The sequence below is a fragment of the Rhizobium sp. SG_E_25_P2 genome, assembly GCF_029892285.1.
GTDB lineage: Bacteria > Pseudomonadota > Alphaproteobacteria > Rhizobiales > Rhizobiaceae > Rhizobium_E.
Genome location: NZ_JARXVM010000023.1, coordinates 1 through 57671, shown reverse-complemented (window position 1 = coordinate 57671; position 57671 = coordinate 1). Strand labels below are relative to the sequence as shown.

General features: G+C 61.2%; 51 protein-coding genes (1 of these 51 running past the window's edge). 34 read left to right on the top strand and 17 right to left on the bottom strand.

Annotation, left to right across the window (positions count from 1 at the left end; genetic code table 11):
- The 8 genes from M2360_RS24115 to M2360_RS24080 all read left to right on the top strand — a co-directional run.
- Positions 1-743 carry the 3' portion of an ABC transporter permease gene (locus tag M2360_RS24115; protein ID WP_280777943.1) on the top strand. The gene continues 238 nt to the left of window position 1, outside the view, so 743 of the gene's 981 nt are visible here — the last part of the coding sequence; its start codon lies beyond the left edge, outside the window; it ends in the stop codon at positions 741-743.
- 2 nt (positions 744-745) lie between these two features.
- Entirely contained in the window at positions 746-1753 is a 1008-nt protein-coding gene (locus M2360_RS24110) for an ABC transporter permease (protein WP_280777974.1), read from the top strand.
- Between the two features lie 8 nt (positions 1754-1761).
- Positions 1762-3138 (top strand): FGGY family carbohydrate kinase, encoded by a 1377-nt coding sequence (locus tag M2360_RS24105; protein WP_280777942.1) that lies wholly within the window; start codon positions 1762-1764, stop codon positions 3136-3138.
- A gap of 119 nt (positions 3139-3257) precedes the next feature.
- Complete coding sequence (locus tag M2360_RS24100) at positions 3258-5930, top strand: DNA translocase FtsK (RefSeq protein ID WP_280777941.1); 2673 nt, start codon at positions 3258-3260, stop codon at positions 5928-5930.
- A gap of 78 nt (positions 5931-6008) precedes the next feature.
- A complete protein-coding gene (locus tag M2360_RS24095) occupies positions 6009-6656 on the top strand; it encodes an outer membrane lipoprotein carrier protein LolA (protein WP_280777940.1) in 648 nt (215 codons plus the stop codon).
- 96 nt (positions 6657-6752) lie between these two features.
- Positions 6753-7556 (top strand): exodeoxyribonuclease III, encoded by an 804-nt coding sequence (locus M2360_RS24090; protein WP_280777939.1) that lies wholly within the window; start codon positions 6753-6755, stop codon positions 7554-7556.
- Between the two features lie 13 nt (positions 7557-7569).
- Complete coding sequence (locus tag M2360_RS24085) at positions 7570-8145, top strand: hypothetical protein (protein ID WP_280777938.1); 576 nt, start codon at positions 7570-7572, stop codon at positions 8143-8145.
- Between the two features lie 70 nt (positions 8146-8215).
- Positions 8216-9448 (top strand): glycosyltransferase, encoded by a 1233-nt coding sequence (locus M2360_RS24080; RefSeq protein WP_280777937.1) that lies wholly within the window; start codon positions 8216-8218, stop codon positions 9446-9448.
- On the opposite strand, the gene M2360_RS24075 is transcribed toward M2360_RS24080, so the two are convergent.
- The 6 genes from M2360_RS24075 to M2360_RS24050 all read right to left on the bottom strand — a co-directional run bounded on the left by M2360_RS24075 (position 9397) and on the right by M2360_RS24050 (position 19189).
- A complete protein-coding gene (locus M2360_RS24075; RefSeq protein ID WP_280777936.1) occupies positions 9397-10677 on the bottom strand; it encodes a glycosyltransferase in 1281 nt (426 codons plus the stop codon). The two genes, M2360_RS24080 and M2360_RS24075, sit on opposite strands and share 52 nt — an antisense overlap.
- Positions 10674-12755, bottom strand: a complete 2082-nt coding sequence (locus tag M2360_RS24070; RefSeq protein WP_280777935.1) for a glycosyltransferase family 2 protein — start codon at positions 12753-12755, stop codon at positions 10674-10676. The genes M2360_RS24075 and M2360_RS24070 overlap by 4 nt, the downstream gene beginning before the upstream one ends.
- A complete protein-coding gene (locus tag M2360_RS24065; protein WP_280777934.1) occupies positions 12745-14139 on the bottom strand; it encodes an HlyD family type I secretion periplasmic adaptor subunit in 1395 nt (464 codons plus the stop codon). The genes M2360_RS24070 and M2360_RS24065 overlap by 11 nt, the downstream gene beginning before the upstream one ends.
- Entirely contained in the window at positions 14139-15893 is a 1755-nt protein-coding gene (locus M2360_RS24060) for a type I secretion system permease/ATPase (protein ID WP_280777933.1), read from the bottom strand. The genes M2360_RS24065 and M2360_RS24060 overlap by 1 nt, the downstream gene beginning before the upstream one ends.
- A gap of 289 nt (positions 15894-16182) precedes the next feature.
- Positions 16183-17298: a hypothetical protein gene (locus tag M2360_RS24055; protein WP_280777932.1), complete on the bottom strand. Its 1116-nt coding sequence runs from the start codon at positions 17296-17298 to the stop codon at positions 16183-16185.
- Positions 17288-19189 (bottom strand): rhamnan synthesis F family protein, encoded by a 1902-nt coding sequence (locus tag M2360_RS24050; protein WP_280777931.1) that lies wholly within the window; start codon positions 19187-19189, stop codon positions 17288-17290. The genes M2360_RS24055 and M2360_RS24050 overlap by 11 nt, the downstream gene beginning before the upstream one ends.
- 24 nt (positions 19190-19213) lie before the next feature.
- On the opposite strand from M2360_RS24050, the gene M2360_RS24045 reads away from it, so the two are divergent.
- Entirely contained in the window at positions 19214-19609 is a 396-nt protein-coding gene (locus M2360_RS24045; protein ID WP_280777930.1) for a hypothetical protein, read from the top strand.
- Positions 19610-19663: 54 nt separating this feature from the next.
- On the opposite strand, the gene M2360_RS24040 is transcribed toward M2360_RS24045, so the two are convergent.
- Both M2360_RS24040 and M2360_RS24035 read right to left on the bottom strand, forming a co-directional pair.
- Complete coding sequence (locus M2360_RS24040; protein ID WP_280777929.1) at positions 19664-20140, bottom strand: calcium-binding protein; 477 nt, start codon at positions 20138-20140, stop codon at positions 19664-19666.
- Between the two features lie 439 nt (positions 20141-20579).
- The gene (locus tag M2360_RS24035) at positions 20580-21410 is read right to left on the bottom strand and encodes an aldo/keto reductase (RefSeq protein ID WP_280777928.1); all 831 of its coding nucleotides are present in this window, start codon (positions 21408-21410) and stop codon (positions 20580-20582) included.
- A gap of 150 nt (positions 21411-21560) precedes the next feature.
- On the opposite strand from M2360_RS24035, the gene M2360_RS24030 reads away from it, so the two are divergent.
- Complete coding sequence (locus M2360_RS24030; RefSeq protein ID WP_280777927.1) at positions 21561-22133, top strand: histidine phosphatase family protein; 573 nt, start codon at positions 21561-21563, stop codon at positions 22131-22133.
- Between the two features lie 22 nt (positions 22134-22155).
- Here the strand turns inward: M2360_RS24030 and M2360_RS24025 are convergent, their stop codons facing one another.
- Positions 22156-22689 (bottom strand): L,D-transpeptidase family protein, encoded by a 534-nt coding sequence (locus M2360_RS24025; protein WP_280777926.1) that lies wholly within the window; start codon positions 22687-22689, stop codon positions 22156-22158.
- Between the two features lie 148 nt (positions 22690-22837).
- Here M2360_RS24025 and M2360_RS24020 point away from each other — a divergent pair, with 148 nt between their 5' ends.
- The 19 genes from M2360_RS24020 (at position 22838) to bfr (ending at position 43298) form a co-directional block, all read left to right on the top strand.
- Positions 22838-23521: a response regulator transcription factor gene (locus tag M2360_RS24020; RefSeq protein ID WP_280777925.1), complete on the top strand. Its 684-nt coding sequence runs from the start codon at positions 22838-22840 to the stop codon at positions 23519-23521.
- Between the two features lie 13 nt (positions 23522-23534).
- Positions 23535-23990 carry a cyclic nucleotide-binding domain-containing protein gene (locus M2360_RS24015; RefSeq protein ID WP_280777924.1) on the top strand — a complete coding sequence of 152 codons (456 nt, stop codon included), beginning with the start codon at positions 23535-23537 and terminating at the stop codon, positions 23988-23990.
- Positions 23990-24952: a GlxA family transcriptional regulator gene (locus M2360_RS24010; RefSeq protein WP_280777923.1), complete on the top strand. Its 963-nt coding sequence runs from the start codon at positions 23990-23992 to the stop codon at positions 24950-24952. Before M2360_RS24015 ends, M2360_RS24010 begins: the two co-directional genes overlap by 1 nt.
- 73 nt (positions 24953-25025) lie before the next feature.
- Entirely contained in the window at positions 25026-25688 is a 663-nt protein-coding gene (locus tag M2360_RS24005) for an XRE family transcriptional regulator (RefSeq protein WP_280777922.1), read from the top strand.
- 75 nt (positions 25689-25763) lie between these two features.
- Positions 25764-26669, top strand: a complete 906-nt coding sequence (locus tag M2360_RS24000; RefSeq protein ID WP_280777921.1) for a glutamine amidotransferase family protein — start codon at positions 25764-25766, stop codon at positions 26667-26669.
- 37 nt (positions 26670-26706) lie between these two features.
- Positions 26707-27393, top strand: a complete 687-nt coding sequence (locus M2360_RS23995) for a GXGXG domain-containing protein (protein WP_280777920.1) — start codon at positions 26707-26709, stop codon at positions 27391-27393.
- 15 nt (positions 27394-27408) lie between these two features.
- A complete protein-coding gene (locus M2360_RS23990) occupies positions 27409-28737 on the top strand; it encodes a glutamate synthase-related protein (protein ID WP_280777919.1) in 1329 nt (442 codons plus the stop codon).
- A gap of 1 nt (position 28738) precedes the next feature.
- A complete protein-coding gene (locus tag M2360_RS23985; protein WP_280777918.1) occupies positions 28739-29200 on the top strand; it encodes an OsmC family protein in 462 nt (153 codons plus the stop codon).
- Between the two features lie 32 nt (positions 29201-29232).
- Complete coding sequence (gene glnT / locus M2360_RS23980; RefSeq protein ID WP_280777917.1) at positions 29233-30540, top strand: type III glutamate--ammonia ligase; 1308 nt, start codon at positions 29233-29235, stop codon at positions 30538-30540.
- 215 nt (positions 30541-30755) lie between these two features.
- Positions 30756-31640 carry a formyltetrahydrofolate deformylase gene (gene purU, locus M2360_RS23975; protein WP_280777916.1) on the top strand — a complete coding sequence of 295 codons (885 nt, stop codon included), beginning with the start codon at positions 30756-30758 and terminating at the stop codon, positions 31638-31640.
- 220 nt (positions 31641-31860) lie between these two features.
- Entirely contained in the window at positions 31861-32604 is a 744-nt protein-coding gene (locus M2360_RS23970) for a LuxR family transcriptional regulator (protein ID WP_280777915.1), read from the top strand.
- Between the two features lie 214 nt (positions 32605-32818).
- Positions 32819-36277 carry a pyruvate carboxylase gene (gene pyc / locus M2360_RS23965; protein WP_280777914.1) on the top strand — a complete coding sequence of 1153 codons (3459 nt, stop codon included), beginning with the start codon at positions 32819-32821 and terminating at the stop codon, positions 36275-36277.
- A gap of 187 nt (positions 36278-36464) precedes the next feature.
- Positions 36465-38108 carry an EAL domain-containing protein gene (locus M2360_RS23960; RefSeq protein WP_280777913.1) on the top strand — a complete coding sequence of 548 codons (1644 nt, stop codon included), beginning with the start codon at positions 36465-36467 and terminating at the stop codon, positions 38106-38108.
- An 81-nt stretch (positions 38109-38189) separates the two neighbouring features.
- On the top strand, positions 38190-38960 hold the full coding sequence (locus tag M2360_RS23955) for a DeoR/GlpR family DNA-binding transcription regulator (RefSeq protein WP_280777912.1): 771 nt from the start codon (positions 38190-38192) through the stop codon (positions 38958-38960).
- Positions 38961-39030: 70 nt separating this feature from the next.
- The gene (locus tag M2360_RS23950) at positions 39031-40233 is read left to right on the top strand and encodes an MFS transporter (protein WP_280777911.1); all 1203 of its coding nucleotides are present in this window, start codon (positions 39031-39033) and stop codon (positions 40231-40233) included.
- An 84-nt stretch (positions 40234-40317) separates the two neighbouring features.
- Complete coding sequence (pncA, locus tag M2360_RS23945) at positions 40318-40917, top strand: bifunctional nicotinamidase/pyrazinamidase (RefSeq protein ID WP_280777910.1); 600 nt, start codon at positions 40318-40320, stop codon at positions 40915-40917.
- A gap of 21 nt (positions 40918-40938) precedes the next feature.
- The gene (gene pncB / locus M2360_RS23940) at positions 40939-42246 is read left to right on the top strand and encodes a nicotinate phosphoribosyltransferase (RefSeq protein WP_280777909.1); all 1308 of its coding nucleotides are present in this window, start codon (positions 40939-40941) and stop codon (positions 42244-42246) included.
- A 136-nt stretch (positions 42247-42382) separates the two neighbouring features.
- Entirely contained in the window at positions 42383-42694 is a 312-nt protein-coding gene (locus M2360_RS23935) for a (2Fe-2S)-binding protein (protein WP_280777908.1), read from the top strand.
- A 118-nt stretch (positions 42695-42812) separates the two neighbouring features.
- Complete coding sequence (gene bfr, locus M2360_RS23930) at positions 42813-43298, top strand: bacterioferritin (protein WP_280777907.1); 486 nt, start codon at positions 42813-42815, stop codon at positions 43296-43298.
- A 67-nt stretch (positions 43299-43365) separates the two neighbouring features.
- Here bfr and M2360_RS23925 read toward each other — a convergent pair whose 3' ends face one another.
- From M2360_RS23925 to M2360_RS23895, 7 genes are all read right to left on the bottom strand, one after another.
- On the bottom strand, positions 43366-43890 hold the full coding sequence (locus M2360_RS23925; RefSeq protein WP_280777906.1) for an RNA pyrophosphohydrolase: 525 nt from the start codon (positions 43888-43890) through the stop codon (positions 43366-43368).
- Between the two features lie 31 nt (positions 43891-43921).
- Positions 43922-45103 (bottom strand): divergent polysaccharide deacetylase family protein, encoded by a 1182-nt coding sequence (locus M2360_RS23920; RefSeq protein ID WP_280777905.1) that lies wholly within the window; start codon positions 45101-45103, stop codon positions 43922-43924.
- 59 nt (positions 45104-45162) lie between these two features.
- The gene (locus tag M2360_RS23915; RefSeq protein WP_280777904.1) at positions 45163-46500 is read right to left on the bottom strand and encodes a S41 family peptidase; all 1338 of its coding nucleotides are present in this window, start codon (positions 46498-46500) and stop codon (positions 45163-45165) included.
- The gene (locus M2360_RS23910) at positions 46490-47734 is read right to left on the bottom strand and encodes a murein hydrolase activator EnvC (RefSeq protein ID WP_280777903.1); all 1245 of its coding nucleotides are present in this window, start codon (positions 47732-47734) and stop codon (positions 46490-46492) included. Before M2360_RS23910 ends, M2360_RS23915 begins: the two co-directional genes overlap by 11 nt.
- A gap of 248 nt (positions 47735-47982) precedes the next feature.
- Positions 47983-48465: a 23S rRNA (pseudouridine(1915)-N(3))-methyltransferase RlmH gene (gene rlmH, locus M2360_RS23905; protein ID WP_280777973.1), complete on the bottom strand. Its 483-nt coding sequence runs from the start codon at positions 48463-48465 to the stop codon at positions 47983-47985.
- 78 nt (positions 48466-48543) lie between these two features.
- Positions 48544-48963: a ribosome silencing factor gene (rsfS, locus tag M2360_RS23900; RefSeq protein WP_348529575.1), complete on the bottom strand. Its 420-nt coding sequence runs from the start codon at positions 48961-48963 to the stop codon at positions 48544-48546.
- 196 nt (positions 48964-49159) lie between these two features.
- Positions 49160-50374 (bottom strand): ubiquinone biosynthesis hydroxylase, encoded by a 1215-nt coding sequence (locus tag M2360_RS23895; protein WP_280777901.1) that lies wholly within the window; start codon positions 50372-50374, stop codon positions 49160-49162.
- Positions 50375-50463: 89 nt separating this feature from the next.
- Here M2360_RS23895 and M2360_RS23890 point away from each other — a divergent pair, with 89 nt between their 5' ends.
- The 3 genes from M2360_RS23890 to M2360_RS23880 all read left to right on the top strand — a co-directional run bounded on the left by M2360_RS23890 (position 50464) and on the right by M2360_RS23880 (position 53303).
- Complete coding sequence (locus M2360_RS23890) at positions 50464-51348, top strand: acyl-CoA thioesterase II (protein ID WP_280777900.1); 885 nt, start codon at positions 50464-50466, stop codon at positions 51346-51348.
- A 223-nt stretch (positions 51349-51571) separates the two neighbouring features.
- A complete protein-coding gene (locus tag M2360_RS23885; RefSeq protein WP_170976542.1) occupies positions 51572-51922 on the top strand; it encodes a P-II family nitrogen regulator in 351 nt (116 codons plus the stop codon).
- Between the two features lie 28 nt (positions 51923-51950).
- Positions 51951-53303 carry an ammonium transporter gene (locus M2360_RS23880; protein ID WP_280777899.1) on the top strand — a complete coding sequence of 451 codons (1353 nt, stop codon included), beginning with the start codon at positions 51951-51953 and terminating at the stop codon, positions 53301-53303.
- Positions 53304-53527: 224 nt separating this feature from the next.
- On the opposite strand, the gene M2360_RS23875 is transcribed toward M2360_RS23880, so the two are convergent.
- The gene (locus tag M2360_RS23875) at positions 53528-54880 is read right to left on the bottom strand and encodes an alpha-glucosidase/alpha-galactosidase (protein ID WP_280777898.1); all 1353 of its coding nucleotides are present in this window, start codon (positions 54878-54880) and stop codon (positions 53528-53530) included.
- Between the two features lie 99 nt (positions 54881-54979).
- Here M2360_RS23875 and M2360_RS23870 point away from each other — a divergent pair, with 99 nt between their 5' ends.
- Complete coding sequence (locus M2360_RS23870; RefSeq protein WP_280777897.1) at positions 54980-55861, top strand: AraC family transcriptional regulator; 882 nt, start codon at positions 54980-54982, stop codon at positions 55859-55861.
- Positions 55862-56118: 257 nt separating this feature from the next.
- Positions 56119-57528: a 3-isopropylmalate dehydratase large subunit gene (leuC, locus tag M2360_RS23865; RefSeq protein ID WP_280777896.1), complete on the top strand. Its 1410-nt coding sequence runs from the start codon at positions 56119-56121 to the stop codon at positions 57526-57528.
- The last annotated feature ends 143 nt before the right edge of the window (positions 57529-57671 follow it).

Here is a 57671-nt window from a genome sequence, read left to right as displayed (position 1 = left end):
TCAACAACGCCTTCCCTGGCCTGCCGATCCCGGTGATCGTGCTGATCGCGATTGCGCTCGGCGCTCTGCTCGGAGCGATCAACGGCCTCTTGGTCTGGAAGCTCGACATGCCGCCGATCGTGGTGACCTTGGGCACGATGACCGTCTATCGCGGCGTCATCTTCCTTCTGACCAACGGCAAATGGATCAACGCCCATGAGATGACCGACGCCTTCAAGGCGCTGCCGCGCGATCATCTGTTCGGCCTGTCGCTGCTCAGCCTGTCGTCGCTCGTCGTCATCGCCATCATGGCCGTTATGCTGGGCCGCACCACCACCGGCCGCGCCTTCTACGCGGTGGGTGGCAACGCCAACGCCGCCGTCTATGCCGGCATCGATCCCGGCCGCACCCGCTTCATCGCATTCATCGTGTCGGGCGCGCTGTCCGGGCTCGCTGGTTATCTTTGGATCGCGCGCTATGCAGTGGCCTATGTCGATATCGCGCTCGGTTTTGAACTCGACGTGGTAGCAGCCTGCGTGATCGGCGGCGTCTCCATCGCCGGCGGCATCGGCTCGGTCGCGGGCGCCGTGCTCGGCGCGCTGTTTCTCGGCGTGATCAAGAACGCGCTGCCGGTCATCAACATCTCGCCCTTCTGGCAATTGGCGATCTCCGGCGCCGTGATCATCCTCGCCGTCGCCTTCAACGCCCGCGCCGAACGCAAGAAGGGGCGCATCATTCTGAGAAACGCCGAGGTCGTCGCATGAGCATCGCCACCGAAACCATGTCGCCGCGCAGCATTCCGGACCGGCTGAGAACGCCAATGCAGCGGGCGATCAGGAGTTGGGAAAGCCTGCTGTTTGCGGTCATGGCGGCAATCTTCATCGTCAACTCCTTCGCCTCGCCCTATTTCCTCGATGCCTGGAACCTGTCGGACGCCACGTTCAACTTCACCGAAAAGGCCATTGTGGCGCTGGCGTTGGCGCTGGTGATCATTTCGGGCGAAATCGACCTGTCGGTCGCATCCATCATCGCGGTCGCCTCGACGCTGATGGGCGCGGCGCTCAAAGCAGGCGCCGGTCCCTATGAACTGGTGGCGGTGGGACTGGCCGCCGGCCTGGTCTGCGGCATGATCAACGGCTATCTGGTCACCGGCCTCGGCCTGCCCTCGATCGTCGTGACCATCGGCACGATGAGCCTGTTTCGCGGCGTCTCCTTCATCATTCTCGGCGACAAGGCCTATACCGGCTATCCGGAAGAATTCTCCTGGTTCGGCCAGGGCTATGTCTGGTGGGTGTTCTCCTTCGAGCTCGTGCTGTTTGTCGGCCTCGCCATCCTCTTCCATGTGCTGCTGCATCGCACGAGCTTTGGCCGCACCGTCTTTGCGATCGGCAACAATCAGACGGCGGCGATGTTTTCAGGCGTCAAGGTGAACCGCGTGAAGTTCATTCTTTTCGCGCTGACCGGTCTGATGGCCGGCGTGGCCGCCGTCTGCCTGACCGCCCGGCTCGGCTCGACGCGGCCCTCCATCGCCACAGGCTTGGAGCTTGAAGCCATCACCATGGTCGTGCTCGGCGGGATCAACATCAATGGCGGCTCCGGCTCGATCCTCGGCGTGGTGCTGGCGGCGGTGATCATGGGGCTGGTGACCTTCGGCCTTGGGCTTCTCAATGTGCCCGGCATCGTGATGTCGATCTTCATCGGCCTGATGCTGATCCTGGTCATCGCCATGCCGACGCTGATCGCCCGCCTGGGCCGTCGCCGCGCCAAAAGCTGAGGTCAAGCATGCGATACATCGCGGTCATCGACATCGGCAAGACCAACGCCAAACTGGCGCTGTTCGATCTCGTGGACGGCAGGGAAAGCGATGTCAGGCGCGCGCCCAACCGGGTGATCGACACGCCCCCCTACCCTCATCACGACATAGACGGGCTCTGGCGCTTCATCAAACAGGCGCTCGCCGATCTCGCGCGGAACCATCAGATCGATGCGATCTCGATCAGCGCCCATGGCGCTTCGATCATTCTGCTCGACGAGAAAGGCGATCTCGCTTTACCGATGCTGGATTACGAGCATCATGGCGTGGATGAGACGGCGGCAGCGTATGATGCGATCCGCCCTGGGTTCAACGAGACGGGCTCACCCCGGCTGGCGGCGGGGCTGAATGTCGGCGCGCAGCTTTACTGGCAGCAGAGGCGGTTTCCGGACGACTTCGCGCGAGTTGCGACCATCATCCCCTATCCGCAATATTGGGCCTTCAGGCTGACCGGACGACGCGTCAGCGAAATGACCTCGCTCGGCGCGCATACCGATCTCTGGAACCCTGAAACGCGTAACTATTCCTCGCTGGTCGAGCAGATGGACTGGCGCCGAATGATGCCGCCGATGAGCGATCCCTTCGAGCCGGTGGGCGGACTGACGCGCGAGATCGCCGCCGAGCTCGGGCTCGCCGAGGGGCTGCCGGTGTTTGGCGGCCTGCATGATTCCAACGCCTCGCTGCTGACCCATCTCAAGGCGAGAACCGCGCCCTTCTCGGTGGTGTCGACCGGGACCTGGGTGATCTGCTTTGCGATCGGCGGCCGGAGTGTCGCGCTCGATCCCGACCGCGACACGCTGATGAATGTCAACGCCTATGGCGACCCGGTCCCATCCTCCCGCTTCATGGGCGGCCGGGCGTTCGCCGCGCTGGGGGCCGATCCGCAGGCCGAGGTGACGGAAGACGACAAACGCGTGGTGCTCGACGAAAGCGTGATGTTTCTGCCCTCGGAACCGGTCGACACCGGCCCCTTTATCGGCCGCAAAGGCGGCTGGACGCATCCGGTCGACGCGCTCACCCCCGGAGCCCGGCTCTATGCCGCCTCACTCTATCTCGGCCTGATGACCGGCGTCTGCCTGGAGCTGATCGGCGCGGAGGGGCCGAGCATTGTCGAGGGCCCGTTTGCCGCCAACGCCCATTATCTCGACATGCTCGGCGCCGCGACGGGCCGTGCGGTGGAAACGGGCGGCGCCGGCGCGACCGGCACCAGCGCCGGCGCCGCAGCGCTCGCGCTCGGCCGGACAGGACGCATGACTGCGCCGGGCCGGGCCGCGCCCGCCCCCGACCCGCGTCTTGTCGATTACGCCAGCCGCTGGCGCGAAACTGTGGACAAGGCCCAGGGTTAACAGTCGCCAAACACCCATGGTTAATGCTCATTTAACCCTCTGCCGCTAGAGTTTGAGCAATCTGGCCGCGTCTGTGCGCGGCCATGAATGGCATTTGCAAACCCGGCGAGTCGATATCCATGGCGAGAAGCATCCCGGCGGAGTATGAAAACCGCTCTCTGCGCTTTATCCTCACGGCCTTTCTCTGGCGACAGATCAAGGCGGTGGCGGGTTTTGCGCTGCTCGGCCTGCTCGGTCTCGCCACGACGGCGCTGTCAACCTGGGACGTGATGGATCCCAGCTATTCCAACGCCACCTCGCGCGCGCCGACCAATCTGCTCGGCTCGGGCGGCGCCTATTTCGCCGACATGATGATGCAGTTCTTCGGCCTGGCCTCGGTGATGGCGCTGCTGCCCGTGTTCGCCTGGGCGCTGATGATGATCCTCAACGTGCCGGTCTACCGGTTGATCAAGCGGGCCGCGGCCTGGTTTGGCGGTTCGGTGCTGGCGGCGGCGTCGTTGTCCTGCTTTCCGGCGCCTGCGACCTGGCCGATCCCCAACGGGCTTGGCGGCGTGTTCGGCGACATGATCCTGAAATTTCCTGGCCTGTTTATCGGCGCCTATCCGCAAGGCGCGCTTGCCGCCGTGATCGGGACGATCTGCGCAGCCCCCGCCTTCGGCCTGCTCGCCTTCGCCGCCAATCTGATCGTCACCGAAGAGCCCGAGGAGAATGAGGAGGATGAAGCCCGCGCCGTAATGCCGATCCGGCATGCGCGCTCAGACCGCCAGCCGAGCCTGATCGAGGAAGACGACGAACGCGAAAGCGCCTTTGCCTATATCAGGGGCTATACAGCGCATGCGATATTTTCGCTGCAGGCGCGGCTGCGCCGACTGACCGGCAAGCCGGGACGTCCGCAATCCCGCCGCGACATCGAACATCCCTTCGACCTCAATGACGAGGAATTCGGCCTGCAATCGGCAGGCGGTCGCGTCGAGCCGGACCTGAACGACGACAAGCGTCCCTTCCTGCGCCGGATCATCTCCACGCCGCCGCTCGACGCCGGCTATGACGACGAGGATGACGACGAGACGCTGGAGCTCGACCGTCACCGGCCCATGGGACTGATGCCGGACGACGACGACGACGACGATTGGGCCGTGAAGGCCGAGCCGCGCGGACCCCGCCGGCCGGCGCCGATCCAGCCCCCGCAGCCGCCGCAACAGACCGCCGCGCGCCCACCGCAGCCGCGTATGGCGCGACCGGCGCAGCTGGCGACGCGCACGGACAACGGCTTTGACCTGCCGCCGATCGGACTGCTCGCCGAAGCCAAGAACGTAGCTCGAGACGCGACGCTGTCGAGCGATGCGCTGGAGCACAATGCCCGCATCCTGGAAGGCGTGCTCGACGATTTCGGCGTCAAGGGCAATATCATCCATGTCCGTCCCGGCCCGGTGGTGACGCTTTACGAACTCGAGCCCGCCCCCGGCATCAAATCCTCCCGCGTCATTGGCCTCGCAGACGACATCGCCCGCTCGATGAGCGCGATCGCCGCCCGTGTAGCGGTGGTGCCCGGCCGCAACGCCATCGGCATCGAATTGCCCAATCGCAACCGCGAAATGGTCTATCTGCGCGAAATGTTCGCCTCACGCGATTTCGACGGCTCGAAGGCCAAGCTCGGCGTGGCCTTGGGCAAGACGATCGGCGGTGAACCTGTGATCGCCGACCTCGCCAAGATGCCGCATCTCCTGGTGGCCGGCACCACCGGCTCGGGCAAGTCGGTCGCCATCAACACCATGATCCTGTCGCTGCTCTACAAGATGACGCCGGAACAGTGCCGGCTGATCATGATCGATCCGAAAATGCTCGAACTGTCCGTCTATGACGGCATTCCGCATCTGCTCTCGCCCGTCGTCACCGACCCGAAAAAGGCCGTCGTGGCGCTGAAATGGACGGTGCGCGAGATGGAAGAGCGCTACAAGAAAATGTCCAAGATCGGCGTCCGCAATATCGACGGCTTCAACGCCCGCGTGACCCAGGCGATGGACAAGGGCGAGCAGATCACCCGCACCGTGCAAACAGGCTTTGATCGCCAGACCGGCGAGGCGATCTATGAGAGCGAGGAATTCGACCTCAAGCCGCTGCCCTATATCGTCGTCATCATCGACGAAATGGCCGACCTGATGATGGTCGCCGGCAAGGATATCGAAGGCGCCGTGCAGCGGCTGGCCCAGATGGCCCGCGCCGCCGGCATCCATGTGATCATGGCCACGCAGCGCCCGTCGGTCGATGTCATCACCGGCACGATCAAGGCCAACTTCCCGACCCGAATCTCCTTCCAGGTGACGTCGAAGATCGACAGCCGCACCATTCTCGGCGAACAAGGCGCCGAACAGCTGCTCGGCATGGGCGACATGCTCTATATGGCCGGCGGCGGACGCATCCAGCGCGTTCACGGTCCCTTCGTCTCAGACGGCGAGGTCGAGGATGTCGTCGCCTTCCTGAAGACGCAAGGGTCGCCGCAATATCTCGACGCCATCACCGAAGACGAGGATGAGGATGGCGAGGGCGGACATGGCCCCGCCGGAACCGGCAACCTGGCCGAATCCGACGATCCCTATGACCAGGCCGTGGCGGTGGTGCTGCGCGACGGCAAGGCGTCGACATCCTATATCCAGCGTCGCCTGGGGATTGGCTATAACAGGGCCGCCTCGATCATCGAACGCATGGAAAAAGAGGGCATCGTCGGACCGGCCAACCACGCCGGCAAGCGCGAGATCCTCGTTCCCACCGAGGACGACGTCCTCGCACGCTAGGCGCTTTTTCTCAGCCTGTGCGGAACGCCTTGAAGGCGCCGCACTTTCTAGGGAGAAAAGCCCAAAAAGGAGACCAGAATGCCGCGCAAGACGCTTCAAACGCCTGAAAAGACTGCAAGCCGCCGCACCGTGCTGGCGGGCCTGGGTTTTTCGGCTTTGCTGGCTTTGTCGCCTGTCGATTTCGCCGCCGCCCAATCGAAATCGGTCGCCCAGACCATCGCCAACCACTTTTCTTCGGTGAAGACGATGGCGGGCGAGTTCGTGCAGTTCGGCCCGCGCGGCGAGCAGACCGGCGGCAAGTTCTATCTCGAACGCCCCGGCAAGATCCGCTTCAACTATGAAAATCCCTCGCCGATGCGGGTGATTTCCGACGGTCGCAATGTCGCCATCGGCAATGTCAAGCTAAAGACCTGGGATCTCTATCCCTTGTCGAAAACGCCGCTCGCCCTGCTGCTCGACACCAAGATCGACCTGGGCGGCAAGATGGTGCGCGACGTCAAGGAAGAGCCTGACCTCATTACCATCAAGCTCGGCGACCGATCCATCTTCGCCGATTCGACCATCACCATGATGTTCGACCCCAAGACCTATGACCTGCGTCAGTGGACCATCACCGACAACCAGGGCAAGGATACGTCGGTGATGATCTTCAATGTCCAGACCGGCCTGTCCTTCGACGAACGCGTGTTCCGCATGCCGCCCGAGATTCTCGACAAGCAGCGCTGAGGCCAACGACTGCGCCATCGACAAACCGCCTGAAAATCGATTGGGATTTTCGGGCGGTTCGTTTAGTGTCCGGCCAAAACAAACGGACGAATCTTCATGACGCTGACGCTTGCCACCTGGAACATCAATTCCGTCCGCCTGAGACTGCCGATCGTTGAAAAATTACTCGACGAAAAAAACCCGGACATTCTCTGCCTGCAGGAAACCAAATGCGCCAATGAGCTGTTCCCCGCCGAGGCTTTCGCCGCGCGCGGATATCAGCATCAGGCGATCAACGGTCAGAAGGGCTATCACGGCGTCGCCATCCTGTCCAAACTGCCGCTGTCGGAGATCGACTGCCGCGACCACGGCAATGTCGGCCATGCGCGTCATGTGTCGGCGCTGGTCGAGACCGGGGGCAAGCGCATTCGCCTGCACAACTTTTATGTGCCGGCAGGCGGCGACGAACCCGATGCGGCCAAGAATCCGAAATTCGCGCACAAACTCGACTATATCGAGGAAATGAAGGCGCTCAGGGCGGATGCCGAGGCCGGAGTGTCGAGCATTCTGGTTGGCGACCTCAACATCGCGCCCCTCGAGCACGATGTCTGGTCGCACAAGCAGATGCTGAAGATCGTCAGCCATACGCCTGTCGAGACCGAGGGCCTGCTCGAGGTCATCGCGAAAGGCGGCTGGGTGGACCTGATGCGCCAGCATGCGCCCGAGCCCGCCAAGCTCTACACCTGGTGGAGCTACCGCGCCGCCGACTGGGCCGCCTCCGACCGCGGCCGCCGGCTCGACCACGTCTGGTCGTCAGCAGATCTCGCGCCCGACCTGACCGACATCGAGATCCTGCGCGACGCGCGTGGCTGGGAGAAGCCGTCGGACCATGTGCCGGTGATCGCAAGACTGACTTTCTGAAGGAGACAATGCGATGCTGACAGGCCGCGCGGACGAATTGGTTGACGGCAAGCTGATTGGCTGGGCATTCAACGAAGACAATCCCGACGAACATCTCGTCATCCGGGTCATGTTTGGCCAGCAGGTGGTGGGCAGCGGAGTGGCCAATGTCGAGCGAGTGGATCTCGTCGAGGCTGAGATCGGCAAGGGCGATCACGCTTTCCATGTGACGCTCGCGCCTCACATCAGTTCGCTGGACGGACTGATGGTGATCGCGCAATCGGTGCGGTCCGGAGAAGCGCCCCTGCCGATCGCCTCAAGCGACGACCGCAAGATCGATACGCTGCTGCATGCGTTCGGAGAACGCTACGACGATGCCTTGCGCCATTTGAAAAGCGAGATCGACTCGCTTGCGGAGCAGGTCGCGGAACATCAAGATCAGCCCGGCCAATCCGTCGACTTGCCTGACGATATCGCCGATCGGCTGGTTGCGATCGAAAGCAGGCTGGACGCAGCCGAAGTGTTCTTCTTGCGGATCGACGAGACGCTGCGAAAACTGACCGTCGAGAAGAGCCAGAAGAAGCGAAAGCGTCTATTCGGCATCTTTTGACGCCTGCCAGGGCCAGCGCGGGCAGCGTCGGGATGGCTGCGGCCAAAACGTCGAAATACGGACTATCGCCATGAAAATACTGTTTATCCATCACTATTTTCCGGGCCAGTTCACCCGCATCGCGCGTGATTATGTGGCGCGGGGCCATGATGTGATCGCGCTCCATCGCGGGCTGAAGGATGGGCGCAGCAATCCGCCGGTCGACGGCGTTCGCATGATCGAATATGGGCAGGAGGTCGAAGTCGATCGGCCCGAGAGCCATTCCTTGTACGAGACCGAGCAATATGTGCGGGAATCGGCGAGCGTCGTCAAACTGGCGGTCGATCTCCGGAGCCGCGGCTGGGTTCCCGATCTCGTCTACGGCCATACGGGCTGGGGCACCGGGGCTTTCGTGCAGGATGTTTTCCCGGACGCAAAATATGTCAAATATTGCGAGTGGTTCTACAACAACAGCGCTGACAGCACGGAATTTCTGGAAGGCGATCGTGGATTTGCCAACCGCTTCTTCACGAGCCTGCTGAACATGCCGATCCTCGCCGACCTGATGCGCGCGGATCTGTTGATGTCGCCGACGGAATGGCAGAAATCGCAATTCCCGCCGGCAATCCGATCCGCGATCCGGGTGCTGCCCGACGGCATCGACATGGACGTGATGAAGCCGGATCCGGACGCCATCTATACGACGCCCGGAGGGAGGACCTTCTCGTTCGGCGACCGGGTTGTCACCTATGTGGCGCGGGGCGCTGATCCCTTTCGCGGCTTCAAGCCGTTCATCGAAGCGCTGCAGACGCTGCAGAAGCAGGACGCCGAGGTCGAAGCCATCATTGTCGGCGACCGGACCGTCTATTACGGCTCCGGCCACGACACCGAAGACCACTATAACCAGGTCATGGCCTCAGCCGATCTCGACATGTCGCGCACGCATTTCGTCGGCGCCCTGCCCTATGAGAGCTACCGAAAGGTGCTGCAGGTGTCAGCCGCGCATATCTACCTGACGGTTCCGTTCGTGCTGTCGTGGTCGTCTCTTGAGGCGCTGGCGACCGGCTGCGCCGTCATCGGCTCGGACACCGCGCCGGTGCGGGAATTCATCACCCATGGCGAAAACGGACTTTTGGCTGATTTCTTCGATCCAGCGGCGATCGCCGCAGCGATTGCGCAGGTTCTCAATGGCGGCGAGGAGATCGCGCGCATGCGCAGGAACGCCCGCGACACCATCCTGACCCGCTGGGAAGCGGATCATGCCCTCCGGCTTCACAGGACGGCCGTGGAAAGCCTGTTTTCCGGCGACGCTGCGCCGCGATAAAGCGCCAGGTGCGCGTCGAGCAATTCCTGCGCTCCGGGAAGCCGCCGCATGGCGGCAGGGCGCGGATCGGCTGCGGTTTCAATGCAAGCCTGCAACGCCGCCGCCAGCGAGGCGACATCGGATCGCCGAGCCAATTTGCCGGCCTCGTGCCGCGTCAGAATCTCCGCCGCGCCGCCATGCGGATAGGCGATGATTTCCTTGCCGTGATGCAAGGCTTCATAGACCACGAGAGGCGCGTTTTCCCACCAGACGGACGGAAAGACCACGCAGTCGACATCCGCCATCAGCATCGGCAGATCCTCAGCCCGATAGGCGCCGAAGAACTGCACCTCGCTCTTGACCTCGGCCAGCGCCGCATCGAGCCGGGCCTGGAACTCCGCGTCCTTGTATAGCTGAGATCCATGCACATGCAGACGGAACCCGGTCTTGCCGGACGCCTTGAGCACAGCCAGCGCCTGAAGCAGATGATCGAGCCCCTTGATCGCTGAGACATTTCCGAAATAGCCGAACACGGTCACGCCGTCTGCTGTTGTTCGGGGACCGCAACTGGCGTCCGCGCCCAGATAGCCGTTTTCGATGAACGTCACCGGTCTGTCGACAGGCAAGGCGTCTTCCATCTTGGCCTTGAGAAACATCGACGGCGAGACAAGCGCATCACACATCGACAGCGCCGCAGCGACATCGAGTTCTCGCAGCTTGAGCCGTTCAGCGCTCAGCGACGGCTGGCATTTCCGGCACTGGATCAGGCTCGGCCCGTCGCAGCGTGTCTGATCGCGATGCTTGAAAAGCTGGCCATTGTTGGCGCAGATCAGATAATAATCATGCATCGTCACCACGATCCGGGCCGCCGGCAGGCGGCGACGGGCGACGAACAGCGCTTCAAGACCGAAATTGATGACGTGGTGAAAGTGCACGACATCGGGCCGCAGCGCCGCGAGATAATCGCCGAACTCACGGAGAAACCCCAGGCTGTCGGACTGGGCCAGCATGGAATAGTCGAAACTGTCGGTGAACAGCGCCGCTTCGCGCTGATCTGCGCTGAGCGCCATCATATGCGCGCCCGGATGGGGACTGGTGAGATCCCGATCCAGAGCGCCCAGAAACCAGCTGTCATGCCCCCCCAGGAGCGCTTGACGATGCAGCGACATCGCCACCGCCTCCGTGCCGCCCGCCGGGAAGAGCGGATGGTTATGGGCGATTTGCAGAATGCGAAGCGTATCAGCGCTCATGCATCGCTTCCCAACGTTTCGAGTATATGGTTCCAGCGATGGGTGTGCAGAAGACGATTATAGACGCTTTCCGGCCTCTCGCCGGCGTCTTCCCTGCCAATCGACTGGCGTTCGAAATGGAACAGTTCGGCTTGCGGCGCGCAGACCATCAGTCCGCCTTGCGCCTTCAGCCTCAGACAGAGATCACTGTCCTCGAAGTCACCGCCGATATAATCCGTCGACAAGCCGCCGATGGAGATGAAATCATGCTTGCGGATCATCAGGCAGGCGCCGGTGAGAGCATCAACCTGCGCCTCGATATTGGCGGGAGGAAAATGACGCCCAAATCCCTTCCAGTCATGGAAATTACGCCAGAGGCCATCGGAAAACCGCTTGAACCGCATGCCCACATGCTGGATCGCGCCATCGGCGTAGAGAAGCTTGGGCCCGATCGCCGAGAAAGGGGGTAAAGGCGCCATCTTATCGGCAAGCAGGCCCAGCCAACCCGGCCTGTCGGGCACGACATCGGAATTCATCAACACCAGAACATCGCCCTCCGCCACGGAGGCCGCAATATTGTTGGCCTGCGCATAGCCGCCGTTGCGCTTGAGAGTCACCACTCTCAGATCGAGATCATAGACGAAGGCGGCGCCCTCGATCATGATAGCTACCGTATCGGCGAGCGCTGGATCGTCGATGATGAAGACGATTTCCGCCGAGGCCGCAAGGTCCGCGTCGCGCGCGAACGCCATCAACTGCGATCGGATAAAGGAAAGATCGCGATAGAGCGGGATCAACAACGACATCCGCCTGGACGACCGTCGCCCGAACTGACGGATATCCTCGACCTCCTGGCGGTCGATCAGGCTTTGCTGCAAAGGCGCGAGGGCCGGCAGGTAAACTTTCTCGAATTGCGAAAGGAGATTCTTGCCCTGTTTCGCCAGCGCCTTTAGGGCTGCGGCGCGCTGCGCGGTCAGATCTCGCGCGAATATCGGCGCGTCGACGAACATCGCGCCGCCATTTTTGAGCCCGAGACGCAATGTCACGACGTGAGGCGCCGGCGCATCCTCCCTGCGGGAGGCGAAAACTGAAAAGCGCCTGACATCGCGCGCGGTTCCGAAAACAGCTTCGCACGCCGGGGTCAGGACCCATTGATCGGAGAGCACCGGATCTTCGATCGTATAATCGATCGCGACAATCTCCTCGATCTGCTCTTCCGGATCGAAACACCAACCGGACACCAGCAATCCATGCGGCAAGGGCAGGCAGGCCTCAAGCGTCACAGAAACGCTGGCGCCCCAATCTGCGACAGAGCCTTTTCCGGACTCCTGGCGGCGATAGACGTCGATTTCTCCCGCAACGGTTTCGTCCGCGGCTTGAAGCAATGCGAGCTTGTCGAGATCGACATCGGGCCAGGGCGCCGTCAAAGCGGAAAAGTCGCCGTGATCTGCAGTCGTAATCGTAGCCTCGATGAGCTCTTCTTTTCCTATGAGCAAATATCGTCCGGCAGTGAAAGATCGACGATTTTGGATCGATGCCATACGCTTGTCGGATTGCGGCGAGGACAATCGCCGCTCGGGCTGACCCAGGCGCAGAATCTCCAGACCCTCGCTGATCGCCACAAATATCGCGCCCTCGCCGATAGGGAGCCGTTTGGGCAGGGAGATAACGCCGAGATCGTGATTACCGAAAACATCGAGGGCAAGCGTTGCCTTGCGAAGGTCCGCGCCGGCGAGCAGTTCGTCCAGAAGCGCCTTGAGAAACCCGTCCTGATCCAGCTGCAGCATCGGCGCGGCAAAGCCGAAGATGGACGACAACAGGCTGGACCGGTCACGGCCGTTCAGACCGTTCAGCGCGGCGAACTCCCGAAATTCCGCGCAAAGACGAATAGCCGGTCCGGGACTGTCTTCGAGCGGCGCCCGCAGAACCGCAGCGGCAAAAACTCGGCTGCCCGCATTGAGTTCGACAATTCGCTCGCAAAGTTTCTCCACCACGGCAGGCAGGCTCGCCGCGCCGTCGATCAGCGCCACGCGTTCGCCAATGCGCAGGATGGCAACAGGCGCGGCGGCTCTGGACCCGGCGGCGACCTTACTGCTCACGGAATGCCTTGTTGAAGCCGCGCATGAGGGGACCGGTGAGATAGGCCATGGCGGTTCGCGTTCCGTTGATGATGTACAAGTCCGCATTCATGCCGGGATAGAGAAACAGGTTGGGCTGCTTGGCGAGCTCTTCCTTGTCGATCGTCGCCTGCACCACATAGACCGTTTCTTGGGTCTTTTCGTCCACGATGCTGTCTGGCGCGATATAGGTGATCTGGCCCACCAAAGGATGCAGTTCCGCCGATCCGAACGCGGACAACCGGATTTCTGTTTTGGCGCCGACCCGCAGGGAATCGATGTCGGCGGCTTTAGCCCGCCCTTCGACAAGCATGCGCTGATCGTCCGGAACGATGTCGAGAATAGGCTGACCGGCGGGAACAGCCGAACCTGGCGTCCTGACCCTGATATTGGCGACGATGCCATCCTGCGGCGAACGGATATCCGCCTTTGCGACCACGTCTTCGGCGGAGACTATTTCCTGGCGAATGCGCGCGATCTCGGCCTGGGCCTGCTGGATCTGCTCGGAGATGCCCTTGAAATATTCCATCCGCCGATTCGACAGGCTCAGCTCCGCCTGCATCTCGCGCTGGACATTGTCGGCGAGATCGAAATCATTGTCCGAAAGCCGCGTTTTCAGATCCAGCATCTGATATTGTTTCTCATTGGCGTTGGTCCGGGTCGCCAATTGGCTTTTCTGGAGTTTCTCCAGCGCCTTGAAGTCCCCCGTCACGAATTCCAGCTGCTTTGCCAGAGCTTCCTTGCGCGCCAGGAGAGCGATGCGCTGGCTCTGGAGCTGCTCAATCATCGACCTGTCAGACGCCAGTTGATTGAGAAACTGATTGCGTCTTTCCTTGAACAGCTTCTGTTCGGTGCCAATCATCTGGTCGATAACCAGTTGCTCGACCCCAACCGGCAATGCGGCTGAAAACACGAAGTCATTCCGCTCGTCCTTCTCGCTCAACAGACGTTCGAGCTTGATGGTCTGTACGACGAGGTCCTGCTTGAGGCGAACGAGTTGGGAAACGCTTCTTGTCACATCCAGCTTGACCAGGAGCTCACCCTCGCGGACATGCTGGCCATCGGTCGCCATGAGCGCATACAACGTGCCGCCCTCAAGATGGGTGACGGTCTTGGTCTTGCCCTCGACGATGATTTTTCCGGGGGCGGCGGAAGCCTGCGCCACCTGGGCGTAGCTGGCCCAGCCGAAAAAGCCGCCAATGGCGATCAGCAGCGTCAACCCGCCATACACAATCGGCCCACGCAACGTGGACTTCTTGACGGCTTCCTCGGCCACCACATCGTCCCAATCGCTGAGATTGGATTTTGGCTGATGGCCGAGAACGACATATTCCGACTTCGGGATGATAATGGAGGCTGACGACATCAGGCTTCTCCCGGCATATTCGAATTGCTGATCGTGCGGCGGCGCGATTCAGCCCGCGAACGCGCGTCCGGCGTGATCATCGAAATAACCTCGGTGCGCGGGCCAAACTGGGCCACCGCGCCGTTTTCGATCACCACCATCTTGTCGGTGACCGCCATGACGGAAGGACGATGGGCGATGATGATCACGATCGCGCCGCGCGCCTTGCAGGTCTCGATGGCTCGGATCAACGCCTGCTCGCCGACGGAATCGAGATTCGAATTCGGCTCATCAAGGATGATGAGTTTCGGATCGCCGTAAAGGGCGCGGGCCAGAGCGAGCCGCTGCATCTGCCCGCCCGACATCAGGTGCCCTGTTTCTGCGACCGGCGTATCGTATCCAAAGGGAAGGCGGCCAATCAACTCGTGAATACCGGCAAGCTGGGCGGCGCGGATCACGTCCCGCGGGTCGCTGTCGCGCATGCGGGCGATCGTCTGCCGCACGGTGCCATCGAGAAGCGACAGATTTTGCGGCAGATAACCGATCGCGCGACCGAAGGAGCCGCGCTCCCAGAGATAGGTCGAATGACCATCGAGATAGACGCCGCCCATACTCGGCTTGATGATGCCGGTCAGACAGCGCGCCAGGGTCGATTTGCCGGCGCCGGACGGTCCGACAATGCCAAGCACTTCGCCGGGGGAGACAGAAAAGGAAATGCCGCGCAGAACGGGAGTGTCCCTGCCATCCGGCATGTAGATAAGGTTGTCGATGTCGAGATCACCGTCCCCGGCCGGCGCAGGCATGGTCTGCCGCTCGTTCTCATAACCTTCGATCAGCAGGCGGATACGACCCCAGGAATCAATCGCGTTGACCCAGGAACGCCAGGACTCGATCATGCTGGCGAAGGGGCCGACAGCCTGCGAGGTCATGATCATCGCCGGAAACAGAACCGAATGGCTGACGGCGTTCGCCAAGGTCAGGAAGGCGCCGGTGGCGACGACGATCATCGTCAGACTCTTTTGCAGGCTCTTGGTGATGGCGACGACGATGCGGTTGCGGACGCTGGAAACGTGGCCCATGTCCAACATCTCTTCCTGGGACCGGCGCCAGTTGCGCACCAGGGCAGGAAGCATGCCCATGGCTTCGATGACTTCGGCATGGCGCAAGGAATTCGCGACGTCCTGAAGATGCCGTTGCTGCGCCTTGCTCGCGTCCTGGATCGCCTGGCGCGTCACGCGGTCGGTGACGAAGTTCAGGAAAAGCATCACCAGAATATAGATTATAGCGACAGCGACATAGACGGGATGAAGGAAATAGAGTGCGATCAGGAAGACGATCGACCAGAAGGCGTCGATCGGCGCGGAAATCGCTCCGCCCTGGATGAAGGCGCGCAATTCGGCGATATCCTTGATCACCGCGCCGCCTTCCCCTGCCCCACCCTGAATCGAGCGGAGAACCCCAGCCTGCAAGGCCGGAAGATTGAGCCGGCGCGCGAAGACATCCGCCATCACCGCATAGGTCCAACTGCGGATGAAATCGAGAATCCCGAACAGGATGACGCCAAACACGCCGATTGTGATCAGGCCATACAGTGTTTCGTAACTGCGCGCCGGGATGACGCGCTCATAGACCTGCATCATGAAGAGCGGGCCGATCAGCATCGCAAAATTGATGAAGAAGCTGACAAAGGCCGCATAGAGGAAGCCTCGCAGCATATTGCTTCGCACATGCTGAAACATCGACGCTGCGTCGTTCTTCGGATTCAAACTCTTCATTGACGCCTCAAGACCCTTTGCCGTCCGACTATCGCCACATCATCGGAAAACTGCCGCACTTCTACCATCCACGCGATTGTCCGACGCCGACGCATAGCGCTTACATCAGTCAAGCCCCCCATGAAAGGTTTGCTTTCTCTACAGAGTTCGACTCTTGTACCATAAAAGTTCCGCCGATGTGAGCACAATCGTCAGATCATGTTCCCTGTCGCCGCGACCATGAATCGACATGTTGTACTCCGGGCGAGGTTGGCCTGAGATGATTTCAGTCCCCAGCACTGCGAGATGCTTACGCCTTGTCGCCGACTACTCTTTTTCTTCTCAGAGGCGGCAACGCAGTCCAGGGGTTGATAAAGCCTTCGCCGCCCATGCGATCGTCAACCTGAGAAATCTGCTGGACCAGCGCGGGCGCCAACTGACGATTGCCCAGCAGCGCGAGCAGCAGGACACGGACATTTTCCTTGTAGTCGTCAGACAGCAGGTCGCGAAGCTCGATGTCGCCGCTTCGCTCAATTTCGCGACAGACGGCGTCTTGCCCGAGAGACAGCAGGGGGAAAAGATGTTGCGACCGGCTTTTGGCGCCAAACTCGAAGCGATAGCCCGGCGCGGACGCCATCGGCACGATATCGTCGACCTGACCATAGTCGGCCGACATCAACACTTCGAAGATCAATGTGCTGTCCAGAAGCGGATTGCCATCCCCAAATTTTCCCTGGCGCGCGAAAAGCGCGTCCCGGTTGCCGTCGGCGGCAGACTGCTCATCCGTCAGCGCATTGGTGCCGATACAGTAATAGCCAGCGCTCGGCAGTCCTGTGAGCCGCAGCAGGAGTTTCTGGATCGTTCCACTGTAGCCGACATCGGCAATCAGTCTGGGGCCGTTGAAATAGCCGGACTCCCGCAGATATGTACAATAGGCCTCGCGGCGGCCCTTCAGGAAGTCACGAAAACCGGGAGCCTGCTTCTCGAGCATATGCGCCAGCCAAGCCGAATCCCGGGGCAGCGTCAAATCACCAAGCGCGATCGCCGGAGTGACGCCGATTCCGGCAAGCTGATCTGAAGTCATCGACAAGCGATCGCTGAAAAATCCGGCGAAAGAACCACGATAGGTCAATCTTTCGGCGAGATCTGCGCTTGCCTCCGCAAACACCAGTTTCATCAACAATGTTCGAGATGCGATCAACGGACGTGAACGCAGGGACAGTCGACGAGTTCGGCAAAACGCAGCAAACGCACGCGACAGGAATTGGCCTTCGCGCGAGATGAAGAAGATCGTCGGCTGCTCGCCCGTCTTGTCCGACAAAAGCTCGGCCTGCACCGTCAACGCCGCGAACCAGGTGTTGAGCAGCGGCGACAGAGAAAAAACAAAGTAGTTTTCCAGATCCTGCAAGCTTTCGTCAGTCAACATGGATCATGGTCCCGTGTTCAAAAAAAGGATCGCAACCGATCGCCTCGGCCATTCTCAACCAATGCGCCCGCATTGGGGCGCTGAAGGCGTCGAGATCGATGCCGCGGTCCATGCAGGCGCCGAATTTGTCCATAGGATGCATAACAATAAAGGTGGCCAGCCCATTCTCCGTGGCGATCTGGATATCGGATACGATGTTGTCGCCGATATGCAAAATTCGGTCCCTCTCCACATCCAGAATGCGGGCGATATGCGCCCAGATCCGCCCATTGTCCTTGCGCGCCTGCAACGCGGATGACACGAATATCTCGTGGGGCGCATGAATGCCCGCCCGTGCAATCAGCCTGCGTATCTGCTCCTTGCTGTAATAGGAATCGCTTGTGAAGATCAGCCTCGTGCGGCGTCCGATCTCGTTCAGCGCGTCCACGACCGCAAGGCGTGGTCTCTGATCGGCAAGATCCGCCTCGAATTCAAGATCGCAAAATTCCTCCAGATCGAGATGCCCAGCGTCCAATATTATGGCGAGCCGGCGATAGACTTGCTCAAGTTCGACATCACCAACAAAATTGCCTGCAACCCGCAGTTCCAGTTCCGTCTTGTTGCGCAGGGTCACGAAGTTGTCGATGGAGTCGATCAGGCCTTCATTGACGAGACGCAGGCCGACCGCGCGTTTCCCGATCTCAACATCCATGCTCCGTCGATAGACGAGCGTATCGAACACGTCGCTCGATACGACCTCGAAATGTGGCGCGAGGCGAACGAGGCTGGCTTTGCTCTCCTTCTTGTAGACAGCGAGTTCGTCATATCGATTGAGCGCATAGCGGTTCGACCAAGGCTCGTAGTAGAGCACATTTGAGCCGCCAGCGCGGCAGATAGAACCTGTGCAGCGCTCCAGAGAGTGTTGCAGAGCGCCATCGGTCTGACCATCCTCAGCGGGGAAGTCCGAATAGCTCCAAGGGTATTCCAGCATGGCCTTCATCGCCGACGGACGCATCCAGAACATGCCGCCGACCGGATAGCTGTGGAACCCAAGTTCCGGTTCAAAATCAAGACGCCCGGCCAGATCCCGCACAGTGTCCCGATTCTTCAGCGTGTGGTTTGCCCAATGCGGAAGCTTGTAGAACGGCGTAAGCGCGAGAAGTCCAATCGTCGGATCGGCCCGCATGATCTGAAGATGACGATAAACAACGTGATGGTCTCCCAACAGGAAGGTTTGCGCGAAGCTCGCCCATCCCGCCTGTTCATCACCGGAATAGAGTGATTTCTTTGAATGAAGATGAAGAACAAAATCATAGTCTTGAAGGTCTTCGCGAAAATCGACCAGAAACGGCCCAAAGTTCCGACCGCGGTTTTCCCCAACCCGGCAATCGACCCGACGCACATTTGGCAGATCATAAAACGCATGACTGGCGTCTTCGATGTCTTCAAAAGGCGTGGAAATCAGCAAGTCGAACTCGAAGCGAACATTGCTCAACAGCGCGAGAAACCGGTTCAGATAGTCGCGATAGAAGATATGCAGATGGATCGCAATCGTCGGAGACTCTGTCGCCTCACACGGAATATCCGGCGCGACATATTCGACATCTTCGGGAATCCAGCTGAAGTCCCGCCATTTCGCGTCGATGGCGCGCTCCTGATCCTTGCCATACGCCGCATAATGCCAGAGTGGAGAGTACTCTTCAGCTATAACATCCGGATTGGAACGCAGATATCCGATAGCGTCAAACTTGTCTGAATACGACCGGCCGTCATAAGTCGACCTGTTGAGGAAATGCCGAATGACTTCCTTGTCGGAGATCTCAGCGCCATAGCGGGCTCGGTAATAGCTCGCATCGATTTGGCCCGCGGAAATCAGACGTTTGAGACCCTTGTCGCCGAGGCGCAACGGCATGGAGCCTTGCTGTTCCGATTCCGGATGGGCGACGATGTCATAGCCATTCTTGCGGCCGTGACGGATATAGTGAAGGATCGGCGAAACGCCGGATTCCTCCACATCCGGGTAGGCGTCCAGATAGGCGCGGACATTCATCTTGGCGGAATAGGACCGCGCATCGCCGGACGAATTCCATTTGAAATGATCGAGCACTTCCTCATCGGAAAGGCTCAGATTGTAGCGGCGGCGGAAAAAGGCGGGATCCAGGAAGCCCTCGTCCAGCAGGGTGGACACTTCAGAATATGGCAAGAAGAGAAATTTGCGCGGAGTCGTCTGCTTCTCGTCGGAACCGCCACTTTCATCTTCATGCGCCATGTTCATTCGCTCGTCTCCACATCTCCCGCGCCCATGCCGGCGGAAAAGCCTCACAAAGCATGAACTATAAAAAAAGGGGGCAAAGCCCCCTTTCATATCTCTGATAAAATTCGACGATCAGACGATGTCGAAAAATTTATCCGGATTCTTCTTGAGCTTGGCCAGATCGGCGTCCTTGATGGTGATCTTGCCATCCTTGCCGAGATTGATCACGACGTCGCCGCCCTTGGTTTCCTTGGCGAACTTCAGAACGTCGGCAACCTTCTTGATGCCGTTGACGCCCTTGGCGATCTGGATCACGTCCTTGCCAAGTTCGAATTTGGTGATCGTGTCGTTGCCGCCCAACTTGCCGAACACGAACGTGTCCTTGCCGTCGCCGCCGGTGAGGACGTCGTTGCCCTTGCCGCCGATGAGCTTATCGTTGCCAGCATCGCCGAACAGCTGATCGTTGCCGTCGCCACCATCAAGCTTGTCGTTGCCCGTCTTGCCCTTGATGGTGTCCTTGCCGCCAAGACCCCAGATCGTGTCGTTTTTGTTCGAGCCGAAGTCGCCGTTCAGCTTGTTGTCTTTGTTATTACCCTTGAGTGTGGCCATTGTTGCCCCCTTTCCTGCATGAGCGCCGTTTACGCTGGCGGAAAGTTGCATAGGTATCTCTAAAATGCAAATGCAAAAATCGGGGGATGTTTGACACCAAAAATTAACCTTTAAGGTGACGCCCCCCTTACTATTTGGCTGAACTCAAACATTGAGTTCAAAATCCAAGTATTTTCAGTCTTATTCTTACGTCACTCCGCACTATAAGATCTATTTCCGCGGCTGTTGTGCACTCGCAACAACATTCAAAAATTTTTTGCGCCGCACAAAGAGGCAACTTGTTGGCAGCAGGTCGTGGTTGACGCGATTTCCTGCTTCGCACAAGCTTCCCAATGATCGAATGGCTAGAAAATGCGCCCTAAGGCGGCCCGTTGCCAAAAAAAGAGGCGAGACCGCCTGAAAAGCAGGCTCGCCAGTCGATAAACCGTCCTTTTCTCTCTCAGAACGTCGCCGTCATCGGGTCCGGCCCGATGCGCGCGGCAGCCGAATCAAGACTGGCGAGAACCGTCATGTCCGAATCATCAAGCGCGAAATCAAAGATCTGAATGTTCTCGCTGATTCGGCTAGGGGTCACCGACTTCGGGATGACGATCAGGCCCGACTGGATATGCCAGCGAATGATCACCTGGGCGGCGCTGCGGCCATGCTTGGCGGCGATGGCCGCAATCCCGGGATGATCGAGCAATTTGCCCTGGCCGAGCGGGCTCCAGGACTCGGTCGCTACGCCGAGCGACGCGTGCTTGTCGCGCAGCGGTTTTTGCTGGAAATCCGGATGCAATTCGACCTGGTTGAGCACGGGCGTCACACCGGTCTCAATGATGATGCGGTCGAGATGCTCGGGGCAAAAGTTGGAGACGCCGATCGAGCGCGCCCGACCTTCTTCCTTCAAGCGCACCAGCGCCTTCCAGGCCTCGACATAGTGGCCGCGATGCGGCGACGGCCAGTGGATGAGATAGAGGTCGACATAATCGGTCTTGAGACGCTTCAGGCTCTCGTCGAAGGCGCGGAGCGCGCTGTCATAACCTTGCCGGTCGTTCCAAAGCTTGGTGGTGAGAAAGAGCTCGCCGCGCGGCAGACCGGATTGGCGGATACCATCGCCGACGCCGTCTTCGTTTTCATAGATCGCCGCCGTATCGACGTGACGGTAACCGGCCTCGATGGCCGTGCGCACCGCGTCGGCTGCGCCGTCATTGGGCGTCTGCCAGACGCCCAGGCCGATCTGCGGGATCTGCGCGCCGTCGTTCAATGTGATGAGAGGATTCTGTGTCATTGGGTTCTCCTGACCTGTGCGCCGGATCGACTCCGCCGTCGGGGACGCGGAACAAGGCGCAGCATCTGCACGCGCGCCTCATTGCCACGCGACAGGATATAGGCTTTATTTCCCGCAAACCAACCTCAGGCGCAGCCGAACATTCGATCCATGACCCAGGTTCCCGACGAAACGTCGCCCGCCAGATCGGCGGGCCGGCCCTGCAAACGTTTGATCCTGTTGCGCCATGCCAAATCGGCCTGGCCCGACGGCGTCGACGACATCAACAGGCCGCTGGCCGATCGGGGCCGGCGCGCAGCGCCGCTGATGGGCGCCTATCTCGCCAAGCGGCGCCTGGCGCCGGAGGTCGTGCTGGTGTCGCCGGCGCGCCGCACGCAGGACACCTGGTCCCTGATCCGCAAACTGCTGCCGGGAGTCGTCGGCGCGCAGACCGACGACAGGATCTATGAGGCGAGCGCTGACACAATGTTGGCGGTGCTGCGCAAGACCGACGCCTCGGTTTCCAGCTTGATGATCATCGGCCATAATCCCGGACTCGAAGATCTCGCCCGCCTGCTGCTGGCCTCCCGCGAAGGCGAGCATGCCGAGCGTCTGCTGGAGAAATATCCGACTGCGGGGTTGGCCGTCTTCGATTTCGACGCGGCGGACTGGGCGGCGATCCAGCCAGGCAAGGGCCGTCTCAAGACATTCATGAGGCCGAAGTCGCTCGCCAAGAAGGACTGAGCGCCTTCCGAAAATCCGGACATCAGAGCACGCGCAGCACGGTCTGCGGCCCGATCAACGGCAGCAGCCGCTCCATGTCGCGGCGGCTGATCGCCACGCAGCCTTCGGTGGGACTATAGCCGGAGCGGGCCAGATGAAAGAAAATGGCGGAACCCGCCCCCTGCTTTCTGCTCGACACATTCCAATCCAGGACGAGACAGATGTCGTAGAGGCCGTCGCTCCGCATCATCTGCTCATGGCTTTTCCTGAACGGCGCGCGGACGGGCCTGTTATAATTGGCGTCGCCGGGGGCGTCGCACCACAACATCCAGCGCCGGATGGGCATGAGTTTCAGGCGGGACGGCGGCGGCGCGCCATGGTCGCGGCGATAGAAGCCGTGGAGAATCCGCATTGCGGCGATCGGGGTTGCGCCATCGCCCTCGCGTTTGCGGCTTGACCGGCCGGAGCGACCCAGCGCGGCATAAAAAGTGAGTGGTCCCGCCTGAAGGATCGCCCGGCGCGGATTGCCCGGCTGAGGACGCAGGATGATTTCTGCGAGCGGTTTTGACGGCATCATCGGCTCCAGGCGCGATTTTCACAGAGATTTGTGTTGCAGGTGATGTTTTTTCCGGAGCTAGGGAGAGGCGGAATCGCCCCGGCCTTGCCCTTGCTGCGTATTCTGACATACCAATCGATTGACTCGTTGCAAATGAGAGAACGACGCCATGAACGCCCGCACCCTTCTTCTCGTGGATGACGACCAGGATCTTCGCGAAGCGCTCGTCGAACAATTGTCGCTCTACGAGGAATTCCGCGTCGTCGAGGACGCCACCGCGGCAAAGGGCGTTCATACCGCGCGGTCCGAGCAGATCGATCTCCTGATCATGGATGTCGGCCTGCCTGACATGGACGGCCGCGAGGCGGTGAAACTGTTGCGCAAAAACGGCTTCAAGAGCCCGATTATCATGCTGACGGGACATGACACTGACGCCGACACGATCTTGGGCCTCGAGGCTGGCGCCAATGACTACGTCACCAAGCCCTTCCGGTTCGCGGTGCTGCTCGCCCGCATACGCGCCCAGCTCCGGCAATATGAACAGAGCGAGGACGCGACCTTCAATGTCGGCCCCTATCTGTTCAAGCCGGCGCAGAAGCTCTTGACCGATCAAGGCGGCAAGAAAATCCGGTTGACCGAGAAGGAAGCGGCGATCATCCGCTATCTGTTCCGCGCCGGCCAGAAATCGGTCAGCCGCGACGAATTGCTGGAAGAAGTCTGGGGCTACAATTCCGGCGTCACCACGCATACGCTGGAAACCCATGTTTACCGACTGCGCCAGAAAATCGAGCGTGACCCGTCCAATGCCGAAATTCTCGTGACCGAGAATGGCGGCTACAAGATCATTCCGTAAGGCAGGATAAGCTTTGGCGCTCAAGGACGATATCGCGCTGTTCCAGCGTCTCTCGATCTTCCGGGATCTGAGCGAAGATCATTTGCGTCTTCTGGCTTTCGGCGCCGAGCGCCGTCGCATCGAACCCGGGCGCATCCTGTTTCGACAGGGAGAAGCCGCCGACGGCGCCTATGTGGTGACGACCGGCCGCATCGACCTCATCCGCTATTCGCCATCGCTCGGCGAGCACAAGACCGGCGAAGCGGGTCCAGGATCGATGCTAACGGAAATCGCCATGGTGGCGGAAGTCGAACGACAATTTTCCGCCGTGGCGGCGGAGGCGAGTGAAGTCATCCGCATTTCCAGGGCGCTGTTTCATCGCATGCTGGAGGAATATCCAGACGTGGCCGTGTCGCTGGAGCGGCGGCTGCGCGAGAACTTCACAAAGCTGACCGCCGATCTGGAGGCCCTGTCGGCGAGGTTCACCTGATGACGCGGCGGGACGATCGCGACGACGCCTTCCGGATCGGCTTCCTGCTGCTGCCCGGCTTTGCGTTGATGTCCTTCGCCTCGGCGGTCGAACCCTTGCGCGCCGCAAACCTCCTGGCTGGCAAAACGCTGTATGAAATGCGCTTCTTCGGCGCAGACACGGAAATGGCCCAATCCTCCGTCGGCGTGCTGGCGCCCATCGAGCCGCCGCCGCGCTCGGCGCTGGAACTCGATCTTCTGCTGGTCGTGGCCGGCGGCGATCCGGCGCGCTATCTCGGCAACGTGGCCCTGGTCGGGTTTCTGCGCAGAATGGCGCGGTCCGGACTGGCGCTCGGCGGCATTTCGGGAGGCCCCTTCCTGCTGGCGGCGGCCGGCCTGCTCGCCGATCGCCGATTCACCGTGCATTGGGAACACGCTGCGGCGCTGAGCGAGCGCTGGCCGGACCTCATTCCCGAACGGGTCCGCTTCGTTATCGACCGCGACCGCATCACCTGCGGCGGCGGCGTGGCGCCGCTCGATTTGATGCATGCATTGATCGAGGATCGCCATGGCCCAGATTTCGCCCGAGCGGTCAGCGATTGGTTCCTGCACCGCCACGTCGATCCGCCCACCGGGCCGCAACGATCCTCGACTGCGGCGCGCTACGGCATCCGTCACGCCGGCCTGATCGCCGTCCTCGAACGCATGGAGGCTTCGGTGGAGGAACCGACCAGCCGCGCGGAAATGGCCCGGCTTGCCGGCGTCTCCGAACGCCATCTCGATCGGCTGTTCGCGGCCAATCTCAATTCCAGCTTCCAGCAGGAATATCTGCGCATCCGACTCGAACGCGGCCGTTCGCTGCTCCGGCAAAGCCCGATGAAGATCGCGGAAATCGCGCTGGCCTGCGGCTTTTCAGGCGCATCGCAATTCTCGCGGGCTTTTCGGCGCCTTTATGGAGAGAGTCCGAGCGGCGTGCGAAAATAGCGAATCCCTCTTTCCTGTGGCGGCGTATTCCTGCTAGGATTTTTCCTTTGAGGAAATTCGGAAAGCTCGCGGAATGACGACAGTCGAAACCGGCGATGACGGTTTGCCGTTTCAAAATCCGCATGCGGTGCGTGAAGATGCGCGAGAAAACAATCTTGAACGGGCCATCGGCCATGAAGTCAGGACATTGCGCAAGAAGCTGGGCATTACCGGCTCGGATCTCGCCAGCGCGACCGGAATTTCTCTGGGCATGTTGTCGAAGATCGAAAACGGCAACACGTCGCCTTCGCTCACCACGTTGCAATCTCTGGCTCAGGCGCTGGGCGTGCCGGTGACCGCCTTCTTCCGGCGCTTCGAGGAAAGCCGCAACGCGATGTTCGTGAAGGCGGGCGAAGGGGTGGAACTCGAACGCCGGGGAACCCGCGCCGGGCACCAGTATAATCTGCTCGGCCATATCGGCAACAACACGTCGGGCGTGGTGGTCGAGCCCTATCTGATCACCCTGACCACCGATTCCGATGTCTTCCCGACCTTCCAGCACGAGGGCCTCGAGTTTCTCTATATGCTGGAGGGCGAGGTTCACTACCGCCATGGCGACAGGCTCTATCCGATGGCCCCCGGCGACAGCCTGTTTTTCGACGCTGACGCGCCGCACGGGCCGGAAGTGCTCGTCAAGCTGCCGGCTCGTTATCTTTCTATCATTTCCTACCCGGAAAAAGCGCGCGGACGCCGGTAAATTTTCTTTCATACCAGTTGAACTAATTTCATGTGGGTGATATTCCTCCAGACATAGGAACTGGAGAATGAACCCATGTGCGGCATAGTTGGCCTCTTCATCAAAGACAAAAGCCTGGAGCCGGAACTCGGCGCCCTGCTTTCGGACATGCTGATCACCATGACCGATCGCGGCCCTGATTCAGCAGGCATCGCGATCTATGGCGGCGCGGCGAGCGGAAAAGCGAAGATCACCGTACAATCGGCCTCGCCCGAGACGGATTTCGCCGGCCTCGACGCCGATCTCGCCACGGCTGGCGTCACCGCCTCTGTCGTGCGCAAGAGCACGCATGCGGTGATCGAGGTGGCCCAGGCGGATCTGCCGCGCATGCGCGAGATCCTCAACGAGATCCGCCCTGACATCAGGCTGATGGGCTCGGGCGAATGCGTCGAGATCTACAAGGAAGTCGGACTGCCCAAGGATGTCGTCGCACGTTTTGGCGTGCGCGCCATGAAGGGCACGCATGGCATCGGCCATACCCGCATGGCCACCGAAAGCGCGGTCACCACGCTCGGCGCTCACCCTTTCTCGACCGGCGCCGACCAATGCCTGGTGCATAACGGTTCGCTGTCCAACCACAACAATCTCCGCCGCGAACTGATCCGCGAGGGCATGCGCTTCGAAACCCAGAACGATTCCGAAGTCGCCGCCGCCTATCTGACCGCCGAAATGGCCAAGGGCAAGGATCTCGGCGAGGCGCTGACCGGCGCGCTCGACGATCTCGATGGCTTCTTCACCTTCGTCGTCGGCACCAAGTCCGGTTTCGGCGTGGTGCGCGATCCCATCGCCTGCAAGCCCGCCGTGATGGCCGAGACGGACCAATATGTGGCCTTCGGCTCTGAATACCGCGCGCTCGTCAATCTGCCGGGTATCGAGAACGCCCGCGTTTGGGAGCCAGAGCCGGCAACCGTCTATTTCTGGGATCACGACAAGGCGGCCTGAGCCCGTCCGCGCTTCAAGACAGGAAAGTAAGAAATCCATGCCAGTATTCGATCTGTCGCAAACGCCGCTGCGCGATCTCAATCAGGCGCTGCACGGCCTCGCCGCCGGCGCCAACGACACCAATTTCGAAGTCATCAATCCGCGCGGCCATCATGCCGTGGCTGTCGGCATCGACAGTCCCGTCACCGTCGAGATCAAGGGCTCGGTCGGCTATTACTGCGCCGGCATGAATGACGGCGGGACCGTCACCGTGCACGGCTCGGCCGGCCCGGGCGTTGCGGAAAACATGATGAGCGGCGCCGTCTTCATCGAGGGCGACGCCAGCCAATATGCCGGAGCCACTGGCCGTGGCGGTCTACTGGTCATCAAGGGCAACGCCGCATCGCGCTGCGGCATCTCGATGAAGGGCATCGACATCGTCGTGCATGGCTCCATCGGCCATATGTCGGCTTTCATGGGCCAGTCGGGACATCTCGTGGTCTGCGGCGACGCCGGCGAAGCGCTGGGCGATTCGCTCTATGAGGCGAAGCTGTTCGTGCGCGGAACCGTCAAAAGCCTGGGCGCCGATTGCATCGAGAAGACCATGAAGCCCAAGCATCTCGAAAAGCTCGCCGAACTCCTGGCCAAGGCCGGCGTCACCGACGTCAAGCCGGAAGAGTTCAAGCGCTACGGCTCCGCCCGCAAGCTCTACAATTTCAACATCGACAATGCCGACGCATACTGATTGGCGAGGATCACGATGAGCTATCACAATCCCTATACCCCGCCGCGCAAGTCTGCGACCTTCGACGATTATACGCTGGCGGAAATCCGCCGCGCGGCCGCGACCGGCATCTATGATATCCGCGGCGCAGGCGCCAAGCGCAAGGTGCCGCATTTCGACGACCTGTTGTTCCTGGGCGCTTCGATCTCGCGCTATCCGCTCGAAGGCTATCGCGAAAAATGCGACACCTCGGTCGTTCTCGGCACGCGTTTCGCAAAGAAGCCGATCCATCTGAAGACGCCGATCACCATTGCCGGCATGAGCTTTGGCGCATTGTCCGGCAACGCCAAGGAAGCCTTGGGTCGCGGCGCGACGCTTGCGGGCACCTCCACCACCACGGGCGATGGCGGCATGACCGATGAGGAGCGCGGCCATTCGCAGACGCTGGTCTATCAGTATCTGCCCTCGCGCTATGGCATGAACCCAAAGGATTTGCGTCGCGCCGACGCCATCGAAGTCGTGGTCGGCCAGGGCGCCAAGCCCGGCGGCGGCGGCATGCTGCTGGGTCAGAAGATTTCCGATCGCGTCGCCACTATGCGCAATCTGCCCAAGGGCATCGACCAGCGCTCGGCCTGCCGTCATCCCGACTGGACCGGCCCCGACGATCTTGAAATCAAGATCCTGGAACTGCGCGAAATCACCGATTGGGAAAAGCCGATCTATATCAAGGTCGGCGGCGCACGCCCCTATTACGACACCGCGCTTGCGGTCAAAGCCGGCGCCGATGTCGTCGTGCTCGATGGCATGCAGGGCGGCACCGCCGCCACCCAGGACGTGTTCATCGAGAATGTCGGCATGCCGACGCTCGCCTGCATCCGTCCCGCCGTTCAGGCGCTGCAGGATTTGGGCATGCATCGCAAGGTGCAGCTGATCGTTTCGGGCGGCATCCGCTCGGGCGCCGATGTGGCGAAAGCCTTGGCGCTGGGCGCTGACGCCGTGGCCATCGGCACGGCAGCGCTCGTCGCCATCGGCGACAATGATCCGCATTGGGAAGAAGAATATCAGAAGCTCGGCTCGACCGCCGGCGCCTATGACGATTGGCACGAGGGCAAGGATCCCGCCGGCATCACCACCCAGGACCCGGAACTCGCCGCCCGACTCGATCCCATCGTCGCTGGTCGTCGCCTGGCCAACTATCTCAAGGTCATGACCCTGGAAGCCCAGACGATTGCCCGCGCCTGCGGCAAGAACAAGCTGACCAATCTGGAGCCCGAAGATCTCTGCGCGCTGACGATGGAAGCAGCCGCCATGGCGCAGGTGCCGCTGGCTGGCACCAGCTGGTATCCGGGCAAGGCCGGTTTCTGACATGGCGAGCTACACCGCCACGATCCTCTGGGAACGCGCAAAAAGCGAGGTGTTTTCGGACAGCCGCTTCAGTCGCGGCCATTCCTGGGCGTTCGATGGCGGTGTGGTTCTCAGGGCTTCGTCATCGCCGCATGTCGTGCCCCGTTTTTCCGACCCGGCAGGGGTGGATCCGGAAGAGGCCTTCGTGGCCAGCCTGTCCTCCTGCCATATGATGACCTTCCTGTACTTCGCGGCAAAGCGGGGACTGGTGGTCAACCGCTATGAAGATGTGGCCGAAGGCGTGATGGAAAAGAACGCCGCCGGCCGCTTCTGGGTCAGCCTCGTGACGCTCCGGCCCCGCATCGCTTGGGAGGGCAATGCGCCGGACGCGTCGATGATCGAGGATTTGCATCATCTGGCGCATGAGGAATGCTTCATCGCCAATTCGGTCCGCACCGAAGTCCGGTGCGAGCCGCAGGATTAAGGGCCAGAGAGCCTTCACATAGGGGAACTTGCATGACATCAGATCTCGAAAGCTGGGCCAAGGAGCGCGGCGTAAAATATTTCATGATCAGCTATACGGACCTGTTCGGCGCCCAGCGCGCCAAGCTCGTGCCGACCCAGGCGATCGCCGATATGCAGAAGGATGGCGCAGGCTTTGCCGGTTTCGCCACCTGGCTTGATCTGACGCCCGCCCATCCCGATCTCTTCGCTATGCCCGACCCGGCCTCCGCCATCCAGCTGCCCTGGAAGAAGGATGTGGCCTGGGTCGCCGCCGATTGCGTGATGGACGACAAGCCTGTCGATCAGGCGCCGCGCGTGATGCTGAAGAAGCTCGTCGCCGAAGCTGCTGAACTGGGCCTGCGCGTCAAGACCGGCGTGGAGCCCGAATTCTTCCTGATCACGCCGGATGGCGCAGCGATTTCCGATCCCGCCGACACGGCGGAAAAGCCCTGCTACGACCAGCAGGCGCTGTTGCGCCGCTATGACGTGATCGCCGAAATCTGCGATCACATGCTTGAGCTTGGCTGGAAGCCCTACCAGAACGACCATGAGGACGCCAACGGCCAGTTCGAGATGAACTGGGAGTATGACGACGCGCTGCTGACCGCCGACAAGCACTCCTTCTTCAAGTTCATGGTCAAGTCGGTCGCTGAAAAGCACGGGCTGCGCGCCACCTTCATGCCGAAGCCCTTCAAGGGCCTGACCGGCAATGGCTGCCACGCCCATATCTCGGTCTGGGATCTCGACGGCAAGACCAATGCATTCGCCGACAAGGCCATGCCGTTCGGCCTGTCCGCCAAGGGCAAGACCTTCCTCGGCGGCATCATGAAGCATGCCTCCGCGCTCGCCGCCGTCACCAATCCGACCGTCAATTCCTATAAGCGCATCAACGCGCCGCGCACGATTTCGGGCGCGACCTGGGCGCCGAACACCGTCACCTGGACCGGCAACAACCGCACCCATATGGTGCGCGTGCCCGGCCCCGGCCGGTTTGAGCTTCGCCTGCCCGATGGCGCGGTCAATCCTTATCTTCTGCAGGCGATTATCATCGCCGCCGGCCTCAGCGGTCTCAAGACCAATGCCGATCCCGGCCCGCATTATGATATCGACATGTATCGCGACGGCCATCTGGTCAAGGATGCGCCGCGCCTGCCGCTCAATCTGCTCGACGCCCTGCGCGAATATGAGAAAGACACCGTGCTGAAAAGCGCTCTGGGCGAGGCGTTCTCGGAAGCCTATCTCAAGCTCAAGCATCAGGAGTGGAACACCTATTGCGCCCAGTTCACCGAATGGGAAAAAGCAACCACGCTTGATATTTGACGGGCGGCATCAAACAGCTGTCGCAAACAGCAAACAGCGACATTTGAAAAGCCCTATTCTGCCCTCGTACCGGTAAGCGCTGTTGGCGGAGCCAAACAGGGGGCCCAGCCGTGACGAGGGCAAACTTGTCAGATGGGCCGGGCGGAGATATTGGCGGATTCTGGAAAGATCCGTCGCACAGACTAGACAAAGAACAGGCGTTCGAAAGGCCTCCCATGAAGAGCTATGTCCTCACTGTATCCTGCATTTCGACCCGAGGAATCGTGGCGGCGATTTCGGGTTTCCTCGCCGACAAGGGCTGCTACATCATCGACAGCTCGCAGTTCGACGATCTGGAAACCGGCATGTTCTTCATGCGCGTGACCTTCACCAGCCAGGAAGGCGCGACGATCGAGGAAATCGTCGAAGGCTTCGAGCCCGTGAAGGCGAAATTCGCGATGGTGTCGGAATTCCACGAGGGCGACGCCAAGATGAAGGTTCTGTTGATGGTGTCCCGCTTCGGGCACTGCCTCAACGATCTGCTCTATCGCTGGAAGATCGGCGCGCTGCCGATCGAGATCGTCGGCGTGGTCTCAAACCACTTCGATTATCAGAAGGTGGTCGTCAATCATGACATTCCCTTCCACCACGTCTCGGTCACCAAGGCCAACAAACCGGAGGCTGAAGCCCGGCTGATGGATATCGTGGTGCAGTCCGGCGCCGAACTCATCGTGCTCGCCCGCTACATGCAGGTGCTGTCGGATGATATCTGCAAGAAGATGTCGGGACGGATCATCAACATTCACCACTCGTTCCTGCCGAGCTTCAAGGGCGCCAACCCCTACAAGCAGGCCTTCGAACGCGGCGTCAAGCTGATTGGCGCGACCGCGCATTACGTCACCGCTGATCTCGACGAAGGTCCGATCATCGAGCAAGACGTTGCCCGCATCACCCACGCCCAATCGGCTGCCGACTATGTGTCGATCGGCCGCGACGTCGAGAGCCAGGTGCTGGCGCGGGCCATTCACGCCCATATCCATCACCGCGTGTTCATGAACGGCAACAGGACGATCGTGTTTCCGGCAAGCCCGGGCTCCTATGCGTCGGAACGCATGGGTTAACAGCAGCGCAGCCTGAAATTCCAGTTCAAACCCAGCCGCCGACGGGCTCCGTCGGCGGTTGTTTTTTTGCGGGTTAGGCTGGGGATAGCGCTATGCGAAAAATACGAATCGATGCGCTATGCGAGAAGTAGCAGTTTCTCCCGATTGAAAATTGTGGTTTCCTCGATTCGATTGCCGATTAGAAATCTTTAAAACAAAGCGAATCCGCACGGAGAAAGACTTGCGATTCACCGAGATCATGCATTTTCTCGTCACAATATCCGAAGTTCCCTCTTCGGAATTGCTGTCCGCCGAGATCGAACGAATTTTGAACGTTTACGGTTTCAAGTATTATTGTGTTTTTCATCAGCCGAAGCCTATCGAAAATGCTGAGGAACTCATCGTAGCCGCCAATTGGCCGCCTGAATGGGTCAAGCGTTACGTGGCCAAGAAATATATCGTCATGGACCCGACGATCCGTTTCCTGCTGCGCGCCAATCGCAGTTTCTCCTGGCGACAGGCCGTGGAAGCCTACACGGACAATCCACATTATCGCCGCATGAAGGCGATGATGTCGGACGGCAAGGCGCATGGCCTGACCTCCGGCTATATATTTCCCGTCTTTTCGCGCGCCGGCCTGATCGGCGCCACTACGATCGGCGGACCTGATGATATCGAGCTTTCTCCAGCCGAAGTCGCGCTGCTCGAGACCGCGTTCCGGAACGCCTATATCCGCTTTCTCGAACTCATCGGCGAGACGCCGACCGCTGCCGTGCAGCCGACAGCGGAGATCACCATGACCCATCGCGAGATCCAGGCGCTCAACAATCTCGCCGAGGGCCGGACATCCCCGGAAATCGGCGCAATTCTGAACGTCTCCTCCAACACGGTCGACTGGTATGTGGCGAGCCTGCAGGCCAAGCTGAAGGCGCGCAACCGAAACCATGCGGTGGCGCTGGCTTTCCGGCAGGGATTGATTACCTGAATCGATTTAAATTGTTTCTGACGATTGAGAGAATTCAAATTGAATTTCTGTGTGCGACGCGCTAGCCTCACTTAGCGCGCGCAACATTTTTCTGCCGTTCCGCACAAAATTCTTCGCCGGTAGGGGAAACCGGCGGCGCTGATTGAACAGGTCCACCGGCGCGGCAGAGATATCATGGGCGTGCACCACATCCGTGTCAGGAGGGACCTCGGCCTTGTCTATCAAGAAGATTCTCGTCGCCAATCGTTCAGAAATCGCCATCCGCATTTTTCGCGCCGCCAATGAACTGGGCCTGAAAACGGTGGCCATATGGGCCGAGGAAGACAAGCTGGCGCTGCACCGCTTCAAGGCCGACGAATCCTATCAGGTCGGGCGCGGCCCGCATCTGGAGCGGGATCTCGGTCCCATTGAGAGCTATCTGTCGATCGACGAAGTCATCCGCGTCGCCAAGCTGTCGGGCGCGGACGCCATCCATCCCGGCTACGGTCTGTTGTCGGAAAGCCCGGAATTCGCCGACGCCTGCGCGGACGCCGGCATCATCTTCATCGGCCCCAGACCCGACACGATGCGCCAGCTGGGCAACAAGGTTGCGGCCCGTAATCTCGCCATTTCCATCGGCGTGCCGGTGGTGCCCGCCACCGATCCGCTTCCGGATGATCCGCAGGAAATCATGCGGCTGGCTGAAACCATCGGTTATCCGGTGATGCTCAAGGCCTCCTGGGGCGGCGGCGGGCGCGGCATGCGCGCCATTCGCGATCCCAAGGATCTGCTGCGCGAAGTCACTGAAGGCAAGCGCGAGGCCAAGGCCGCCTTCGGCAAGGACGAAGTCTATCTCGAAAAGCTGGTCGAGCGCGCCCGTCACGTTGAAAGCCAGGTGCTGGGCGATACGCATGGCAATGTCGTGCATCTGTTCGAGCGCGATTGCTCGATCCAGCGCCGCAACCAGAAAGTCGTCGAGCGCGCGCCCGCGCCCTATCTGTCTGACGCGCAGCGCCAGGAACTGGCCTCCTATTCGCTCCGGATCGCCGAAGCCACCAGCTATGTCGGCGCAGGCACCGTCGAATATCTGATGGACGCCGACACAGGCAAATTCTACTTCATCGAGGTCAATCCGCGCATCCAGGTCGAGCATACCGTCACCGAGCAGGTGACCGGCATCGATATCGTCAAGGCGCAGATCCATATTCTCGATGGCTTCGCCATCGGCACGCCCGAATCCGGCGTGCCGGCGCAGGAGGATATTCACCTCAACGGCCACGCCCTGCAGTGCCGCATCACCACCGAGGATCCCGAACAGAATTTCATTCCCGACTATGGCCGCATCACCGCCTATCGCGGCGCGACCGGCTTCGGCATTCGTCTCGATGGCGGCACCGCCTATTCCGGCGCGTTCATCACCCGCTATTACGATCCGCTCTTGGAAAAGGTGACAGCCTGGGCGCCGACGCCGATCGAGGCGATCCACCGCATGCATCGCGCGCTGCGCGAATTCCGCATCCGCGGGGTTGCGACCAACCTGACCTTCCTGGAAGCGATCATCAGCCATCCCGCTTTCCAGAGCAACAGCTATACGACGCGCTTCATCGACACGACGCCGGAACTGTTCCAGCAGGTCAAGCGCCAGGACCGCGCCACCAAGCTTCTGACCTATATTGCCGACGTCACGGTCAACGGCCATCCGGAAGTGAAGGGTCGCGCCAAGCCGCCGAAGGATGCGGCCGCGCCGGTGATCCCGTTCTGCGATCTGCCGCAACAGCCGGGCACCAAGCAACTGCTCGACGAACTCGGCCCGAAGAAATTCGCCGACTGGATGGTCGCCCAGAAGCGCGTGCTCATGACCGACACGACCATGCGCGACGGCCATCAGTCGCTGCTCGCGACCCGCATGCGCACCTATGACATCGCGGCCATCGCCGGCACTTACTCCAAGGCGCTGCCGAACCTGTTCTCGCTGGAATGCTGGGGCGGGGCGACCTTCGACGTCGCCATGCGCTTCCTGACCGAAGATCCCTGGGAGCGCCTGTCGCTGATCCGCCAGAACGCGCCGAATTTCCTGCTGCAGATGCTGCTGCGCGGCGCCAACGGCGTCGGCTACAAGAATTACCCTGACAATGTGGTCAAATACTTCGTCCGGAACGCGGCCAAAGGCGGCATCGACCTCTTCCGCGTGTTCGACTGCCTGAACTGGGTCGAGAACATGCGTGTCTCGATGGACGCGGTGATCGAGGAGAACAAGCTCTGCGAGGCAGTGATCTGCTACACCGGCGACATCCTGAATTCCGCGCGTCCGAAATACGACCTCAAATATTATGTCGATCTCGCCAAGCAGTTGGAAAAGGCGGGCGCGCATATCATCGCCGTCAAGGACATGGCGGGCCTGCTCAAGCCGGCCGCCGCCCGCGTGCTGTTCCGCGAACTCAAGCAGGCGACGTCGCTGCCGATCCATTTCCACACCCATGACACGTCGGGCATCTCGGCCGCCACCGTGCTCGCGGCGGTCGAAGCGGGCGTCGATGCGGTGGATGCGGCCATGGACGCGTTCTCCGGCAACACCTCGCAGCCCTGCCTCGGCTCGATCGTCGAGGCGCTCTCGGGCACCGAGCGCGATCCGGGTCTCGATCCCGCCTGGATCCGCCGTATTTCCTTCTATTGGGAAGCGGTGCGCAACCAGTACGCCGCCTTCGAGAGCGATCTCAAGGGGCCGGCATCCGAAGTCTATCTGCATGAAATGCCGGGCGGCCAGTTCACCAATCTCAAGGAGCAGGCCCGTTCGCTGGGTCTCGAGACCAAGTGGCACAAGGTGGCCCAGGCCTATGCCGACGCCAACCAGATGTTCGGCGACATCGTCAAAGTGACGCCGTCCTCCAAGGTTGTGGGCGATATGGCGCTGATGATGGTCAGCCAGGATTTGACCGTGGCCGACGTCGTCGATCCGGGCAAGGAGATCTCCTTTCCGGAATCGGTCGTCTCCATGCTCAAGGGCGATCTTGGTCAGCCGCCGTCTGGCTGGCCCGAAGCGTTGCAGAAGAAGGCGCTGAAGGGCGACAAGCCCTATACGGTGCGTCCGGGCTCGCTGTTGCCCGACGCCGATCTCGACAAGGAGCGGGCTGACATCGAGGCCAAGCTCGAGCGCAAGATCAGCGATTTCGAATTCGCCTCCTATCTGATGTATCCCAAGGTGTTCACCGATTTCGCCATCGCCCAGGATCAGTATGGCCCGGTCTCGGTTCTGCCGACGCCGAACTACTTCTACGGTCTGCCGCCGGGCGAAGAACTGTTTGCCGACATCGAGCAGGGCAAGACCCTGGTCGTGCTCAATCAGGCGATCGGCGAGACCAACCAGAAGGGCCTGGTGACGGTGTTCTTCGAACTCAACGGCCAGCCGCGCCGCATCAAGGTTCCGAACCGAGCCCAGGGCGCCGCCAATGGCGCTGTGCGCCGCAAGGCGGAAGCCGGCAACGCCGCCCATCTCGGCGCGCCAATGCCGGGCGTGGTGTCGGCGGTTGCGGTTGCCGCCGGCCAGGCGGTCAAGGCCGGTGATGTCCTGCTGTCGATCGAAGCCATGAAGATGGAAACGGCGCTGCACGCCGAAAGGGATGGGACAATCGCCGAAATTTTCGTCCGGGCCGGCGACCAGATCGACGCCAAGGATTTGCTGATCGTCTTCGGCTGATCGCGACATCTCGAACAGGGCGCTCAGCGCCCTGTTCTCCCAGAATGGTTGCCGAGACATAACGATTTCTTTACGTCGAATCTGAAAAGGATTCGGATTATTCGCTAAAATTTGAGTCGATTTAAACCGAATTAAGGCTTTCCAGCTAGCGTTCTCGGCGTCAGATAACGACTGCAAGGGACGCGCCGTGGAACACGAGCCGCATCAAGACCTCGCCACTTTGCGCCGACAGAGGTTGGAAAACCTTCTGATCGGCGGAACGACCTTGATATCCTTCATGCTCGCGCTGATCTGGGGATGGCACCATGATCTCGCGACGTTGTTCTCCTCCGCGCCACCAGTTCAACCCGCCCTGGAGTCAGCGCCGCTGACCAAATCCTTTGGACCGAAGATCGGGATCGAGGACGGACATCAAACCTTCGACGCCATACTGATGTTTGGCCTGTTCGCCAGCCTCGGCCTCACGGCCTTCGCCGTCGTGCAATATCAGCGCCTCCGGAGCGCATTGCGCCGCCAGCAGCAGGCAGAGCTGCATTCGCGGCGGCTCGCCATGCATGACCAACTGACCGGTCTCGCCAATCGCCGCAATTTCCAAAGCTTTGCCGAACGCATTCTGTTCGAAAGACCCGTCACGGAAAAGCGCGCGGTGTTCCTCATTGATCTCGATCATTTCAAGCCGGTCAACGACGCCCATGGACATGCGGCGGGAGACAAGGTCCTGATCGACTTCGCCGGGCGCATCGAAGGCCATTTCCCCGGCGGTCTCGTCGCCCGTTTCGGCGGTGACGAATTCGCCGCCATCACCCCGCCTCTGACCGACGATCAGGACGCGTTGAATTACGCGCGCTATGTCATCGCGGCCGTGCAGGCGCCATTCGACTACAAGAACATCGACCTGCGCGTCGGCGCCTCGGTTGGCGTTGCGCTGATCGGCGATGACACCGACAGCGTCGACGAAGCCATGCGCCAGGCCGACATCGCCCTTTACGAGGCAAAGCGCCGCGGTCGCCGCCAGATCGCTGTTTATGAAAGCGCGCTGGAAAGCGCAGTCCAGGCGCGCAGCTGGATGGAAGGCGAACTCCGACTGGCGCTCCAGGCAGGCGACATCGTGCCCTATTTCCAGCCGATCGTCGATTTGTCGACGCGCGATGTGATCGGCTATGAGGCGCTGGCGCGCTGGCGGCACAAGACGCGCGGGATGATCAACCCCGCCGACTTCATCCCCGTGGCGGAGCAGACCGGACTGGTGCAGCAGGTCTGCGAGGCAATCCTGACGCAATCGGTTGCGCTCGCCCGGTTCTGGCCCCCGCATGTGCAGCTTTCCGTCAATCTGTCGCCGGTGCAATTGCGTGATAGGGATCTCGCCCAGAAACTGCTGACCATTCTCGAGGCGCATGATTTTCCCGCCTCGCGTCTCGAAGTGGAAATCACCGAAAACGCGCTGATCACCGACCTGATGACCGCCAAGACCAATATCGAGGCATTGCGGGCCGCCGGCGTCTCGGTGGCGCTTGACGATTTCGGCACCGGCGCTTCGACGCTGAACCATCTCCGTGTTTGCCAGTTCGACAAGATCAAGATCGACCAGACCTTCGTGCAATCCATGGGGGAAAGCCATGACAGCATCGCTATCATCAGCGCCATTTTAGGTCTGTCACGGAACTTCAATCTCCGATGCACTGCTGAAGGCATTGAAAATGCAAGGGATCTTGAACTTCTGAGCGGCTGGGGCTGCGCCGAAGGGCAAGGCTATCTGTTCGGCCGTCCTGCCGAACACACGGCCTTTGAGACTGCGGCGACCCCGGAAGACAGCGCTGCGGCGAGCCATTGAAGCTTTAGAAGAAGCAAGTAAACACCATTGACTACCGTCACCTGATTATGCATGTTTATGCCGAATTCGACAGGCATGACCATGACAGACCATCTTCCGCATGAACGGCAAGCCGCAATCCTCCGCAAATTGACGGAGGAAGGCCGCGTGCTGGCCGCCGATCTCGCGATACTCTTCGAGACATCCGAGGACACGGTCCGCCGCGACCTCCGCGAAATGGCCGCGCAGGGGGTCTGTCGTCGCGTCTATGGCGGGGCCCTACCCATCGATGCGCCACCACCGCTCAGCCGACGAATCGAAATCGCGCCCGACCGCAAGGCGGCCCTCGCGCGGCGGGCGGCGCAACTGATCAAGCCGGGGTCGAGCCTGTTCATCGACGCCGGCAGCGCCAACCTCGCCATCGCCCGGGAATTGCCGGCCGACGCTTCCCTGACAGTTATCACCAACGCCCCGCTGATCGCCGCAGCGCTGATGGAGCGTCCCGATATCGAAGTGGCGCTGATCGGCGGCCGCATGGACCACAAATCCGGGGCGATCCTTGGCGCGAAAGCCATGGCGGAAGCCAGTTCCTACCGCACCGACCTCTGCATTCTCGGAAGCTGCGGCCTGGATATCGAGACCGGCGTCAGCGCATCCTTCCTTGAAGAAGCGGAATTCAAGCGCGCCATGGCCAAGGCCAGCCGTGGCGTCATCGCCGCCGTCACCAATGAGAAGCTCGGCCGCCCGGCGCCCTTCCCCGTCATCAGCCTGTCGGAACGATTCACGGTCGTGGTCGAACATGACGCGGATGACGAGATCTGCGCGCACTTTGCCGAATCAGGCGCCCATTTCGTCAAGGCGTCTTCGCCTTGAGACGCATCCCATAGATCCAAACGAACACTGACCGCTATCTCGCGGCCCGGCCGCGCCAGGAGGAATTTTCATGACCAAGCCAGCCAGTATCGCCGCCCCGCCCTTGACCGGCTCCTTTCCCAAGGAGCGCATCGCCGTGTCGCTGCTGTTTCTCGCCAACGGCCTCTATATTGGCGCATGGTCGCCGAAACTGCCCGTGATTGCCGAAAGCCTGTCGCTGTCGCCGCAATGGATGGGCTATCTCCTGCTGTTCTTCGGCGTCGGCTCGGTGACCATCATGCCGCTTGCCGGCGCGCAGATCGCCCGTTTCGGCTCCAGCAAGGTGGCGATAGCCTTTGCCATTCTATTCCTGCCGCTGATGCTGATCCTCACATTCATGCCGAACTTCGCTTCGGCGGCGTTGGTGGTTTTCCTGCTCGGCGGCTTTGCCGGTGCGATGGATGTGGCGATGAACGCCAATGCCGTCGAAGTCGAAAAGCGCATGCGCCGGGCGATCATGTCGTCCTGCCACGCCTATTGGAGCCTCGGCGGGCTGATCGGCTCGGCGACCGGCGGCGCGCTGATTGATCAATTCGGCCCGGTTTGGCACGCCGTGATCATCACGCTCTTCAATGCGGCGGTGATGGCGCTTGCCTTCAGCTGGCTGATGCCGGATGGACCGCATGCGGAAGACCATCACGACGATCTGCCGCGGCCGGGCATTTTCTCAAGCCCCCTGCCCTGGCTACTCGGCTTCATGGCGCTGTTCTCCATGCTGCAGGAAGGCATCGTGATCGACTGGAGCGCGCTCTATCTCAGCCGCGAACTCGGCGCGACGCTCACCGTCGCATCGCTGGCTGCAGGCTCCTTCCACGCCACGATGATGATCGTGCGATTTGGCGGAGATGCGGTGCGTGACCGCCTGGGGGCGGTCAAGACCATGCGGCTGTCCGGCGCCATCGCCTTCGTCGGCATGTGGATCGGCGCCTTTGCGCCGCATCCCTATGTCGCCGTCGCGGGCTTCGCGCTGGCGGGTCTCGGCGTCGCCAATCTGGTGCCGATCGCCTTTTCCGCCGCCGGCAATCTGCCCGGCATGGCCAAGGGCGTCGGTCTCTCCGTCGTGACCGCCATGGGCTATTCCGGCACGCTGTTTGCGCCCACACTATTCGGCTTCGTGGTCGAGCATACCGGCTACCAGGCGATCTATATCGGTGCGCCGCTGCTGCTGGCCATCGTGCTTGCGCTGTCGGGCCTTGCCCGCCACGCCGACGGGGTGAAAGGCGGAGGCCATTGACATTGCGCCGCAATTCGGTTTGCCGGGCTTGTCTCCCGGCCGCAAACATGATTGACCTTTCATCAGACAGATATGGGGGTTGACATGTTGAGAGAAGCGCTCGTCGTCATCGATGTCCAGAACGATTTCTGCCCCGGCGGCGCGCTCGCGGTCACCGATGGCGACGCGATCCTGCCCGCCGTCAACGCGCTGATCGCGCGGTTCGACCATGTGGCGCTGACCCAGGACTGGCATCCGGCCGGCCATTCGAGCTTCGCCTCCAGCCATGCCGGCAAGGCCCCGTTCGACAGCGTGACCATGCCCTATGGCGAACAAACGCTCTGGCCGGAACATTGCATCCAGGGCACGCCTGGCGCGGAGTTCCATCCGGGACTCGTCTGGACCAAGGCGGAACTGGTGATCCGCAAAGGCTACCGGACGGCGATCGATTCATACTCGGCCTTCTTCGAGAACGACCATGCGACGCCGACGGGACTTGCCGGATATCTGCGCGAACGCGGCATCGAGGCCGTGACGCTATGCGGACTGGCAACCGATTTCTGCGTCGCATTCTCGGCGCTCGACGCCATGGCGGCGGGTTTCAAGACCACCGTCATGCTGGAGGCCTGTCGCGGCATCGATCTCGGCGGATCGATGGACGCGCAACTTGAAAAAATGCGGCAGGCGGGCGTGACGCTCGTCTGACAGGCACGGAGGAGACGCCGCATGGCGGCCAAGACAGATATCGCCCGGCGCGTGTATAATCACGCCTGGAAGCTCGACCCGATCGTGCGCAGTCTGCTCGACACGGATTTCTACAAGCTCTTGATGCTGCAGATGATCTGGAAGCTGCATCCGGATGTGCGCGCGACCTTCTCGCTGATCAACCGGACGACGCGCGTGCGTCTCGCCGACGATATCGACGAGCAGGAGCTCCGCGACCAGCTCGACCATGTCCGCGAACTGCGCTTCACCAAGAAAGAGCTGATCTGGCTGGCCGGCAACACCTTCTACGGCAAGAAGCAGATCTTCGAGCCCGATTTCATCGCCTTCCTCGGCAATTTCCGCATGCCGGATTACGAGCTGTCCGTGAAGGATGGCCAGTATGAGCTGTGCTTCGAAGGCCGCTGGATGGAAACCACTATGTGGGAGATCCCGGCGCTGGCGATCATCAACGAATTGAGGTCGCGGGCGGCGATGAAGGGCCTCGGCCAGTTCACGCTCGACGTGCTCTATGCCCGCGCCAAGGCCAAGATGTGGTCGAAAGTGGAGCGCCTGCGGCAATATCCCGGCCTCCGGATTTCGGATTTCGGGACCCGTCGGCGTCATTCCTTCCTCTGGCATCGCTGGTGCGTCGAAGCGCTCAAGGAAGGCATCGGCCCGGCGTTTACCGGCACCTCCAACGTGCTGCTCGCCATGGACACCGACCTGGAAGCGGTGGGCACCAATGCGCATGAGCTGCCGATGGTGAAGGCGGCGCTCGCCGAAACCGACGAGGCCCTGGGGCAGGCGCCCTATAAGGTGCTCCAGGACTGGACGCAGCTTTACGGCGGCAATCTGCTGATCGTGCTGCCCGACGCCTTTGGCACCGCCGCCTTCCTGCGCAACGCGCCTGACTGGGTGGCCGACTGGACCGGTTTCCGCCCCGATAGCGCCCCGCCCATCGAAGGCGGCGAGAGGATCATCGACTGGTGGAAGGCGCATGGCCGCGATCCGCGTGAGAAACTGCTGATCTTCTCGGACGGGCTCGATGTCGACACGATCATCGAGACCTACAAGCATTTCGAAGGCCAGGTACGCATGAGCTTCGGCTGGGGCACCAACCTCACCAACGACTTCCAGGGCTGCGCGCCCAACGAACTGGTTGGACTCGATGCGATTTCGATCGTCTGCAAGGTTGTCGAGGCCAATGGCCGGCCGGCGGTGAAACTGTCGGACAATCCGCGCAAGGCGACCGGGGATCTTGCGGAGGTTGAGCGGTATAAGCGATTCTTCGGCACTGAAGACTTCCACGAACTTCAGCTGAAGGTCTGAACGGACCTGAATCCGACATCGACGTCAAAGTGGAGGAGTTTTGACATATTTTGTCGCGGACTCCTCTGTTTATCTTGACAATTGGCATCCGGTTTTGGATATAGGATCCCATTGAAAGTCGAGCGGGTTCCTCGCCATGATGGTCTGCAGCTGCAACATAATCACCGACAAAGACATCAGGGACGTCATCGTCTCGATGCTGGATGAAGACTGTTGGCAGCTGATCGTGCCGGGCAAGGTCTATCACGCGATGAACAAGCGCGGGAAATGCTGCGGCTGCTTCCCCAATGTCGTCGACATCATCGTCAACACCACCGAAGACTATCACGCCCGTCATCGTGGCGATACGGCGGAGGTCGTGGACTTCCTCGACCGTCTCAAGCGTTTCCATGCCGAACAGAAGGCGGCGATTCTTGAACGCCGTCAGCGCATGGCGCGCGTCGCCTGAATTCCGCCCGGCCCTTCGCGTCCTGAAAATTGGAATGATTCCAAACTTAGGCTCGACTTCGCGTGCATTTCCTGCTTCTATCCCGCCATACTTTTTGCTGCATAACAGGAGATGAAATATGAAGGGCGACCCTAAGGTCATCGAGCGCCTCAACGAAGCGTTGTTTCTTGAGCTCGGCGCGGTCAACCAGTATTGGCTGCATTATCGTCTTCTCGAAGATTGGGGCTACATCAAGCTCGCCAAGAAGGAGCGCGCCGAATCGATTGAGGAAATGCAGCATGCGGACAAGATCATCGCCCGCATCATCTTCCTCGAAGGCCATCCCAACCTGCAGACTCTGGCGCCGCTGCGCATCGGCCAGACCGTGAAGGAAGTGCTCGAAGCCGATCTCGCCGGCGAATACGACGCCCGCACCTCCTACAAGAAGTCCCGCGAAATCTGTCACGAGAGCGGCGACTACGTGTCGATGAAACTGTTCGAAGAACTGCTCGGCGACGAAGAAGGCCATATCGACTTCCTCGAAACCCAGCTCGAACTGATGAGCAAGCTCGGCGAAGAGAAATATGGCTTGCTGAACTCGGCCTCGGCCGACGACGCGGAATAATCCATTTCACGACAATTGAACAAGCCGCCGGCATGATGGTCCGGCGGCTTTTTTGTACGCTCGGCCGTCAAGCCCCGGCAGCGGAGAGATGGGCGAATTCGGCGACCACCTGATCATAGACAGCGCGCTTGAACGGCACGATCAGGCCCGGCAGATCCTCCATCCGCTTCCATTCCCACTGGTCGAACTCCGCCTCATGGCCGCCTGGAGGCGGGTTGATGGCGATTTCCGAATCGTCGCCCTCAAATCGGAATGCGAACCAGGCCTGGGTTTGGCCCCGATATTTGCCTTTGAGACCGATGCCGATCAGTTCAGCCGGCAGATCGTAATGGATCCAGTCCTTGGCGCGGGCGATGAGCGTGGCCGATTTGATGCCGGTTTCCTCATAGAGCTCGCGAATAGCGGCGGCCTCAGGCTCCTCGCCTTTGTCGATGCCGCCTTGCGGCATCTGCCAGAGCTGCGGGGAACCGTCATATTCGGAATTGCCGAGCGGAATGCGTCGGCCGGCCCAGACCAGGCCCTCGCGGTTTAGCACCATGATGCCGACACAGGGGCGGTAGGGCAGGTCTTCGGCCTTGATCGTCTTGCTCATCGTCATGTCCTTGCGCGGCGGGCGCGCTTTTTCAGTTGGGAACGGATGCGAGGGCGGAGACGCCCACGATTTCGATGCCGCGACGCCCCGCCTCGCGCGACCATTCGGCGATCGCGGCGACGCTGTCATCGAAGGCCGAGGCGACGCCGATGGCAGAGCCCTTGCGCAGCGCGATGCGTTCGAGATCGTCGAGCTTGGCGAGGATGGCGGCGTGATTGACCTCCTGGTCGAGCACGAGATCGGCGAATGCGTGCGGCATGCCATAGGCCTTGGCGTAAACAGGCGACAGCGACTGCGTCGACGTGCCGTCATCCAGGAACATCAACCCTCGGCGGGCGATATCGCGCAGCACAGGCTCGGAGGCATCGGCGTCCGACAGGAAACGACCGCCGAGGAAATTCATCACCCCGGTGTAATTGGTCATCTTGCCCAGACCCTGATGCAGGAGATCGAGATTGCGCGACTCGCTCTGCTCATGCGTCAGCGTCAATGGGCCGGGATCATTGTCGGGATAGTCGAACGGCTCCATCGGCGCCTGGAGCAGGATCTCGTGACCCGTGCGTCGCGCCTCCGGCGCCCAGCGCGACAGCGAATTGCCGTTGGCCGCGAAAGCCAGCGTAATCTCTTCGGGAAGCGCCTGCAGCGCCTTTTGCGTGCCGGTCTGGCTGAGGCCGAGGCCAGCGACGACGATGGCGATGCGGGTGCCGCGCGCGCCCGACCAGGGACGGGCGTAACGGTCGAAGGGCCGCGTGCCGTCGACGGCCACGATCGGCAAATCGCCATCCGGCGTATTTTCAATCAGGGCTTCATCGGGAAAGGTTGCCGTCTCGGGCGATTGTGGCCCCGTGGCGGTGGCGTCGATCAGCTTCGGGCCATCTGCGCTGCGGTCCCGCGGCGTGTATTTCGTCACCACCGAACCGTCCGGCATCACCTGGCGCACGACATTTGCGCCATCGGCTGGGCGGCTCGGCTTGATGCCGCCTGGATCCTGTTGGGCGGCTTCGGGGGCTGCTTCGCTGGACACTGCCGCCGTCTCGACGGGCGACGCAGGCTTTTGCAGCGGATCCGGGGAAAGATAGGGATAGGCGGCCAGGCCGGCAAACACCAAAACGACGAGCGAAAACGCCGAAATGCGCCCCCAGGGGAGCCGGGGGCGCGTTTCGCTTTTCGGATTCCGCCCTTTGCCCAGCGGCGAATGGAGTCCCGACGTCACGTGCGAGCCTGCCCCCGTTCAACAGAGAGGCGGCGGGATCATGTCCCGCCGCCATCCGTTTACTTCTTCTTCTGCTGTTCGGCCGCGACGGCCTTGGTCTGATCCGGCGGGAAAGCCGGGTCGGTCTTCTTGCCGCGCAGCAGATCGAGCGCATAGTTCAACTGCACGTCGTTCTTGGGATCCGGCGGCACATAGGCTGCGGAACCGGACCCTTCATCGGTCTCATCCTGGCCCTTGATATGGCCCTTGAGCGCCGATTCGGCGGCTGTTTCGATCTTGCCCTGTAGTTCCGCCGGGATCGGCTCTTCCACCTTGATGTCGGGGGTAATGCCAATACCCTGGATCGACTTGCCCGACGGCGTGTAATAGAGCGCCGTGGTCAGCCTGAGCGCGCCATTGTCGCCCAACGGAATAATGGTCTGAACGGAGCCCTTGCCGAAGGAGCGCGTGCCCAAAACGGTGGCGCGCTTGAGATCCTGCAACGCGCCCGAGACGATTTCGGAGGCCGAGGCGGAGCCGCCATTGACCAGCACGATCACCGGCTTGCCATTGACCAGATCGCCATCGGTGGCGCTGAAGCGACGTGTTTCGCTTTCCACGCGGCCGCGGGTCGAAACGATCTCGCCCTTGTTGAGGAAGGCGTCGGACACATTGATCGCCTGGTCGAGCAGACCGCCCGGATTAAGACGCAGGTCGAGCACATAGCCCTTGAGCTTGTCATCAGGCACCTGGGCCTGAATCTTTTCGATGCCCTTCTTCAGGTCGTCATAGGTCTTTTCGGTGAAGGAGATGACGCGGAGATAGCCGACATCGCCCTCGACGCGAGTCTTGACCGCCTGCACGGCGATGATGTCGCGCTTGATGGTCAGTTCGATCGGCTTGTCGGCGCCCTTGCGCAGGATGGTCAGCTTGATCGGCGCGCCGACCTCGCCGCGCATCTTGTCGACCGCGTCCTCAAGCTTCATGCCGCGCACATCGGTCCCGTCGATCTTGGAGATCAGGTCGCCTGCGAGCACGCCGGCCTTGGAGGCGGGCGTGTCGTCGATCGGCGCGATGACCTTGACGAGTTCATTGTCCATGGTGACTTCGATGCCGAGACCGCCGAATTCGCCGCGCGTCTGCGTGCGCATGTCGTCGGCGTCCTTGGCGTTCATGTAGCTCGAATGCGGATCGAGCGAGGTCAACATGCCGCTGATGGCGGACTCGACCAGTTTCTGCTCGTTGGGCGGCGTCACATATTGCGCGCGCACGCGTTCGAAGACTTCGCCGAACACGCTGAGTTCCCGATAGGTCGAGGAGCCGGCGGCCTGGGCCGGCAGTCCGGCGGAATAGACGGCCAGGGTCGCTGTGGAACCCAGCAACGCGCCCAGCAGCACCAGTGAAGTCTTACGTATCATTTCGCGCCTTTCCAAGCTCTTTGACGGACCACCAGGGTCGCGAATCGACCGGTTTTCCATCCTTTCGGAACTCTATGTACAGCGTCGGTCGGTCGGTTTCCAGATTGAGACCGGTCGCGCTCGCTATTCTCTTTTCACCCATCTGGCCGACAGGTTCGCCCGAGACGACGAACTGCCCCTGACGGACGGATACTTTGTCCATGCCGGAGAGCAGTATATGGTAATTCTCTCCCGCATTCATAATCACCATTTCGCCATAACTGCGAAACGGGCCGGCGAACATCACCCAACCGTCGGCGGGCGCCGTCACCACGAGGCCCGGACCAGTCGCAACCGTCAAGCCTTGCGCGGGATGGCCGGTGCCGTCGTCGTCGCCCACGAGGCGGATCACCTCTCCGGCCACCGGCAATTCCAATTTCGCCTTCAAGACGGAAAATGGATATGCTGGGGCAATGCGGTTTTTGTCGGGCAGGATGGCGCCCGCTTCCTCCTGCAACCGCGTACGCTGCGCGGGCGTCAATGCCGCCATGTCGCGATTGCTGGCGCGCGCCGCCTCCGCGGCCTCGCGGGCCGAGGCGATACTCCGCTCCAGCGAGGCGATAAGGTTTTCGAGACTGGTGGCGCGGGCGGCCAATTGCTCCACCCGCTGATTTTCGCGATCCAGTTCGTCCTTGCTTTTTGCGGAAAGCTTGGCGTTTTCCTCAAGGAGCGCGTTCATGCGCTGCTCCTCCTCGATCGCCGAGGCCATGGTGGCGACATAAGTCTGCCGTTGCGCGGCAAGCGCTACCGAGAGCTCGGTGAGGCTGTTGAGATCGGCGGCCAACCGCTCGGTTTCTCGCCGCACGCCCGGAACGACCGCGCCGAGCAGGATGGCGCTCCGCACCGAAGACAGCGCGTCGTCGGGCGACACCAGAAGCGCCGGCGGGGGATTGCGGCCCATGCGTTGCAAAGCCGCCAGCACTTCGGACAACAGGCCGCGCCGCTCGTGCAGCGAGGCCTTGACCTTGGCGAGCTTGGCTTCGAGATCGCGGAGCTTGGTCTCGTCGTCGAGCGTCTGCCGCTCGAGCGACTTGCGCTTTTCCGCCGAGGCGACCAGCGCCTGGCGCAGACCGGCGCTGGTGCGCTCGATGCCGATCAGACCCGCTTGGAGCGTCTTGGTGCGATCGCGCGATTCGGCGAGATTCTTGGCGAGTTCCCGCAATTCGCTTTCGGTGGCGTTGCGGCGGATGCGCAACAAGCCCTCCTCATTGACGGCGGGACCGGACTTGACGCCGGCCTCTTGCGGAACGGCGGGAGCAGCGAACGCGACCAGGCCCGCAGCCGCAGCCGCACGCCAAAACGCCCCTCGTCTCCACTGTCCGCTGGTTTTCAACAATCCACCGCCATTCGCCAATGACATCGGAGTCTAAGCTGATTTGCCGAAAGCGCCAATCGATTTGATCGCCGGCGCTTTCACCCCTCCAGACAGCGGCGAAAGCAGGCTCAGACGCGGTGATAGGGATGCCCCGAGAGAATGGTGACGGCCCGATAGAGCTGCTCGGCCAGCATCACCCGCACCATCTGATGCGGCCAGGTCATCTTGCCGAAGCAAAGCATGTGGTCGGCGCGGCTGGCAAGCGCCGGATCGTGGCCGTCGGGTCCGCCAATGGCGATGATGGCGTCGCGCCGTCCCTGGTCGCGCAAGCCGCCGAGCAGATCGGCGAAAGCGACGCTGTCGAGCGCCTTGCCGCGCTCGTCAAGCATAATCAGTTGGGCGCCATCGGCCAGAAGTCTGTCGAGACTTGCGCCTTCCTCACGCTTGCGCGTCTCGGCGTTGCCGGCGCGGCTTTCATTGATTTCGGTAATTTTTCCCAGTTCAAGGCCGGTCGCGGGACCCGCCTTGGCGAAACGATCGAAGTAACGATCGGCCAACTCTCTCTCGGGTCCGGACTTCAACCTGCCGACCGCAAACACGGATATGCGCATGTCTTTCCAGACCAGATCTTTCACGCTGGAGAACATCATTCTCCGCGGGTATTGGCCTGCTTTCGCAAGGAAAGCGGCTTAGTGCAAGGTTTCCTCGTCGAGATCAGGCGCGGCCCACATCTTTTCCAAGTTGTAGAACTCGCGGATTTCGGGGCGGAACACATGCACGATAATGTCTCCGGCGTCGATCAGCACCCAATCGCCGGTTTCCAGCCCCTCGACGCGGGTCGGGCCGAATCCGGCCGCCTTGATGTCGTCGATGAGATGATCGGCAATGGCTGTCACGTGACGGCTGGAGCGTCCGGTTACGATCAACATGTGATCGCCCAGCGCGGATTTGCCCGTGATATCGATATGGGAGACGTTTTCAGCCTTCGAGTCCTCGAGGCTTTCGAGGACGGTTTCAAGAGCCTTGGCTGCGGCGTCGCTACCGCGTTCCATGCTCCGGGAGGGGGCGAGACGCGCCACTCCTTTTGCGTGCACTGTCGTCAGAGGAATTCCTTTCTATCTTAAACAGGACATGCACCGGCGCGAACGCGCCGATGTTCAAAGATAGGCGCCAAAGGTTAAAAGTTTCAAGACGAGGACATTAACTATTTTCGGTTGGGCGGCGGCGTGACATTTGTGCGCCATGTCGGCGACAGCCCGTCATGGCGACAAGGCTGCCGGGCAGACAGACAGCGAGGCGAGTCCCTTACGGCAATTGACCGTCGAGCATTTTGGGATTGGCTCGACCGGTGGCGCCGGACGCCTGACCGATGAAGAAATTCTTGAGCGCCGGCATGCGATCAACAAGGCCCAGCCCGAAATCGCGGGCGATGCGGATCGGCGCGACATCGTTGGAGAACAACCGGTTCAGCACATCGGTCGTCACGCCCATGCGGAACGTGTCGAAGCGCCTCCAGCTCTCATAGCGTTCGAGCACCGCGGGCGAGCCGATATCGAGGCCCAGCCTGTCGGCGTCGACGATGGTTTCGGCGAGTGCGGCGACATCCTTGAAGCCGAGATTGAGGCCCTGGCCGGAAATCGGATGAATGCCATGGGCAGCGTCGCCGGCAAGCGCGAAGCGATCCGCAACGAAACCGCGCGCCAGCGTGAGCCCCAGCGGATAGGCCCGGCGCGGCGACGCAACCTTCAGCGCGCCGAGCTTATGGCCGAAACGCCGCTCCAACTCCTCGTCGAACAGGAAATCATCGCCGCGGACGAGACGTTCGGCGTCTGCAGTTCTCTCGGTCCAGACGAGGGACGACCGATTGCCGGGCAAGGGAAGAATCGCGAAGGGCCCGGCGGGCAGGAAATGCTCTTCCGCCACGCCGTCATGCGGCCGCTCATGATCGACGGTCACCACGATGCCGGATTGGCCATAATCGAAATGGACGGTCTTGATTCCGGCGACGTCACGCAGTTTCGAGCGCACCCCGTCGCAGGCGATCAGCAGCCGGGCCTTGATTGTTTCGCCTGTAGACAGCGTCGCCGCGACACGGGCGGGATCTCGGGAGAACCCGTCCACGGTCGCCGCCTGGCGCAACTCGACGCCGAGCTCTCCGGCGAGCCGCAGCAGCGGCCCGATCATCGCCGGATTGGGCACCATATGCGCAAAGGGCTGGCCATCGGCCACTTTGCCGTCAAATGTCAGGAAGACGGGGCGGACGGGATCGGCCGTTTTGGAATCGGTGACGATCATCCGGTTGATTGGCTGGGCATTGGGCAGAATATCGCCCCAAACGCCGAGCGCGGAAAGAAGACGCGAGGCTGCCGTGGCGATCGCGGAGGCGCGACCATCCTTTTCCCAAGCGCCGGCCGGGGCGGCGTCGACCACGACAATATTCAGATGTGGAGCCGCCTTCTTGATCGAAACCGCCGTCGAGAGACCGACATAACCGCCGCCTGCGACCAGAATGTCATACATGGACCATGCTCCTTCTCGCGGCTTGCCCGCATTTCGGCTGGGAGTATAGAGGAATGAACTCGCTGATTAAACCATCGGAGAAAGCCAAAATGCCGCGCCAGGGAAACAAGCTTGCCGACATATCCCAACTCCTCGAAATCCTCGATCTCGAGAAGATCGAGGAAGGGACATTCCGCGGCGCAAGCCCCGATGTCGGCTGGCAGCGCGTGTTCGGCGGGCTGGTGATTTCGCAGGCGCTCGTGGCCGCCTGCCGCACCGCGCCCGAAGACCGCCATCCGCATTCGCTGCACGCCTATTTCCTGCGTCCCGGCGATCCCTCGCTGCCGATTCTCTATGAAGTCGAGAATATCCGCGACGGCGGCAGTTTTTCGACGCGGCGGGTGATCGCCATCCAGCATGGCAAACCGATCTTCGCGCTGTCGACCTCCTTCCAGATCGACGAGCCGGGACTTTCCCATCAGATCGAAATGCCGGACGTTCCCGCTCCCGAAACGCTGCCCGACGCCCAGCAACTTTACGAGACCTATCTGAAAGACGCCCCCGATCACGTGCGGGCCTATTGGCTGCGCGAACGACCGGTGGAGGTTCGCCCCGTCTCGATGACGCATTACGTCTCGCGCGAAAAGCTGGCGCCATCGCAGCATATCTGGATCAAAGGCAATGGAGCGCCGCCAGCGAATCGCGCGCTGCGCGCCGCAGTCCTCGCCTATCTCTCGGACATGACGCTGCTCGACACCGCGCTTTTCGCGCATGGCCAATCGGTGTTCGATCGCGACATCCAGGCCGCCAGCATAGACCACGCCATGTGGTTTCATGCCGAGGATCCGCTCGACGATTGGTTGCTCTACACCCAGGACAGCCCCTTCTCCGGCGGCGCGCGTGGGTTGAGTCGGGGGTCGATCTATAACCGTTCAGGACGCTTGGTCGCGTCGACGGCGCAAGAGGGTTTGATTCGCAAACGAGCAAATGATTAATTAATGTGCGAATTTTGATTTTTGCATATATTTTGGGCGGTTAATTCCAAGTTAACTGCCCTTTTTTTGATCCAAAAACAAATACGCTATATTTTTCAATATCTTATATTTGAAACGCGAATCTGGCACGCGCCTTGTATTGGTAAGGTCAGTCACGGGAGGGCTTGAGACTTTTTCCCGAGATCACGGAGAGGCGGATCCCCGCCAGCATGTTCGTCAAAGGATGGGAAACCAGATGAAAATTGTGATGGCCATTATCAAGCCGTTCAAGCTCGATGAGGTGCGCGAAGCCCTCACGGCTGTCGGCATCCAGGGCCTGACCGTAACCGAAGTGAAGGGCTACGGGCGGCAGAAGGGACACACCGAAATCTATCGCGGCACCGAATACGCCGTCAGCTTCCTGCCGAAGCTGAAGATCGAACTCGCCGTATCGGGTGAACTGGTCGACAAGGCGGTCGAAGCGATCGCTGGCGCCGCCAAGACCGGCCAGATCGGCGACGGCAAGATCTTCGTCTACTCGATTGACCACGCCGTGCGCATCCGCACCGGCGAAACCGACGCCGAAGCGCTCTGACGTCCGCTATCGTAGGGAGTTAACATTTATGTCCGCAACGAGACTTTCCACTCTTCTGAGCCGTGCGGCGATCGCCGCCTCGGCCGTGATGGCCCCGGTCGTCGCCTTCGCACAGGAGGCCGCCCCGGCCGCAGCTGCAGCGCCGGTTCCCGACAAGGGCGACAGCGCCTTCATGTTCCTCTCCACCATTCTCGTGCTGTTCATGGCCGTCCCCGGCCTCGGCCTGTTCTATGGCGGCCTGGTGCGCGCCAAGAACATGCTGTCGGTGCTGATGCAGTGCACCGTCATCGCAGCCGCGGTGATGATCGCCTGGGTCGTCTACGGCTATTCCTTCGCCTTCGGCGGCGGCGCCAATCCCTTCTTTGGCGGCTTCGCCAAGATGTTCCTCGCTGGCGTGACCAAGGACACGACCGCAGCGACCTTCAGCCAGGGCGTCGTGATCCCCGAATATCTGTTCATGCTGTTCCAGATGACCTTCGCCGCCATCACGCCGGCGCTGATCATCGGCGCCTTCGCCGAACGCATCAAGTTCTCGGCTTCGATCCTGTTCGCGCTGCTCTGGGTGACCGTGGTGTATTTCCCGATCGCGCATATGGTCTGGGACGCCAATGGCTATCTGTTCGGCAAGGGCGCGCTTGATTTCGCCGGCGGCACCGTCGTGCACATCAATGCGGGCGTGGCTGGCCTCATCGGCGCGATCATGGTCGGCAAGCGCATCGGCTTCGGCAAGGACATGATGGCCCCCCATTCGATGACGCTCACCTATGTCGGCGCAGCCATGCTGTGGTTCGGCTGGTTCGGCTTCAACGCGGGCTCCAACCTTGAAGCCGGCGGCGGCGCATGGCTCGCCACCGTCAACACCTTCCTCGCCACGGCAGCTGCGATCCTGTCTTGGTCGGCTGTCGAAGCGCTTACCCGCGGCAAGGCCTCCATGCTCGGCGCTGCGTCCGGCATGATCGCCGGCCTCGTGGCCGTCACCCCGGCCGCCGGCATCGTCGGCCCGATGGGCGCGATCGTCATGGGCCTCATCGTCTCGCCGCTCTGCTACTTCTTCGTCTCTGTGGTGAAGAACAAGTTCGGCTATGACGACACCGCCGACGTGTTCGGCGTCCATGGCGTGGGCGGCATCTTCGGCGCTCTCGCCACCGGCATCTTCGCATCCGCTTCTCTCGGCGGCATCGGTTACGCCGGCGAGCAGACCATGGGCGGACAGCTCTGGGTGCAGATCGAAGCCGTCGTGATCACCATCCTGTGGACCGGCATCGGTTCTGCGATCCTCTACAAGATCGTCGACCTGATCGTCGGCCTGCGCGTGCCGGTGGAAGCCGAGCGCGAAGGTCTCGACCTCGCCTCGCATGGCGAAGCCGCTTACCACAACTAAGAATGCGCGTGGCGCCGGTTTTCCGGCGCCGCACCGCCCGGTCGGGGCTTCATCCTCCTTCCCGCCCCGACCGGCGCTATCCTCCCAGGCGGCCGCATAACGCATGCAGCGCCGCTGAACTCAGCCCGGGGTCGTCACGCGTCCCGGGTTTTTTCTTGTCCGCAGACATGAAAAAGCCGGCGGGGTCGCCCGCCGGCTCGATATGTCAGGACGGGATGCCTGTATCAGCCGCGCGCCCAGGCCGGCAGCCAGTCGCCATGCGCCTTGAGAAGGTCAGAGGTCAGCGCCCAGATCTGGTCGAGATCGAGTTCGGCGGCCGTATGCGGATCCATCATCGCGGCGTGATAGATATGCTCGCGATTTTCGGTCATCAGCGCCTTCACCGTCAGCTCCTGCACATTGATATTGGTGCGGATCAGCGCGGTCAGCTGGGCCGGCAGCTCGCCGATATAGGTCGGCTGGATACCGTTGGCGTCAACAAGGCACGGCACTTCGGCGGCGCAATTGGCCGGCAGCGAGGTGATGCAGCCATTGTTGCGGATATTGCCGTAGATCACCGAAGGCTGGCCGGTCCAGACCGAATTGACGATCTCGGAGGCGTATTCGTGGCTCTGCTTGATCTCGATGGTCGGCGAGTTCTTGAGCTCTTCGGCTTCGGTTTTCCAGCGCTCGATCTGCTCGACGCAACGCTTGGGATATTCATCGAGCGGAATGCCGAATTTCTCGATCAGATCCTCGCGACCCTCTTTGATGAAATAGGGCGTGTATTCCGCGAAATGCTCCGAGCTTTCGGTGACGAAATAGCCGAGACGGGTCAGCATTTCATAGCGCACCTTGTTCGGGCAACGCGGGTTCCAATGGCTCGGCTTGGGGAAGCGGCCGTCGCGATAGCCTTCCAGCAGAGCCGGATAGAGATTCTTGTAGGAGCCATCGGGCTGGCGGTGCTCGAAATTCAGGTAGAAGGCCATGTGGTTGATGCCGGCGGCGCGGTAGCGCAGCTCCGACACGTCGATGTCGAGATCACGGGCCAACTCATAGGCCGTGCCCTGGACGGAATGGCAAAGGCCGACCTGCTTGATGGTTGGATACTTTTCCGCAATCGCCCAAGTGTTGATGGCCATCGGGTTGACATATTGCAGCATGATCGCGTTCGGGCAGACTGCGAGCATGTCCTCGCAGATCGACCAGAGATGCGGCACGGTGCGAAGTCCGCGCATAATGCCGCCGATGCCGAGCGTGTCGGCGATGGTCTGGCGCAGGCCGTATTTCTTCGGCACTTCGAAATCGGTGACCGTGCAGGGCTCGAAGCCGCCGATCTGGAAGGCGACAACGACGAAATCCGCGCCTTCGAGCGCCTTCTTCTGGTCGTCATAGGTCTCGACCTTGGCGCTGGCTCCGAGAGTGGACACCAGCTTGCCGGCCACCACTTCGCTTTCCGCCAACCGTTCGGGATTGATGTCCATCAACGCCACAGTCGCGCCCGACAGAGCGGGACGTTGCAGGATGTCGCTAATGATGTTCTTCATGAACACGGTGGAGCCCGCGCCGATGAAGGTGATCTTGGGGTTTCTCGTCATTTTGTGCTGTCTCCTTGGGAGGGGTGCGCCGATTGCACGCAACATAAAGCTCGTCTATTCAGCAGGTAAGAGGATAGTTGTGCTGCGAAGGGTAATATCATGCTCACGGAACTGGTTGCCTCCGGCCCCTTTCAGCGGACGCCGCCCCGAGGCGGCGGGCCTTTCGTCATTTATCCCACAGGATGCGGCTATGAGAAACAGCGCGGGGCCGATTACGACTGGGACGGCCGCAAGCGGGGAACGGAGCCTTTTACAATTTTCCAATATACGATCTCTGGGGCGGGCCGCCTCGCCATAGGCCGCGACAGGCATGTGGTCGGACCCGGACAGGCGATGGCACTGATAGTTCCAGAAGATCATCGCTATTGGCTCGAGGACGGAGAGGAGTGGGAATTCTTCTGGGTGTCGGTGCGGGGCGCCGAGGCCTTGAGGCTGGCCGAGCGCGCCCGTGTCGCAGCCGGCGCGACGCTGGAGATCGCGCCCGAGACGGCAGACCGGCTGGCGGGCCTATGTCTCAACCTCATGCGGGAACATCACGATCCCTTTCGGACCTCCAGCCTCGCATACGACTTTGCGCTCGGCGTTCTCCAGGCGGCTACGGGTCCTGGCGGCGCACCGGGAGAAACCCCCGAAGGTGTGGCGCGGGTGCTCGCATATCTCGCCGCAAATCCGGGTAAATCCATGAGCGTCACGCGGATGGCTGAATATGCGGGTTTGAGTCGCGCGCATTTTTCCCGGCTTTTCGCTGCGGCGACTGGCGAAACCCCAGCAGATTATCTGCTCCACGAAAATCTGCGTTACGCCGCCCGTCTCATGGGCGGAGAACGGACGCTATCGATCCGCGAGGTGGCGGCGCAGGCTGGCTTTTCTGATGCGAATTATTTCTCCAAGGCGTTCCGGCGGATTTTTGGCGTGACTCCGAGCGAATTCAGGGCGTCCGGCATGTATCGCGACCCGGCGCGGCCCTGGGGGCGCGGCTAAGCTTCAGCCCGACAAATCGTCGCCAAGGTCGGCCATTGCCCGCCGTTTAGAATGATGGTAAAGAACGCCCATGAGCAAACGCGCGCCAAAGAGATATTTTTTCGTGCTGCAGGACCGCAAACGCCTGCCGCAGCGCTTCTTTGCCGCCTTTTCCGGCCGCGCCACCGCCCATCTTGGCTGATCCCGTCCGCTGACCGCTTACGCGGCTCAGCGTATCGTGACGCCTTTTTCCTCTATATTTCAGCACGGTGAAACCCATGAGCGCACCCCGCACACTCTATGACAAGATCTGGGACGACCACGTCGTCGATCAGCAGGACGATGGCACCTGTCTCCTTTATATCGATCGCCATCTGGTTCACGAAGTGACCAGCCCGCAGGCGTTCGAAGGCCTGCGCATGACCGGCCGCACGCTGCGGGCCCCGGAAAAGACGCTCGCCGTCGTCGACCACAATGTGCCGACCTCGCCCGATCGCCATCTCGGCATCAAGAATGAGGAAAGCCGCATTCAGGTCGAGGCGCTCGCCCAGAACGCCGCCGAATTCAACGTGGAATACTATTCCGCCAGCGACAAGCGGCAGGGCATCGTCCACATCGTCGGGCCTGAACAGGGTTTCACCCTGCCGGGCATGACCATCGTCTGCGGCGACAGCCACACCTCCACCCATGGCGCTTTCGGCGCATTGGCCCATGGCATCGGCACGTCCGAGGTCGAGCATGTGCTCGCCACCCAGACGCTGATCCAGAAAAAGGCCAAGAACATGCTGGTGCGAGTCGACGGCCAACTGCCGCCGGGCGTCACCGCCAAGGACATCATCCTGGCGATCATCGGTGAAATCGGCACAGCCGGCGGCACCGGCCATGTCATCGAATTCGCCGGCGAAGCTATTGAGGCGCTGTCGATGGAAGGCCGCATGACGGTCTGCAACATGACCATCGAAGGCGGCGCCCGCGCCGGCCTCATCGCGCCGGATCAAAAGACCTTCGACTATATCACGGGCAAGCCGCGCGCGCCGAAGGGCGAGGCGCTGGACATGGCGATCGAATACTGGAAGACGCTGAGGTCTGACGAAGGCGCGCATTACGACCGCGTTGTCGTGCTCGACGCCGCCAACCTGCCGCCGATCGTTTCCTGGGGGTCTTCACCTGAGGACGTGATCTCGGTTCAGGGTGTCGTGCCGGACCCGAACGAGATTGCCGACGAAAACAAGCGGACCTCGAAGCAGCGCGCGCTCGACTATATGGGCCTCACCGCCGGCACCAAGATCACCGACATCGCCATTGACCGCGTCTTCATCGGTTCCTGCACCAATGGCCGTATCGAAGACCTGCGGGCCGTGGCCAAGGTCGTTGAAGGCAAGAAGGTGGCGTCGACCGTCTCGGCCATGATCGTTCCGGGCTCCGGTCTCGTCAAGGAACAGGCGGAAGCCGAAGGCCTCGACAAGATCTTCAAGGAGGCGGGATTTGATTGGCGCGAACCGGGTTGCTCGATGTGCCTGGCCATGAATGACGATCGCCTGAAGCCGGGCGAGCGCTGCGCCTCGACCTCGAACCGCAATTTCGAGGGGCGTCAGGGTTTCAAGGGCCGCACACATCTCGTGTCGCCGGCCATGGCGGCGGCGGCCGCCATTTCAGGCCATTTCGTCGATATTCGCGAATGGAACTGATGCTCAAAGCATAGCATGATTTGAAACGGGCGGCTGAAAAGCCGCCCGTCAGACCGCTGACAAACCCGCCGTTTTTCCCGGCGGGTTTTCGCGTTTTTTGGTCTGCTCGTTCAGGTGGTGTTTTCGGGGATGGGATGAGGCGA

Coding starts and splice junctions, on each gene's coding strand:
- M2360_RS24105 (WP_280777942.1), top strand. CDS start 1,762: ATGCGATACATCGCGGTCATCGACATCGGCAAGACCAACGCCAAACTG.
- M2360_RS24100 (WP_280777941.1), top strand. CDS start 3,258: ATGGCGAGAAGCATCCCGGCGGAGTATGAAAACCGCTCTCTGCGCTTT.
- M2360_RS24095 (WP_280777940.1), top strand. CDS start 6,009: ATGCCGCGCAAGACGCTTCAAACGCCTGAAAAGACTGCAAGCCGCCGC.
- M2360_RS24090 (WP_280777939.1), top strand. CDS start 6,753: ATGACGCTGACGCTTGCCACCTGGAACATCAATTCCGTCCGCCTGAGA.
- M2360_RS24085 (WP_280777938.1), top strand. CDS start 7,570: ATGCTGACAGGCCGCGCGGACGAATTGGTTGACGGCAAGCTGATTGGC.
- M2360_RS24080 (WP_280777937.1), top strand. CDS start 8,216: ATGAAAATACTGTTTATCCATCACTATTTTCCGGGCCAGTTCACCCGC.
- M2360_RS24075 (WP_280777936.1), bottom strand. CDS start 10,677: ATGAGCGCTGATACGCTTCGCATTCTGCAAATCGCCCATAACCATCCG.
- M2360_RS24065 (WP_280777934.1), bottom strand. CDS start 14,139: ATGTCGTCAGCCTCCATTATCATCCCGAAGTCGGAATATGTCGTTCTC.
- M2360_RS24060 (WP_280777933.1), bottom strand. CDS start 15,893: ATGAAGAGTTTGAATCCGAAGAACGACGCAGCGTCGATGTTTCAGCAT.
- M2360_RS24055 (WP_280777932.1), bottom strand. CDS start 17,298: ATGTTGACTGACGAAAGCTTGCAGGATCTGGAAAACTACTTTGTTTTT.
- M2360_RS24050 (WP_280777931.1), bottom strand. CDS start 19,189: ATGCCGTTGCGCCTCGGCGACAAGGGTCTCAAACGTCTGATTTCCGCG.
- M2360_RS24045 (WP_280777930.1), top strand. CDS start 19,214: ATGGGCGACGATGTCATAGCCATTCTTGCGGCCGTGACGGATATAGTG.
- M2360_RS24040 (WP_280777929.1), bottom strand. CDS start 20,140: ATGGCCACACTCAAGGGTAATAACAAAGACAACAAGCTGAACGGCGAC.
- M2360_RS24035 (WP_280777928.1), bottom strand. CDS start 21,410: ATGACACAGAATCCTCTCATCACATTGAACGACGGCGCGCAGATCCCG.
- M2360_RS24030 (WP_280777927.1), top strand. CDS start 21,561: ATGACCCAGGTTCCCGACGAAACGTCGCCCGCCAGATCGGCGGGCCGG.
- M2360_RS24025 (WP_280777926.1), bottom strand. CDS start 22,689: ATGATGCCGTCAAAACCGCTCGCAGAAATCATCCTGCGTCCTCAGCCG.
- M2360_RS24020 (WP_280777925.1), top strand. CDS start 22,838: ATGAACGCCCGCACCCTTCTTCTCGTGGATGACGACCAGGATCTTCGC.
- M2360_RS24010 (WP_280777923.1), top strand. CDS start 23,990: ATGACGCGGCGGGACGATCGCGACGACGCCTTCCGGATCGGCTTCCTG.
- M2360_RS24005 (WP_280777922.1), top strand. CDS start 25,026: ATGACGACAGTCGAAACCGGCGATGACGGTTTGCCGTTTCAAAATCCG.
- M2360_RS24000 (WP_280777921.1), top strand. CDS start 25,764: ATGTGCGGCATAGTTGGCCTCTTCATCAAAGACAAAAGCCTGGAGCCG.
- M2360_RS23995 (WP_280777920.1), top strand. CDS start 26,707: ATGCCAGTATTCGATCTGTCGCAAACGCCGCTGCGCGATCTCAATCAG.
- M2360_RS23990 (WP_280777919.1), top strand. CDS start 27,409: ATGAGCTATCACAATCCCTATACCCCGCCGCGCAAGTCTGCGACCTTC.
- M2360_RS23985 (WP_280777918.1), top strand. CDS start 28,739: ATGGCGAGCTACACCGCCACGATCCTCTGGGAACGCGCAAAAAGCGAG.
- glnT (WP_280777917.1), top strand. CDS start 29,233: ATGACATCAGATCTCGAAAGCTGGGCCAAGGAGCGCGGCGTAAAATAT.
- purU (WP_280777916.1), top strand. CDS start 30,756: ATGAAGAGCTATGTCCTCACTGTATCCTGCATTTCGACCCGAGGAATC.
- M2360_RS23955 (WP_280777912.1), top strand. CDS start 38,190: ATGACAGACCATCTTCCGCATGAACGGCAAGCCGCAATCCTCCGCAAA.
- M2360_RS23950 (WP_280777911.1), top strand. CDS start 39,031: ATGACCAAGCCAGCCAGTATCGCCGCCCCGCCCTTGACCGGCTCCTTT.
- pncA (WP_280777910.1), top strand. CDS start 40,318: ATGTTGAGAGAAGCGCTCGTCGTCATCGATGTCCAGAACGATTTCTGC.
- pncB (WP_280777909.1), top strand. CDS start 40,939: ATGGCGGCCAAGACAGATATCGCCCGGCGCGTGTATAATCACGCCTGG.
- M2360_RS23935 (WP_280777908.1), top strand. CDS start 42,383: ATGATGGTCTGCAGCTGCAACATAATCACCGACAAAGACATCAGGGAC.
- bfr (WP_280777907.1), top strand. CDS start 42,813: ATGAAGGGCGACCCTAAGGTCATCGAGCGCCTCAACGAAGCGTTGTTT.
- M2360_RS23925 (WP_280777906.1), bottom strand. CDS start 43,890: ATGAGCAAGACGATCAAGGCCGAAGACCTGCCCTACCGCCCCTGTGTC.
- M2360_RS23915 (WP_280777904.1), bottom strand. CDS start 46,500: ATGATACGTAAGACTTCACTGGTGCTGCTGGGCGCGTTGCTGGGTTCC.
- rlmH (WP_280777973.1), bottom strand. CDS start 48,465: ATGCGCATATCCGTGTTTGCGGTCGGCAGGTTGAAGTCCGGACCCGAG.
- M2360_RS23895 (WP_280777901.1), bottom strand. CDS start 50,374: ATGTATGACATTCTGGTCGCAGGCGGCGGTTATGTCGGTCTCTCGACG.
- M2360_RS23890 (WP_280777900.1), top strand. CDS start 50,464: ATGCCGCGCCAGGGAAACAAGCTTGCCGACATATCCCAACTCCTCGAA.
- M2360_RS23885 (WP_170976542.1), top strand. CDS start 51,572: ATGGGAAACCAGATGAAAATTGTGATGGCCATTATCAAGCCGTTCAAG.
- M2360_RS23880 (WP_280777899.1), top strand. CDS start 51,951: ATGTCCGCAACGAGACTTTCCACTCTTCTGAGCCGTGCGGCGATCGCC.
- M2360_RS23875 (WP_280777898.1), bottom strand. CDS start 54,880: ATGACGAGAAACCCCAAGATCACCTTCATCGGCGCGGGCTCCACCGTG.
- M2360_RS23870 (WP_280777897.1), top strand. CDS start 54,980: ATGCTCACGGAACTGGTTGCCTCCGGCCCCTTTCAGCGGACGCCGCCC.
- leuC (WP_280777896.1), top strand. CDS start 56,119: ATGAGCGCACCCCGCACACTCTATGACAAGATCTGGGACGACCACGTC.